Origin of the sequence: Kordia zhangzhouensis (genome assembly GCF_001005305.1) — a bacterium.
GTDB classification, from domain to species: domain Bacteria; phylum Bacteroidota; class Bacteroidia; order Flavobacteriales; family Flavobacteriaceae; genus Kordia; species Kordia zhangzhouensis.
Window position 1 is genome coordinate 1 of record NZ_LBMH01000010.1, and the last position, 57,671, is coordinate 57,671.

General features: G+C 34.2%; 40 protein-coding genes and 1 tRNA gene (1 of these 41 running past the window's edge). 18 read left to right on the plus strand and 23 right to left on the minus strand.

Annotation, left to right across the window (positions count from 1 at the left end):
* The 8 genes from AA088_RS13995 to AA088_RS14030 all read right to left on the minus strand — a co-directional run.
* Window positions 1-589, minus strand: a 589-nt coding sequence (locus AA088_RS13995; protein WP_046745658.1) for an IS1 family transposase, incomplete at its 3' end; no start/stop codon positions are given.
* A gap of 159 nt (window positions 590-748) precedes the next feature.
* On the minus strand, window positions 749-1,249 hold the full coding sequence (locus AA088_RS14000; RefSeq protein WP_046745659.1) for a hypothetical protein: 501 nt from the start codon (window positions 1,247-1,249) through the stop codon (window positions 749-751).
* Between the two features lies 1 nt (window position 1,250).
* Window positions 1,251-6,386, minus strand: coding sequence for a DUF6443 domain-containing protein (locus AA088_RS17755; RefSeq protein ID WP_052752916.1), 5,136 nt, complete (start codon window positions 6,384-6,386; stop codon window positions 1,251-1,253).
* A 4-nt stretch (window positions 6,387-6,390) separates the two neighbouring features.
* Window positions 6,391-9,792 carry a hypothetical protein gene (locus tag AA088_RS14010; protein WP_157547238.1) on the minus strand — a complete coding sequence of 1,134 codons (3,402 nt, stop codon included), beginning with the start codon at window positions 9,790-9,792 and terminating at the stop codon, window positions 6,391-6,393.
* A 56-nt stretch (window positions 9,793-9,848) separates the two neighbouring features.
* Window positions 9,849-10,205 (minus strand): LytR/AlgR family response regulator transcription factor, encoded by a 357-nt coding sequence (locus tag AA088_RS14015; protein ID WP_046745661.1) that lies wholly within the window; start codon window positions 10,203-10,205, stop codon window positions 9,849-9,851.
* A gap of 675 nt (window positions 10,206-10,880) precedes the next feature.
* Window positions 10,881-10,954 (minus strand) — tRNA-Asn (locus tag AA088_RS14020).
* Window positions 10,955-11,053: 99 nt separating this feature from the next.
* Complete coding sequence (gene rseP / locus AA088_RS14025) at window positions 11,054-12,376, minus strand: RIP metalloprotease RseP (RefSeq protein WP_046745662.1); 1,323 nt, start codon at window positions 12,374-12,376, stop codon at window positions 11,054-11,056.
* 117 nt (window positions 12,377-12,493) lie between these two features.
* Entirely contained in the window at window positions 12,494-14,248 is a 1,755-nt protein-coding gene (locus tag AA088_RS14030) for a M1 family metallopeptidase (RefSeq protein ID WP_046745663.1), read from the minus strand.
* A 140-nt stretch (window positions 14,249-14,388) separates the two neighbouring features.
* Here AA088_RS14030 and AA088_RS14035 point away from each other — a divergent pair, with 140 nt between their 5' ends.
* The 3 genes from AA088_RS14035 to feoB all read left to right on the plus strand — a co-directional run bounded on the left by AA088_RS14035 (window position 14,389) and on the right by feoB (window position 17,523).
* Window positions 14,389-15,057, plus strand: a complete 669-nt coding sequence (locus AA088_RS14035) for an SCO family protein (RefSeq protein ID WP_046745664.1) — start codon at window positions 14,389-14,391, stop codon at window positions 15,055-15,057.
* Window positions 15,058-15,135: 78 nt separating this feature from the next.
* Window positions 15,136-15,363: a FeoA family protein gene (locus AA088_RS14040; RefSeq protein WP_046745665.1), complete on the plus strand. Its 228-nt coding sequence runs from the start codon at window positions 15,136-15,138 to the stop codon at window positions 15,361-15,363.
* Window positions 15,364-15,375: 12 nt separating this feature from the next.
* A complete protein-coding gene (gene feoB, locus AA088_RS14045) occupies window positions 15,376-17,523 on the plus strand; it encodes a ferrous iron transport protein B (protein ID WP_046745666.1) in 2,148 nt (715 codons plus the stop codon).
* 143 nt (window positions 17,524-17,666) lie between these two features.
* Here the strand turns inward: feoB and AA088_RS14050 are convergent, their stop codons facing one another.
* Window positions 17,667-18,314: an outer membrane beta-barrel protein gene (locus AA088_RS14050; protein ID WP_046745667.1), complete on the minus strand. Its 648-nt coding sequence runs from the start codon at window positions 18,312-18,314 to the stop codon at window positions 17,667-17,669.
* Between the two features lie 121 nt (window positions 18,315-18,435).
* On the opposite strand from AA088_RS14050, the gene AA088_RS14055 reads away from it, so the two are divergent.
* Window positions 18,436-18,711: a hypothetical protein gene (locus AA088_RS14055; RefSeq protein ID WP_157547240.1), complete on the plus strand. Its 276-nt coding sequence runs from the start codon at window positions 18,436-18,438 to the stop codon at window positions 18,709-18,711.
* A gap of 235 nt (window positions 18,712-18,946) precedes the next feature.
* Here AA088_RS14055 and AA088_RS18420 read toward each other — a convergent pair whose 3' ends face one another.
* The 5 genes from AA088_RS18420 to AA088_RS14080 are packed head-to-tail and all read right to left on the minus strand — an operon-like array spanning window position 18,947 to window position 23,831.
* A complete protein-coding gene (locus tag AA088_RS18420; RefSeq protein WP_046745669.1) occupies window positions 18,947-20,338 on the minus strand; it encodes a metal ABC transporter permease in 1,392 nt (463 codons plus the stop codon).
* A complete protein-coding gene (locus AA088_RS14065; RefSeq protein WP_046745670.1) occupies window positions 20,331-21,461 on the minus strand; it encodes a metal ABC transporter permease in 1,131 nt (376 codons plus the stop codon). Before AA088_RS14065 ends, AA088_RS18420 begins: the two co-directional genes overlap by 8 nt.
* A gap of 18 nt (window positions 21,462-21,479) precedes the next feature.
* Window positions 21,480-22,217 (minus strand): metal ABC transporter ATP-binding protein, encoded by a 738-nt coding sequence (locus AA088_RS14070; RefSeq protein ID WP_046745671.1) that lies wholly within the window; start codon window positions 22,215-22,217, stop codon window positions 21,480-21,482.
* A 49-nt stretch (window positions 22,218-22,266) separates the two neighbouring features.
* Window positions 22,267-23,181, minus strand: coding sequence for a metal ABC transporter solute-binding protein, Zn/Mn family (locus tag AA088_RS14075; protein ID WP_046745672.1), 915 nt, complete (start codon window positions 23,179-23,181; stop codon window positions 22,267-22,269).
* Window positions 23,178-23,831 (minus strand): metal-dependent transcriptional regulator, encoded by a 654-nt coding sequence (locus AA088_RS14080; RefSeq protein WP_046745673.1) that lies wholly within the window; start codon window positions 23,829-23,831, stop codon window positions 23,178-23,180. Before AA088_RS14080 ends, AA088_RS14075 begins: the two co-directional genes overlap by 4 nt.
* A 102-nt stretch (window positions 23,832-23,933) precedes the next feature.
* Between AA088_RS14080 and AA088_RS14085 the strand changes: the two genes are divergently transcribed.
* Window positions 23,934-26,207 carry a TonB-dependent receptor gene (locus tag AA088_RS14085; protein ID WP_046745674.1) on the plus strand — a complete coding sequence of 758 codons (2,274 nt, stop codon included), beginning with the start codon at window positions 23,934-23,936 and terminating at the stop codon, window positions 26,205-26,207.
* A gap of 42 nt (window positions 26,208-26,249) precedes the next feature.
* Here the strand turns inward: AA088_RS14085 and AA088_RS14090 are convergent, their stop codons facing one another.
* Window positions 26,250-27,224 (minus strand): polyprenyl synthetase family protein, encoded by a 975-nt coding sequence (locus tag AA088_RS14090; RefSeq protein WP_046745675.1) that lies wholly within the window; start codon window positions 27,222-27,224, stop codon window positions 26,250-26,252.
* 129 nt (window positions 27,225-27,353) lie between these two features.
* On the opposite strand from AA088_RS14090, the gene AA088_RS14095 reads away from it, so the two are divergent.
* From AA088_RS14095 to AA088_RS14110, 4 genes are read left to right on the plus strand one after another with little or no spacing between them, the layout of a single operon-like run.
* Window positions 27,354-27,962 carry a TetR/AcrR family transcriptional regulator gene (locus AA088_RS14095; RefSeq protein WP_046745676.1) on the plus strand — a complete coding sequence of 203 codons (609 nt, stop codon included), beginning with the start codon at window positions 27,354-27,356 and terminating at the stop codon, window positions 27,960-27,962.
* Between the two features lies 1 nt (window position 27,963).
* Complete coding sequence (locus tag AA088_RS14100) at window positions 27,964-29,394, plus strand: TolC family protein (RefSeq protein ID WP_046745677.1); 1,431 nt, start codon at window positions 27,964-27,966, stop codon at window positions 29,392-29,394.
* A 59-nt stretch (window positions 29,395-29,453) separates the two neighbouring features.
* The gene (locus tag AA088_RS14105) at window positions 29,454-30,617 is read left to right on the plus strand and encodes an efflux RND transporter periplasmic adaptor subunit (protein ID WP_046745678.1); all 1,164 of its coding nucleotides are present in this window, start codon (window positions 29,454-29,456) and stop codon (window positions 30,615-30,617) included.
* A 15-nt stretch (window positions 30,618-30,632) separates the two neighbouring features.
* On the plus strand, window positions 30,633-34,163 hold the full coding sequence (locus tag AA088_RS14110) for an efflux RND transporter permease subunit (protein WP_046745679.1): 3,531 nt from the start codon (window positions 30,633-30,635) through the stop codon (window positions 34,161-34,163).
* A 49-nt stretch (window positions 34,164-34,212) separates the two neighbouring features.
* Here the strand turns inward: AA088_RS14110 and AA088_RS14115 are convergent, their stop codons facing one another.
* Window positions 34,213-34,572 carry a toxin-antitoxin system YwqK family antitoxin gene (locus AA088_RS14115; protein WP_046745680.1) on the minus strand — a complete coding sequence of 120 codons (360 nt, stop codon included), beginning with the start codon at window positions 34,570-34,572 and terminating at the stop codon, window positions 34,213-34,215.
* A 343-nt stretch (window positions 34,573-34,915) separates the two neighbouring features.
* On the opposite strand from AA088_RS14115, the gene aspS reads away from it, so the two are divergent.
* The 3 genes from aspS (at window position 34,916) to AA088_RS14130 (ending at window position 38,807) form a co-directional block, all read left to right on the plus strand.
* Window positions 34,916-36,664, plus strand: coding sequence for an aspartate--tRNA ligase (gene aspS / locus AA088_RS14120; RefSeq protein WP_046745681.1), 1,749 nt, complete (start codon window positions 34,916-34,918; stop codon window positions 36,662-36,664).
* Between the two features lie 102 nt (window positions 36,665-36,766).
* Window positions 36,767-38,545 carry a chloride channel protein gene (locus AA088_RS14125; protein ID WP_046745740.1) on the plus strand — a complete coding sequence of 593 codons (1,779 nt, stop codon included), beginning with the start codon at window positions 36,767-36,769 and terminating at the stop codon, window positions 38,543-38,545.
* 19 nt (window positions 38,546-38,564) lie between these two features.
* Window positions 38,565-38,807, plus strand: a complete 243-nt coding sequence (locus AA088_RS14130; RefSeq protein WP_046745682.1) for a hypothetical protein — start codon at window positions 38,565-38,567, stop codon at window positions 38,805-38,807.
* Between the two features lie 3 nt (window positions 38,808-38,810).
* On the opposite strand, the gene AA088_RS14135 is transcribed toward AA088_RS14130, so the two are convergent.
* Window positions 38,811-39,266, minus strand: a complete 456-nt coding sequence (locus AA088_RS14135) for a nucleoside deaminase (protein ID WP_046745683.1) — start codon at window positions 39,264-39,266, stop codon at window positions 38,811-38,813.
* An 83-nt stretch (window positions 39,267-39,349) separates the two neighbouring features.
* Between AA088_RS14135 and AA088_RS14140 the strand changes: the two genes are divergently transcribed.
* Window positions 39,350-41,116, plus strand: coding sequence for a 1-deoxy-D-xylulose-5-phosphate synthase (locus AA088_RS14140; protein ID WP_046745684.1), 1,767 nt, complete (start codon window positions 39,350-39,352; stop codon window positions 41,114-41,116).
* Window positions 41,117-41,155: 39 nt separating this feature from the next.
* On the opposite strand, the gene AA088_RS14145 is transcribed toward AA088_RS14140, so the two are convergent.
* The 3 genes from AA088_RS14145 to AA088_RS14155 are packed head-to-tail and all read right to left on the minus strand — an operon-like array spanning window position 41,156 to window position 48,298.
* On the minus strand, window positions 41,156-43,969 hold the full coding sequence (locus AA088_RS14145; RefSeq protein WP_046745685.1) for a T9SS type A sorting domain-containing protein: 2,814 nt from the start codon (window positions 43,967-43,969) through the stop codon (window positions 41,156-41,158).
* Between the two features lie 54 nt (window positions 43,970-44,023).
* Complete coding sequence (locus tag AA088_RS17760; protein ID WP_052752917.1) at window positions 44,024-46,921, minus strand: M4 family metallopeptidase; 2,898 nt, start codon at window positions 46,919-46,921, stop codon at window positions 44,024-44,026.
* Between the two features lie 33 nt (window positions 46,922-46,954).
* Window positions 46,955-48,298 (minus strand): deoxyguanosinetriphosphate triphosphohydrolase, encoded by a 1,344-nt coding sequence (locus AA088_RS14155; protein ID WP_046745686.1) that lies wholly within the window; start codon window positions 48,296-48,298, stop codon window positions 46,955-46,957.
* A 245-nt stretch (window positions 48,299-48,543) separates the two neighbouring features.
* On the opposite strand from AA088_RS14155, the gene AA088_RS14160 reads away from it, so the two are divergent.
* Together AA088_RS14160 and AA088_RS14165 are read left to right on the plus strand one after the other, a co-directional pair.
* Window positions 48,544-50,877, plus strand: coding sequence for an inorganic phosphate transporter (locus tag AA088_RS14160; protein WP_046745687.1), 2,334 nt, complete (start codon window positions 48,544-48,546; stop codon window positions 50,875-50,877).
* A gap of 132 nt (window positions 50,878-51,009) precedes the next feature.
* Window positions 51,010-51,723: a DUF6503 family protein gene (locus AA088_RS14165; RefSeq protein WP_046745688.1), complete on the plus strand. Its 714-nt coding sequence runs from the start codon at window positions 51,010-51,012 to the stop codon at window positions 51,721-51,723.
* Window positions 51,724-51,842: 119 nt separating this feature from the next.
* On the opposite strand, the gene AA088_RS14170 is transcribed toward AA088_RS14165, so the two are convergent.
* The 3 genes from AA088_RS14170 to AA088_RS14180 all read right to left on the minus strand — a co-directional run bounded on the left by AA088_RS14170 (window position 51,843) and on the right by AA088_RS14180 (window position 56,255).
* On the minus strand, window positions 51,843-54,281 hold the full coding sequence (locus AA088_RS14170; protein ID WP_046745689.1) for a ribonucleoside-diphosphate reductase subunit alpha: 2,439 nt from the start codon (window positions 54,279-54,281) through the stop codon (window positions 51,843-51,845).
* Window positions 54,282-54,436: 155 nt separating this feature from the next.
* The gene (locus tag AA088_RS14175) at window positions 54,437-55,417 is read right to left on the minus strand and encodes a ribonucleotide-diphosphate reductase subunit beta (protein ID WP_046745690.1); all 981 of its coding nucleotides are present in this window, start codon (window positions 55,415-55,417) and stop codon (window positions 54,437-54,439) included.
* A 268-nt stretch (window positions 55,418-55,685) separates the two neighbouring features.
* Window positions 55,686-56,255, minus strand: a complete 570-nt coding sequence (locus AA088_RS14180) for a DUF3109 family protein (RefSeq protein WP_046745691.1) — start codon at window positions 56,253-56,255, stop codon at window positions 55,686-55,688.
* Window positions 56,256-56,412: 157 nt separating this feature from the next.
* Between AA088_RS14180 and AA088_RS14185 the strand changes: the two genes are divergently transcribed.
* The 3 genes in view from AA088_RS14185 to AA088_RS14195 are tightly spaced (at most 51 nt apart) and all read left to right on the plus strand, a layout consistent with a single transcriptional unit that may run on beyond the window.
* Window positions 56,413-56,997, plus strand: a complete 585-nt coding sequence (locus AA088_RS14185; RefSeq protein ID WP_046745692.1) for a MarC family protein — start codon at window positions 56,413-56,415, stop codon at window positions 56,995-56,997.
* 51 nt (window positions 56,998-57,048) lie between these two features.
* The gene (locus AA088_RS14190) at window positions 57,049-57,255 is read left to right on the plus strand and encodes a hypothetical protein (protein ID WP_046745693.1); all 207 of its coding nucleotides are present in this window, start codon (window positions 57,049-57,051) and stop codon (window positions 57,253-57,255) included.
* Window positions 57,255-57,671: the 5' portion of an FAD-dependent oxidoreductase gene (locus AA088_RS14195; RefSeq protein WP_174442406.1), read on the plus strand. It continues 186 nt past the right edge of the window; the window shows 417 of its 603 coding nt (coding positions 1-417); it begins with the start codon at window positions 57,255-57,257; the stop codon falls past the right edge of the window. Before AA088_RS14190 ends, AA088_RS14195 begins: the two co-directional genes overlap by 1 nt.

Sequence of the window (57,671 nt, forward strand, 5' to 3'; positions counted from 1 at the left end):
TTAATCGTTTGATATGTGTTCTCAGTGTTAAATTCATACGCTCAATTCTATTAGTACAATATTGAAAGCGTTTGTGAATTTCTTTTTGAATGATAGTCGGGTAAATATTTAATCTGTCTGTATAAATTCTATTAGGTTGAAGTAAAAGAACTTTGTCAATTAACGGTTTGATATTTTCTTTGGTTTTTCTACCAACAAAGAAATCAATCACAGAGTTTGTTTGTTGCTCAATCGCATAGGTAATCCAAGTAAAATCTTCTTTTCGTTCTATAAATGTCCATAGTTCATCAACTTCAAATTTACATCCTAGTTTATTGAAATATGGAATCTTAATTTCGTTAGCGATTTTCAACATTCGTAATTGTACTGTTTTCTTTGAAATTTTCAATATTCTTGAAATACTTCGAATACCACAACCTTCTTTTAATAAAGAAGTTATTAAACTATTAGTATGTTCAGTATATGCTTCATAAGTATATTTTAAGTGGAATTTTTTATTGCACGATGTACATTTATAACGTTGTTTTCCACTTTGAAAACCATTTTTAACTGATTGACTTCTACATTTTGGACATTGTATTTTTTCCATGCCCTAATGTAACCCACGTAGGATTAACAATCCCTTATTTTATGGGATTTAAGAAGCGTTCGTATTTTCTAACATATCAAAGAACGAAGAAAAACAGCAATCAACATTTGAGTTAACTACTGTTTTTCAGTTATTTATAATTTAAATTAAAGTTTTGCCCTAATTTACACCATTACCGTTTGCATCATTACCCGCAAATTCAAATCCTTTTCTGAATGGATTATAATCTTTTGGTAAATAAGGGTCAATTTTTAAAATAAATTGCCACATTTCAGGAGTAATTTGATATGTATCTATTATCTTTTGTTCTTTATACATAACCTCAAATCTTGGAGCGTCAAGAATTACTTCTAAATTTATTTTTGGTTTTTTTTCATAAGATTCCATTTGTTCTTTTAAAGAGTTTAAAATTTCATCAGAATTTATAAAAAATTCTTTTTCTAAATAAATACTATCAAGAACTAGATCGTTCTTATAATAATCAGCAGGTTGTTTAAAAGCAAAAGAGTTTCCATTTTGATTTATATAAATACCAGCAACATGATAACCATTCCTGTAAAATATTTTATAGTCATAGCTTTCATTAACTTTTTCAGTATTCTTGTTATTACAAGAAAATAAAATAACTGTAAAAAATAAAACAAACTTGATTTTTTTCATTCTAATTCTTTTTTTTGTTTTTCTGAAACGTAGTATGATAATTAACTCTCTTTCTTTTTCCTTGTTCTTTTCTCAAAGTATTTTCTGAAGGATAGACTATGCCTTTTTTTGATATTCTTCTAAAATCGACAAATATATTTACAGCTTCTTCGATCGGAATAATTTCTACTCGATTAACACCTTCAGGATCTGTGTAATAAATTGATTGATTTTTTCCTCTTTTAGACTCTCCTTTCATTTGAGCAAACGCATGTCCTAATTCATGATTCATCATATCAGTATCTGTCAATTCTTCTCTAATTGTAGCACCTCCATTGAAATCTTGAGAGAAAATATCGTGTCCGAAGCCTAAACTTATTGTAACATTTCCTCCAATACCATTATAAAAATTTGGATCATCCTCGTCTACTCCTTTAGAAGAACCAGAAGAAGCTCCAATCTGTCCAACATTAGTTTCTTCATCTCTATTCATATTAATGGTTAATTGTTTTTTATCTCCTATAATACTTCTAAGTAAATTTGTACCTACTGTTTTATCTCCTTTTCCTTTCTTATCAATAATAACCCTTCCCGTTTTTTTATCATATTTCAATTTATCATCAGTTATTTCACTTAGAGCTGATAAAATCTGATTTATCTCTTGTTGACTTAATTCTCTATCATTAATTGTATTTCTACCCAGAAGTATTTCTTTTCCATTTGGATCTAAAAGAAAAATTGGATTATTAGCTACATAAACATAAGGAGATACAGGAGAATATTTCTCTGCATAGATATCTACATTTATCCATCTTCCTAAAGAAGCATCATAATTCCTCCAACCATAATCACTCCAACTCAGACTTAATTCATTCTGTTCTTCCTTACCATTGTATCCATACTGATGATCCCTTCCAATAATTCCGTTATTATACCCTTTATGTTTGAGTCCAAATGGATAATAATGATTTTCTTCTTTGATTTCAGTTAATGGATCAATAGTTCCATTTTCATCAAGGTCTTCATAAGAGAGACGAATATTTCCTAAATGGTCTTTGTACTGATAAGTATAATTATATCCAAGAATTTTGCCTGGTTTTCCAGGATCAAACTCTGGTTCTATATACCCTTCTTCACTGTTAAAGAACGTAAGCGATACAGCAGATTGCGCACTTTGCTTGTTGTACACATAGCTGCCTGCATAATAGGTGTGTTGTGTGCTAGAGAGACTGCTATTATTTACAATCTTTTCTTGCTTTACACCACTCGCATCGTAAATGTAAGAAATTGTACTTTCATTATCAAATGTAATTTGCACAGGAAGATTTAAGTGGTTATAGCTAATAGATGTAATCCCTTTGTTTTTATCGGTTACCATATTTCCATTGACATCGTAGCTGTAATCATTACCTACGGTGTTCCCATCTTTAAATCCAAAGTCTACACCACTGGCATCACTCACACTCAAGAGCTGATTGCCTTGATAGGTATAACTTAAATTATCCATATCTCCGAATACTGTTGCCGCCTGATCAGTGTGTCCCGTACGAAGCAAGCCTTCAATGTTTCCATTGAGATCGTAGCTAAGGGATTTTAAATCGTAGTTTCCTGTATTACTAATTCCTTCGGTGATTCGATTCAGCGCATCGTAGTCATACACATAGCTTTTTAAAGAGCTATCTTGTCCTTTGGTCTTCCAAAGGGTACTACTGATATTTCCATTGAATAACTGCTTGGCCGGGTCTGCAATATCATTATAGGTAAGTGCAAAACTAAATAGGTCATTGCCTTGGGTATTTACATCATTGATTCCTTTGAGCCATCCACGAACGTTGTAGGTATAATCCACCTCTTGTAATTCACTCTCTAGATCCACAAGAACCAGGTCACTAATCTGACTATCGGTACTAAACATCGACACGTCTCCTAGTAATGGTGCGCCGTTATCTACAGTATCTGAAATATAAATCGTTTGATTGTTTTGCAGATAGTAAATTTGATTTCCTCGACGCTCTACCTTAAAGTTATCTCCTGCATAATAGGTGGCTACATCCCAAATCACACTGCCATTATCTCGAATATGTACTTCCGCAGCTGAATTGGTATAGATGGCATATTTGATACTTGTATAATTACTATCGCCTACCACATCAGAGAGTCCCACCATCATTGTTTTGTTAGCTTGTGTAACATTATAGCTTACATAGCCATCCCCTGAGATTGTTGTAGCGGTAGAAACGCCTCCGTTCCATGCATTAACTGATGTTTTGGTAAGCAACTCCTTGTTTTGACTTACATTGACCAAGTTGCTATACGTGCTGATACTTGGTAAGCTTCCTCCAACTTGTTTTTGAGTTAATTGTCCTAACTCATCATAATGATTTCTAGCAATGAGCTCTTTTGCATCTGTATTAATCTGTTTGGTCTGATAGAGCAGTCGATTGTTTGTATCATAGACATACTCATCATAGCTTACCACAGGATCATTCCCTGACTTTTTATGAGTAGTATGGGTTTTAAGTACTTTCCCTGTAAAATCCAACAGACTACTTACCGCATCACTGGTATTTAAATAATCATTTGTAGAACTACCATGAATTACACGTCCTTTTTCATCGTAATAGGATACAGAACTAATCCAATTGTTTGTACCTAATACACGTACCTTACCTCCCGTAGCCAATCCTTTGACATTGGAAGTAAAATCTTGTCCCAGCACTGAATAGCCGATATATACATTTTCAATAGCGGTATTAGGATCATAGAATACTCCATCGCCCACTAAAGGTCCCATAAAGCTAGTAGTCATTGAGAAAAAGGTAGTTCCGTTTTGTTTGAATAAAATTTGATTGCCTGCGCGCTCTACTCTAAAAGTATCGCCAATAGCACAGTAAATCACAGGAATGGATTGAAGCACTCCGTCTTTATAGACACGCACTCGTTTATCGGTTCCATATCCTGTGTAGATTGCGTAATCGATACTGTCGTAATGAATATCACTGGCCGTTGCCTCATCGGTGAGTCCTACCATCACACGCTGATTATCGGTTTGAGTAATGGTATACTGAATATAGCCGTCGCCTTCGATCGCTCCTTGGGTATCGAACCCTGAATTTGTCCAAGAGGCGCCCAGACCGCTGGTTTTTTGGTGAGTCACTCCTGTAGCAGTTACTCCAGTGCTTCCATTGAAATTATAATTTGCTTCATAGGAGTTTCCAGTGTCCCAATTGTAGTCATCGTAATAGCTAACGGTAAGCACCTCTATATTGACACTTGGAAAGATTCCATTGCTGTAATACACGCTCGTATCTCCAATTAGCATAGCACTCTGAGATTTACTCTCAAACAGGGTTGTATTAGCATCCACATATCCTTGCATAGACACTCTATCTGGATTTAAGCTCTCAGGTACAGTATAGATTCCTGTATAGACCACACGTCCAAGACCATCATATTTGGTAAAAAGCCATTTGCTCTGAAGAGCCAAATTGGCATCTTGCGTCAGTACAGGTCTGTCAAGGGCATCATACACAATATATTCCCATCCTTTGGCAGGAATCTTTTTTTCAATCAGCCTATTTCTATGGTCATACTTATACTGATAACAAAGCTGGTCAAGTTCTGTGGTGCCAATAGTAGTTTTATCAGAAGCTTCTGGTGATAACACATAGGTTAGATTGCCAAAATCATCATAAATATAATAGGTATCTAACTGCTCAGTGCCGTTATAGGTACGTTTTAAAAGTACTTGTCCCGATTTATTTTTAAATTCCTCTGTGGTGTGGTCAGTCGCATAAGTTTGACTTGGCTTCCAATTCTCATCTTTGGTTATAGTTTTAAATAAAACATCAGAAGGGTAGAGTCCGTTGGATACTAGCTGAATTTCTTCTGGTTGACCAAATGGATGGGTTACATCATAGCGTTTGACAGCATCTAACGAAGAATCGTTTAGATCATATTCCATTTTGATGGTGTGGTTGAATTCTAATGACCAATCTTTTCCTGGAGCAGCTACTTGAGTGGGACGATCCGCTATGTCAAATATTTGAGTGCTGTAAGATGGATAAATTAGCCCATTCTCAGGAGCATTTTCTATGAGATTATCAATTAAAGTCTGCGGGGCACCAGATAGATTTGAAAGCGATTGTAACATTGTCAGCCCACCATTTCCAGTGGTAAAACTGCCTACTTCATTAGGATATTTATTGTGATAGAATTGTTGTTGCTGTTTGATTTCTTCATTGATATCAGGATCAATGGCTGGGTCACTTCCTATAACCCTATAACTAAAGTTTCCTCCAACTTGGTTATCGACGTACGGTAAAAATGTGGTCGCTGCTCTTCCATAATTATCATAGGAAATAATGGTTTTAATATCTCTTCCATCAGGAGACTGCCCAATAGCCACTTGCATCTGTGCTCGTCCCATCCCATCAAAATAGGTTACTTGCTCTATTTTATCTTGGCTTGGGATAGTTCCATTTGTCAGTTCTAATACTTTATAAGGTTTTTGATAGGCGATGCTGTGAACATAATTCTTGTTTTGATTGATACTTGTCTGATCTGTGGTATCAGGACAGCCATTGTACTGTCCAAAGGTATCCACACACCAGTCTCCTGCATTGGTAACATATCCCGCAGGAGAAGAACCACTACACGACATGATTACATCATTGATATCTCCAAAGCCATCGTTATCAATATCTCTGTAATAAAGAGTAGATTGGTTTAGACTTGCACTACTGTCATCACAGTCTAATTGCAAATACGAAAAGTTTTGCAATACTGCATTCTCGTCAATGACAACTGCTCCTGCCGAAGGCTGAGTACATTGTTGAATAATGGCATTGATTACGACAAAACCATCACCATCACCATCTGTAAAAGTAGCCCAATTGGTATTAGGATTAATTCCTGCATCGGTATCATCACAATCGGTGTTATCACATACAATTTTATTGGACTGAGTAAATACGTAGGTCATCTTGACTGGTGCACTACTCATATCAAATAAATTATTCGGATCCCCATAACCATCCCCATCAAGATCGTAGTAATATTGCGTGCAATTCACTACAGTAAATGGTGGTGTTTGTCCTTGTACTGTTGTCAAAAATCCAACAGTAATAAGTAGAAGTATATATAAACGTGTTTTCATCTTCTTAGTTGTTTTTGTAGTGATAGTTATTCTGACTTAGTACATTTCCATCGTGGTCTAATACATATTGTAAACGCCCCATAGTATCGTATTGATAGTAGATGTTTCTTCCTCTAGGATCAATGCTTTGAGTCATTCCAATCATTGGTTCAAATACATACGTAGTTACCATGGCATTGGGTAGTCCTGCTCGAAGCGCATCTAGTGTATTAGTTAGGGTAGTATCTGTAAGATTTTGAATGGTAGTCTCATCTACAATTGAGGCTATTTCTGTATAAGTGGCGTTTTCAATCTTAGCTACTGGATAGTTATAATTGTACCCCCATAGATAGGTGATATGCGTACCATCAGTCTTAGACACTTCACGTACTTGTCCATATTTGTTATACCCATGGTAGGTTACACGCTCCTCTAGCGCATTGGTTTTCTTGGCTGCTGACATGGATTGTAATAATAGATTAGTTGGATTATTTACAGGATCACTTCCTGTGAAACTTGCATAGGTAGTCACCGCAGTCATCATCAGTTCACTATCCTTATACTGTTTGGTGTTTAGAGGAACGTTCAGCCTGTTTTCAGCTAATAACTGAGTGTGATTTTCCTCATACGGATAGCGAATAATCGTTTCATATGTATCTCCTTTACTGTCCGTGGTAACAGTTCGTGTTGGATTGTGATGAGAAGGGATGCTTTCATAAAACATATTTGTCTGACTTGTCAGCTCTTTTACCCCTTCTTTAGAAATTACCTTTTGACTACTCGTTAAGAGTTCTCCTGGCCATAGTTTGTATAAATTACGTCCCAAGTCACAATTCCCGCCGTTCATACAGGTTTGAATTGCACCTAAATTCTCAACACTATAACGTTCTGCGCGATAGTTCCCATCAATTTTTAGTCCCCATATTTCTAGTTTATCTCCCGTTCCGTCTCCTTCCAAAATCATATATCCAGTATCAGAGATACTTTTACCGACAATTTCTTCTCGAAGGATTCTTCCAGGAATCCAGTTAAATGCATAAGGAGCTCCAGGGAAGGCTATACTATAATCTCCTTGATCTGGAAAATATGAGTAGCTACGAGTAATTTCCCTTGATTCATCACTGGTAGTGCTTAAAGTGCTATATCCTGTCTCTACAGCTACTTGGTGAATTTTCTCCTTCACATTTCGATACCCCATATATCCCGATTGAGTGGTGATAAGAGGTATCCAACTTTGAGATACAAGTTTTTGAATGACATTACTCCCTGATGAAGACATTGCAAAGTATTCTGGCATACTTAAAACATACCCTCCATGATACTCAAAGCTCTTGTAAGAGGTCAGTTTGGTTTTATCGTAGGTTTTGATGGCTTGAACTCGGAGTCCGCCAAAATAATCAAAGTACAAGTCTGGATCAGGTGGATTGGTATTTTCATCAAACCATTTTACAGTAGCTTCACTGTAATGTTCTATTAGACTATAATTGTCATTAGTAGAAGTAATTTCTATCTCAATTTTATAGGTACCCCCCATAAAAAGGTCTATAAAACCTGATTCCCATATAGACGCTGTATGGAGTAATCCTCCTGTATCGTTGTTGTAGATTTTTAGATACATATCGTTACACACATTGTCTACACCTGTATAAAAGCTATCTACATTATCACAGCGATTTGAGAAGCCCGTGTAGCTTACTTGCGTTTTGTTACTTGCTCCTACAACAGGTTTAGCATCATTGGAAATAGTAAATGTATCATAAAACTTATACGTAGTGGTGTTTCCATTTTCTGAGATGCTATGAGCATTGGTAGGAAGTGCAGATAATGAAATCGAATTTTCTAAATATGGAGGAATATCTAAATCTTTGATATCTCCTCGGTTATTTTCGTATGATAATTTAGTAACACCACCTTCTGGATAGGTAATCTTGTTAAGAATGTATGCGTCACTGTATAACGGATTGGCTTCTCTATTTGCGCCACCTCCAAAAGATAATTCATCTGGAATATCAATCAAGGTAGTATTTCCTGAAGCACCATTGTAATACCCCCAATGATCTTGTTCATAAGAACGCTTGTGTGGTAGAGCTACTGAAGTATTATAGTCAAACTTATAACTGTAATCCTTGGTTGAATCATATCCTTGATACATTCCTTGGAAAATTACTTCTTTTAAATATAGTCGTTTATTAATAAAACTATCCCCTGTAATAGTTGTATTGCTACTTCCTCCTATAAATTCAGGCTCACTACTTGGTGTGCTGACAAAATAGTCATGTACAAGCTTTATACGTTGTAATTCCTCATTTTGATTATTGAATACTTTTATAAATTCCAAACGTTGTTTGGGACTCTGCATATCTAATCGATCACTGGTAGCTCTTACAAATTCTACATAACCTTTACTACTTGTAATCTTTGTAAGTATTTTATAATTTCTTTTGGTAATGGTGTAATTAGCAATGTGTTCATTTACGCTCTGCGTTCCATCGTGAATGATCTGTGCCTCTGAAGTTTTATCAGTTGTAATATCATTGTAAGCAGCCGTTTCATACCCTGCTAGTATTGGTCGTTCATACTCCAAGGTGATCACATCTCCGTTAGGACTGGTGACTTTTACTAAATTCCAAGTCTCAATGTATGAATGTGCATCACCACCATCTAAAGGAATTTCAAACTGTCCGTTTTTCTTTTGAAATGTTTCCGAACTTTGATAGGAATTTCCTTCTTCAAACTCATAAATAATTCCATTGGTATCTGTAATTTTCCACCCTGTGATGATCCCATTGGTGTCAAAGGTAGGAACAATATTTACATTCTCATTCGGGAACTGCACGATCTCACCTTTAGGATTTACTTGTCTTTTTTGATTGAACATAAAGCGTCCCGATTGACCAAACATGTTGTAATTAAAGTCATCTGGCTCATAGTCGTATCTGTTAGAAACAGCCACATTATCTGTGTAATAGCTACAAGAATAGGTGTAGTTGTTTGGATTATAAACAGGCGGGTCTCCACTCTCTGGATTACATGCCTGTTTTACAATGGCTACTGTATAAGGATTGTGAACAAAGCCATAGGTTGAATCATCAGGATAGCCGCGTACAGTACGGGTAATTTGTCCTCCTGCTGAGAGGCTCCAACCTAGTCCGACCCAACTTGCCTCTTCATTCACGCGGTATCCACCTGCGTGATACGATAAATTAATAGGTGCTGATAGCTCTCTTCCCTGAAGAGTGTAAATAGGTACCCCAATGTTAGGAATCCCGTTGTAGTGAGAAACTGGCACTTCACTATACCGTAATAGGGAAGCTACTTCTGGAGCTTGAGGAATAATCACTGGAGTTTTGTAGTCTGTAATACTTATCTGAGAAAAAAGAGATAAGTAACAAAAAAACATACTCAGCAATGCAATAACGTTTTTCATATAGTTTTGATTTAAGTAATGTTAATTGGTATATTGAATTTTTTTGATTCTGTATTTTATACGATATTTCTTTTCTTTGATAGCTGACGATTGCGTCGAAAACTAACTGGTAGAGTAATGCTACATTCCAAGTGCATTAATCGGTAATCTGGTTCATATCGTTTAACCTGTGATGAATTAACCAAATAGGAACGGTGAATACGAATAAAACCTTCTCTAGAGAAGATCTCTTGGTAATAACCTATAGGTTTACAACTTAAAAAACGAAAACCATCTCCGGTATATATCCAAGAGTAACTCTCAAAAGCTTCTATGTATATAATTTTTGATTTAACAACATAATCACCTTTATGTTTGCTTCCTATTCTCACATATTTACTATCATTCTCTATAGTCATTTTCTCTTTAATCATAACACTTTGTTTATTTATTACAACTCCTTAAAAAACGAAGAAATAAGCAATTAAAAACTGCCTGTATTTATCAAAGAAAAGTATCTATCCTACTCACTACAACATTTTTTCGTAAACGTCGATTTTTGTAAATAAGCGTTGATTTTTTATTAATTTTTTAATATTTTTCTTGTTAATAATAAGTTAACAAATAAATCTTTCACATATTTTCGATTACAAACATCTTGATTCTATTTCATAGTCAAGTTAGATTTTAAAATCACTTTCTGTAGTTGCAATTTATTTGATTTATGTTCTAACCGATTTAGATAAATGAGTTTGTTAGTAATTATAGTAAAACCATATTTTGATAGGATTGATTTAATTATAGATATAGGTAGGATATCCCAAAGAAATTAAAGAATTTCCTCTTACCTCTTTTCCTAGGATATGTTTTTTCAGTTTTTTACTTAATCAAACTTAAGTATCGGCTTCCTGCATGGAAGTATTTTTTATGATAGAATTCTTAAAATTAATTTCAATAAAAGTTTTAGAATTTTACATGATTATTAAAAAATCATATGTATTTAAAAATAGATAATAAAGAAACCTAAATAACCTGAAAGAAAAGTTGTCTATAGAAAGTATAACCATAAAAAAAAAAGCCATCCTAATGGATGGCTTTTGAAAGCTTTGCTCCCCCTCTTGGGCTCGAACCAAGGACCCTTTGATTAACAGTCAAATGCTCTAACCAACTGAGCTAAGGAGGAGTGTTATTGCTTTTTTGCGAGGGCAAATATATACTATTTTTTATTGCTAACAAATATTTTTTTCAAAAAAATAAAAAAGTTTTGATTTCATGTTTCTTCTTATTTGACCAGATTCCAAATATCATTTCCAAATATTACAACCATTAATGTCATAATAATCACAAACCCAATTATTTGACCTATTTCCATCACTTTTTGAGATGGCGCTTTCCCTACAATCATCTCATATAGTAAGAACATTACATGTCCTCCATCTAATGCTGGAATTGGTAAAATATTTAAGAAAGCTAGCCACACAGAAAACATCGCCATAAAGCCCCAAAAGAATTCCCAATTCCAAGAAGTTGGCATCATTTCAACAATTCCTATTGGTCCTTTTACTTTTTTATACCCTTTGATAACAGGATTAAAAATAAGTTTGAACTGCTTCACTTGACGCACCAACACATTGATAGTTTCTTCAAAACCTTTCGGAATCGCTTCAAAGAAACCATACTCTTTATGAATAAACAATGGACTTAAAGCCAATGCCCTATCAGGAATTACTCCTACTCCTGTAGAATCTGGAACCATTACTGGTAAGATAATCTCTGAATTTTGTCGTGATACTTTTACTTGTATCTCGTTGCCTCTATTGGCTTTTACGTTTGTATCAAATTCGTCCCAAAATTGTACATCGATATTGTTAACTGCTAAAATTTTATCTCCTTTTAAGAATCCTGCTTTTTTAGCATTCATTGTATCTATAACTTTTCCAATAAATGGAGCCATCCTAGGCGTCACAAAGTTCATTCCTTGACTTTCTAAAGCCGCTTTTTTTCCTTCGTCACTTAGTTGAATAGTTTCTTCCTTTCCGTTACGGAATACTGTAATTTCGTCGCCTAGTAATATATCTATCGACAAATATTTATCCAATTTATCAACCGATTTCCCATCAATTTTTAAGATTTTATCTCCTGTACGTAAACCAATTTTTTCGCTTATTTGGTCAACATACAAACCATCTTTTATTTGATTAACAGGAATGTATTGTTCTCCATAATAAATAAATATTGAAGCATAAATAACCCAAGCCAATAAGAAATTTACAATAACTCCTCCTAACATGATAATCAATCGTTGCCAAGCAGGCTTTGAGCGAAACTCCCAAGGTTGTGGCGGTTGTTCCATTTGCTCTTTATCCATGCTTTCGTCAATCATTCCAGCAATTTTTACATAGCCTCCTAATGGAAGCCAACCGATTCCATACACTGTATCTCCAATTTTCTTTTTTACAATAGAAAACCATGGATCGAAAAACAAGTAGAACTTTTCAACTTTAGTTTTGAATAGTTTGGCTGGTATAAAGTGTCCTAATTCGTGAAGAATCACTAAGATTGATATAATTAGAACAAACGAAATTATCTGAATAAATACTCCCATTTACGTGTAAAATGTTTATAGAACGCACAAAAGTAAGCTTTTATGCTTACTTAAAAAAAATAGCAACGTTTTAAATCATATTTTTCCTCTATTTGAAAGGGAAAATAAACATTTATATCACTTTTCAGAAGTAAATAATGTAGTCTTATTGGCTGTATTTTTTAAAGAAGAATTGATTTCGATTTCAGCTACAGCTTCAATATCAATTCCAATTGAATTGTTTTTAGAAATCAAATCGAATTTTGGATCAAAAATCACATCTGCGATTTCAAAATCTATTCCCAAAGAAAATTCTTGTTTATTTGTTGTGTGATCTATACTTATATACATTTCTTCTCCGTTAGTTCCAATAACCAAAAATGGAACATCCATTTCAAAAAAATCTACTTTTCTACTAGATTGTGTTTGACTCACTCTAATATTTAATTCATCCTTTTCATTTTGATACCAAGCAATATCATAAGAAGGATAGCCTTCTCCATAGATCCAGTCATTAAAAAATTCTTGTAAATCTGTACCACTTGCTTTTTCTAAGTGAGCTTGTAATTGACTTGTATTAGCATAGCCATAAGCTAATTTTTCATCTTCTAAGTAATTCTTGATAGCTCTAAAGAATACTTTGTCACCTAATTTTGTACGCAACATGTGGATTACCATTGCTCCTTTATTGTAGGTTAATCGAGAACTAAAAATACGTCCTACGTTATTAAGTTTCTCATCTTGCACATATACTGACCCATTTCTAGAAGTGGTTATGTCTGCAATTTTTCCTCGCTTCCAATTGATAAAATCTTCTTCTCCGTCAAAATGATGTTCAACTAATCCAGACAAATAAGTAGCAAATCCTTCATTTAACCAGATATCATTCCACGAGTCGCAAGTAACTTTGTTTCCAAACCATTGATGCGCTAGTTCATGTGCGATAAGCGACCTGCTAAAATTACCCATAAACGAAATCGTTGAATGCTCCATTCCACCACCATATTCAAACTCTGCATGTCCGTACTTTTCATCTTTAAAAGGGTAAGTACCAAATAAATCTTGAAATAAATTCATGATATCCACAGTGACTTCTGTATACTTTTCTGCTTTTTCTCTAGATTCTGGATATACATAATTTACAATATCAAAACTGTATCCATTGTGCTGTACTGTTTGTGAAAAAACCTCGTAATCTGTCACAGCAATACCAATTAAATATGAAGGAATTGGATAGTTATGCTGCCAATGAGTCGTCATAAAATCTCCATGAATTTCTTCTGACAACACCACCCCATTTGACACAGCTTTGTATTGTTTTGGTGCTGTAATAATGATGTCTGTTTGATCTACTTTATCTTCAAGATCTTGTTTGCATGGCCACCATTCTCTAGAACCATAAGGCTCAGAAAGCGTGTATAAAGAAGGCGTATTATTATGCGATGTAGTAATAAACCCATAATCTTGAGTGTCTGTACTAGGCGTTCCCTCATATGCTATAGTAACTGCTTGAATAGCGTCTTCGCATAAGTTATCTGAAAAAGCAATAGTCAACTCGTTATCATCGTGCACATAAGCTAATTCTTGTGCATTCATAGTAACAGATGTAACTTTTAAATTGTTTGCCAAATCAAAAACGATTGTTTCTGTATTTTGCAAAGCACGAAATTCGGTGGTTACTTTTCCTTTTATATAGTGTACTGCAGGATCAACTTCCAACTCTAGTTTATGCGTTAAGAGATCGTAAGTAGCTGTATGAGTATTTGCTTGGAAGTTTTGTAAAGATCTAGCCTTTTTTTGTTCTTTTTCCACTACATCAATCAATTGCTGATTGGTTTGACTAGAGGCGACAACAGTCCACAAAAGACCAATGATTAACATTGTTTTTTTCATAGGTAAGCTAGATTTGGGACTGAAAAGATAGGAAATTTTCACTCTCAAAGATAAAAACCGTAAATTTGTTGCGGGTTTTTTCGACGAATGCGTCAAATTCACTCGTTAAACAGTAAAATTATCCGTTAAACGACATAAAAATGCGTTCCTTTTTTAAAAAATACAGACTTTTCGCTATTGTAATGATTTGTTTATCAGTCATTATTATTTCTTCTTTCTATTTTGCATTAAAGAAAGAAAATGTGCTTCCCATATATCAACCAGTAAATGTAAATGTTGAATTAGTAGATAATTCTATACAACATGTAAAAAAGTATCATAAAATAAAAGATTTTGCGCTAGTTAATCAAAATGGTGACACCATTACACAAGAAGATTATAAAGATAAGATATATGTTGCTGATTTTTTCTTTACCACTTGCGCTACCATTTGTCCAATTATGACTAAAAATATGGCAGACATTCAAAAAGAAATTCTAAATGACGATGATATTATGCTTTTATCTCATTCGGTAACACCAGAAATTGATACTGTTGCCCAACTAAAAAGGTATGCAATAGAAAAAGGAGTAATTGATAAGAAATGGAATTTGGTAACTGGTGACAAGAAGCAAATTTATGATTTGGCTCGAAAATCATATTTAGCTGTAAAGTCGCAAGGAAATGAGGATTATGGTATGGTTCACACAGAAAACTTCATGCTGATTGATAAAGAACGACGTATTCGCGGTTTTTATGATGGTACTAAAAAAGAAGATATCAAAAAACTGCTGAATGATATTGAAATTTTAAAAGAATCTTATAAATAACGCTTTTTCTTCTTAGAAATTTTCTAACTAAACTTTTTACGCTATTTTTGCTTCTTTAAAATTAATCTAAATAAATAGATGCTAACGGTTGCCGATTTAAAAAAAGGAGAAAAAGCAACAATTCTTGATTTTTCTTTAGATTCTATTCCGCTGAAACTTATTGAAATGGGTTGTTTGCCTGGAAATGAAATTGCTTTAGTACAAACAACTTTGTTTAATGGTCCGCTATTTGTCACTATTAATGACAGTAGTATTGCTATTAGAAAAGATACTGCAGCCGCTATCTTCATTGAAAAAGTAGTATAATCCTATTGACTGATGAGTGAATCCATGATTAAAGTAGCGCTAATAGGAAATCCAAATACCGGAAAAACGTCTTTGTTCAACCACTTAACAGGACTGAATCAAAAAGTAGGGAATTATCCGGGGATAACTGTCGACAAAAAAACAGGAATCTGTAAACTTTCTGCCTCGCAGAAAGCAACTATTCTTGATCTCCCAGGCACTTATAGTTTAAATGCTTCTTCAGCAGACGAAAAAATCGTCATTGATATTTTAAACAATCCGTCTAACGAGTTGTATCCAGATGTTGCTGTGGTAGTAACCGATGTTGAGCAACTGAAACGTAACCTACTCGTTTTTACGCAAGTAAAAGATTTAGAAATTCCAACATTACTAGTCATTAATATGGCTGATCGGATGAAGTCTAAGGGAATTTCTATCGATATTGAACAACTAGAAGCAGAGCTCAATACAAAAATTGTTATTATTAGCTCTAAAAAACAAATAGGAATTGAGGATGTAAAACAAGCCATTATAGCCTACGATTCGCTTTCAATAGATCGGTGCATAACCAAGGAAAAAATTAAACAAAATACAATCACCAATCCAGAATTGATTGAGACATTATCAGCTGCTGAGCTCAAAAAAGTTCAGCATCGAGAAACGATTGTTCGTTATCAATTCATTAATGATATTTTAAAAAAATCGTATGTAGTTGATCGAACTAAAGCAACCGACCTACAGGCAAAGCTTGACCGTATTTTTACACATAAAATTTTTGGGTACGTAATTTTTGGGTTATTGCTACTGTTAATTTTTCAGGTCATTTTTGAATGGAGTTCTGTCCCTATGGACTTTATTGATGGTGTTTTTGGTTCGTTGGCAGATTGGACAAAAGAAGTATTGCCTAAGGGCATGTTAACCAATTTGCTTGCAGAAGGTATTATTGCTGGTTTGGGTGGAATCATCATTTTTATTCCTCAAATTGCTTTTCTATTTTTCTTTATTTCCATCTTGGAAGAAAGTGGTTATATGAGCCGTGTTGTTTTTTTAATGGATAAAATCATGCGTCGTTTTGGTTTGAGTGGAAAAAGTATTGTTCCTCTTATTTCTGGTGCTGCATGTGCAATTCCTGCTATTATGGCAACACGTAATATTGAAAGTTGGAAAGAACGCCTAATTACTATTTTAGTAACACCTTTTATTACTTGTTCCGCACGATTGCCTGTATATGCTATTTTAATTTCACTTATTATTCCTGGCGAACGTGTTTTTTGGTTTTTCAATTGGCAAGGAATTACCTTAATGCTTTTATACTTACTAGGATTTATCATTGCTTTACTTTCCGCTTATATTTTACACAAAACGTTGCGTATTGAAAGTAAATCTTATTTTGTGGTCGAACTTCCCAAATATAAAGTTCCATTGTTTAAAAATGTTGCTTTTACTGTAATTGAAAAAACAAAAGCATTTGTTTTTGAAGCAGGAAAAATCATTTTAGCAATCTCTATTATTTTATGGGTATTGGCTTCTGTTGGAGTTAATGAAAAATTCAATAACGCAGAAACAATCGTTGCAACAGCAATTGAGGCCAATGGCTTAAATGAAGTTCAAGAAAAAACACTTCAATATAAAATTCAACGTTATGAGGAAATCCTTCTAGAAGAAGCTGAAACACCTTTAACACCGCAAGAAATTGATGTTGCTATCACTGAAAAAACACCCGAATTAAGAGATGCCGTAATAAATGATGAAATTGCAGCATTACGCTTAGAAAATTCTATTTTGGGCGTAATTGGAAAAACAATTGAACCAGTCATTAAGCCTTTAGGATACGATTGGAAAATTGGAATTGCCTTAGTGAGTTCTTTTGCTGCTCGTGAAGTTTTTATTGGAACGTTGGCAACTATATACAGTGTTGGTAGTGAAGGTGATGATGAAGAAGGAAATACAATTAAAGCCAAAATGCAATCGGAAGTTCATGCCAAATCTGGTAAAAAAGTATTTACGTTTGCTTCTGGAATTTCATTATTATTATTTTATGCTTTTGCTATGCAGTGTATGAGCACACTAGCAATTGTAAAGCGAGAAACTAATAGTTGGAAATGGCCAATGATACAACTTGTAGGCATGTCTGTTATAGCTTATGTTGCCGCTTTTATTTCATTTCAATTGTTAAATTAGGCGTATGATACAGAAGATTTTGGTTGGCGTTATTTTTTTACTAGCTATAGCTTTTCTAGTCAAAAAATTTACATGGAAAAAGAAAACCGCAAAAGCCTGCGAAAAGGACAATTGCGGTTGTCATTAATTATTTTTACACTTTTTTAAAAATAATACGTCAATCCAAAAACCAAGTTTGAGGAATTTAAAGAAAGCCCAAAACTGTCCCGATCACTTTCTGCTCCATTTTGCGAGTTTTTTGCATTGCTAGTGGTGTAACCCAAAGATCCAATAGTCGTTTCAATTGCCAATTTATCACTAAACATATAAGTAAGTCCAGGTCGCACCCCTATAAACCAACCCTTCGTTTTTATATCATCATTTGTATTGAACTCACTTTTTCCTTTTGAGAATTGTGTTTCTCCTTGAACGAAGAAAGACAAACGTTCTCCAATTCCTCTGTAATACCTAACATAAGGGAAAATTCGAAATGTATTTGCTGTCAATTCTTGGGTATTAGTTCCTGGTGAGCTACTTTCGTTTTTATTATGAGAATATCCAACTCCCAAACCGATAAATAAATTGTCCTTGACAGCATATCCATATAGGGTATTAAACCCTATTCCGAATTGATCGTTTTCTTGAGTTACAGCTCCACTATTTTCTATTTTGGTAGTGTCCAAGAAAAAACCTCCGCTAAGCAAGCATGAGCCTTTTTCAAATGTAAGTTTGTCATTTGACCCTTCTTTCTTTTCTTGTGCATTAACATATGCAAATGTAAAAAGCAGAGCAAATAAGGTGATTTTTTTCATTTTAATTTTGTTTATAAGGTTAAAGTAATGCACCCAAAAATAGAACAGTAATTACAATACAAAAACACCTTTAACAAATTTTTATCGACTTAAAATGTTAAAAATTTCGTACATTAAACACATGAATATAACTTCTTTAATTTTTCTACTACCAATTGTACTTATAGGGGTTGGGTATTACTATGATTACAAGGAAAATCCTAAACGTTTTAATAGAGATATAAGAGGAGGAGCTCTTTATTTTCTAGTTTTTTTTGCGTTAATTCTTATTGAGCGAATTGTATTTAATGTAGGATATTTATACATAGTACTGCAAATTGCGATTTTGATTCTTATATCATTTTGCGCAAAATATTTTATTCAGAAAAGAAAAGACATAAAAAAAAGAGAGCGTTAAGCCTCACTCTCTTTTTCTAACAAAAATTGTTAATTAATGTCTTTAGGGAAAACAACTAAATGATTTCTAAAATTACTCAATGCTAAAATACATCCTTTAGCAAAGCCAACATTTTTATTTAGACAAATATACGCAGTTTGTCGATAAATGTATTATTTTCGTCGATAAGCGGTTTATCGCATATTTAACGTAAATCACTGTTTATCAATCAACTAACATTTGTTAGCGATTTTAGTTAACCTCTAAACAAAAAGAAATCATCCTTCATCTCTTCTATCTCTGCATCTTTATTGGTAATAATATAATCTATTGCTTTTTCGGTAAACTCTTCTCCCTTGTCGGTTAATGAAATAATAGAATCATCAATGGTTACCATATTGTTCTTTAAAGCTAAATCTACAATAGTTTTTGAGCGCAATCGTTGCCAGTTGATATGCTCATTCAAATGCTTTACATGCCGTTCACTCTCTTCTTCGTGGTTTCTGATATGTAATAAGAAAACCAACAGCATGATTTCCGTTTTTTGTTGTTGCACTTTGTAATATCCGTAAATAACACCTCTTTTGGGCAAAATATAAATTAAGAAACCAGCCAATGACACTGCCATTCCAATACAATAGATAAAATCTAACAGTATAAACTTAGAAAACACAGTATGTATTTTTTCTCCTAGAGGCAAATGCTCAAAATTAACACCATGTACCAAAAGCTCTTGATAGTATTGATAAAAGAAAAAAGCAATTGCTATTGATATACTTACTAATGCAGACGTAATAATTGGCTCATACACAAGTAAAAATAAGATTGCCAAAACCGTTGTCATAGATCCAGCAATAGAAGCATCTAATACATGCGCTAGCCAATAACCTGAAATAGCGGCAAATACACCTAAAAAGCATGATAACATTAACATTTTTTTCAAATCCTTTGTCATCAAATAAGCTGTTGCTGCTGGCGCTATCATTAGTGCAACGACCAATATAGGACCTACCGCATCAAATGCTCCTACTATAGTTATGGAAGATACTGTCATCAAACCATAATGCATAATGATTGGTGAAAAACCTAATGCCGCCGCTAAACCAGCATCAAAGGTACTTACCTTTAGCTCTTTAAAAAAAGTGATTAACAATGTGAGTGTAATTACTAAAATTGTTCCTATAACCCAAATGGCTTTTGGCCCTAAATTAATGCAAGAGTCAGGAACACCTTCTATACAATTAATTTGCAACAAGTCAAATGGCGCAAAGCTCAAATCACCAACCATCACAGAATCAATATCTAAATGTACATCGTTTGCGTTTTTTGCAATCAAAATCACACCAATACTGAATAATGCTGGAAATACCAATCCGATTGCGGTATCTTCTTTGACCAATCCTGTTTTTTGAATGTATTCAACTAAAATAACGGTAACAATTCCCGCCAAGGCAGCCAATACAATGAGTAAGGGAGAAGCGATATCTTCCACAATAAAAAATCCAATTACAATTCCCAACAAAATTGAATGACTAATTGCATCGCTAATGAGAGACATTTTACGCAACACTAAAAATGTTCCAGGAATAGCGCACGCTATAGCAACCAAAGCGATTATGATTTGTATGATAATTTGCGCACTATTCATCACTTTTCTTTATTTGTTGATCGTATAAATTTTCAGCCGTTTGATATCCTTCTTGCGTCATTGACCATTGTTGCCCATCAATTTTGACATAATTAAGATCGACTAGTTCTTGCAGAGATTTTTTAGAAAATCCTTGAAACCCATTTAAAATCTTGATTGCATGTGGGTGCGATATGTTTTGATGTGTTTTAGCGATTCCATACATAAATGCTAATGTTTTATGCATTTTGATGTTATTTCTGTTTTTTCGAAAACGGATTTCTCTAAATAATAATCCTCTATTTGGTGAAAATATAAAGGAAAAAAGAACAATACTTGCCGCCACTAATACAATAACAGGTCCCGTAGAAAGATTACCACTTACTGTGCTAATTCCAGTACCTACAACACCCGAAAATGCTCCAAAAATAGCAGCAAGAATTACCATAATTCCTAAACTATTTGTCCATTGTCGAGCCGCAGCTGCAGGTGCCAACAACATGGCACTCATCAATATAACACCAACCGTTTGTAAACCCAATACAATCGTGATTACGATAAACGTTGTAATCAACACATCAATGAATCGTGTATTAAAGCCCAAAGTTTTAGTGTAATCTTCATCAAACAATAAAATTTTGAATTCTTTCCAAAAAATGAATAGAATTAATAATGAAATTCCAGCTACAATTGCAATGAGCCATACATCTTTTTCAAGTAATGTAGCTGCTTGACCAAATAAATAGGTATCCAATCCTGCTTGGCTAGCGTTTGGTTGTTTTTGGATAAATGTGAGCAATAACATTCCAAAACCAAAAAACAAAGAAAGAGTCAACCCTAGTGCAGTATCAGATTTTAGATGAGTTTTTTTAGTAATACTTCGAATCCAAAAGGTACCTAAAAGCCCACTAACCAATGCTCCTAGCAAAAAGATGTTACTATCTTTCACACCAGTAATGAGGAAAGCAATTGCAATTCCTGGTAATGCTGCATGTGATATCGCATCACCTAATAAACTTTGCTTACGCAATACCGCAAAACTTCCTAGCATACCACAAATAGCTCCTAAAACGGCAGTTCCCAATGTGACCGTTCGAACGGTATAATCTGTAAAAACAAGCGATATGTATTCTTGAAAGTCTATGATTTCTAAAAATTTTAATTACTCTTGAACACTAACCTTGTAGTTAATACCATAAGTCTTAGTCAAATTATCATCATTGAAAATATCTTTTACTGGACCTGTTGCAATTTTTTTAACGTTCAAAAATGTAACCCAATCAAAATATTCAGGAACTGTTTGCAAATCGTGATGTACTACTACAACTGTTTTTCCCGCTTTACGGAGCTCTTTTAAGATGTTAATAATTGCTTTCTCGGTAGTAGCATCTACACCTTGAAATGGTTCATCCATAAAATAAATAGATGCATTTTGCACTAAAGCTCTTGCCAAAAAGATTCGTTGCTGTTGCCCGCCAGACAACTGACTAATTTGTCTATTTTTAAAAGGCAACATTCCTACTTTTTCAAGAGCTTCCAAAGATGCTTTTTTTTCTTTTTGCCCAGGACGCTTGATCCAGCCCAAACTTCCATATGTTCCCATCATCACTACATCTAAAGCTGTTGTTGGAAAATCCCAATCTACACTTCCTTTTTGCGGAACGTATGCTACTAACGAACGTTGTTTTTTATACGGTTTTCCAAAAACTGAAACCGTTCCTGCAATTGGTTTAATAATTCCTAATATCGATTTAATCAAAGTAGATTTGCCTGCGCCATTAGGCCCTACAATGCACATTAAAACACCTTCAGGAATCGCCAAATCAATGTCCCACAAAACTGGTTTGTAGTTGTAAGCAACAGTCAAATCATCTACAGTGATTGCATAGTTAGTTTCCATTAGTTAGGTTTAAGTTTTTGATTGTTTGTAAGCTTACCATGTCAAAAAATCATTTCAAAGCGTTCACAATAGTTTTTACATTGTATGTATACATTCCTATATAAGTTCCCTCTTCTGTTCCAGCATTTCCAAGTGCATCCGAATATAAGGTGCCTCCTATGATAACCTGATAGTTTTTAGAGCGTACAGCTGCTTGCAATGCTTTAATGGTACGCTTTGGCACCGAACTTTCTACAAAAATGGCTTTTACTTGTTTTTCTATAATAAAGTTTGCTAATTTTTGAACATCTTGTACACCTGCTTCTGTAGCCGTTGATAATCCTTGCAACCCTACTACCTCAAAGTTATGTAGTTTTCCAAAGTAATTGAATGCATCGTGCGCAGTTACCAAAATTCGTTTTTCAACAGGTAGTTGTGCAATAATTTTTTGAACTTCTTCAGAAAGAGCGTCAAGTTTTTCCAAGTATTGTTTCCCGTTCTCTTCAAAAGTTGCAGTATGTGTAGGGTCTAATTTTTTGAGTTCTTCAATTATATATTTGGTTGCCTGTTTCCAATAATCAATATGAAACCATATATGTGGGTCGTAACTAGACGCGAAATATTCAGAACTGATTAACCCATTTTTATTAACTGCATTTGAAACTGCAATGATGTGTTTTTGCTGTTTCTGCATTTTTTCAAAAATATCTTCAAGTTTTCCTTCCAAATGCAGTCCATTGTATATTACTACATCCGCATTAAAAAGTTTGCTCACATCACCTTCACTTGCTTTGTACAAATGTGGATCTACACCGCTTCCCATCAATCCTTTTACCTCAACTACATCGCCACCAATATTTTTTAACATATCTGTAATCATCGTAGTTGTTGTCACAATTTGAAGTTTACCTGTACGTTTTTTGACTTCTGTTTTACAGCTTACAAATGCAAGCATTAGAAAAAATATAAATAACTGTTTTTTCATTTTTTTACATAAATATTGTTTGCAATTTGTTGTGAAATCATGAATTCTTCTTTATTCACACGAATTTTCATTGAATTATCAAATGGCTCTTTATCTAGCACTTTTATTTTTTTTCCTAAAGCAATTTTTTGTTTATCCAAATATTTTAAAAAAGACGACGATGAATCTTTTACCCCAACAATAATTCCTTTTTCTCCTTTGCCCAAAGTTGCCAATAATACATCTGCATAATTGGAAATATTCCCTTCCTTATCAGGAATTGGGTCGCCATGAGGATCCCGTTTTGGGAATCCTAAGAACGCATCTAATTGATTGATTAATTTTTCAGACCTGATATGCTCCAATTGTTCTGCAACATCGTGTACTTCGTCCCATGTAAAATTAAGTTTTTCAACCAAGAACACTTCCCAAAGTCGGTGTTTGCGAATAATATTTGCCGCCATTAATTTCCCTTCTTGAGTCAACTCAACTCCTTTATAAGGTTTGTAATGAATCAACTCTTTTTCAGAAAGTTTTTTAACCATATCCGTCACAGAAGATGCCTTAGTATTCATTTGTTCTGCAATAGCATTGGTACTAATATCTCCTTCACTTCTATCACTAATATGATAAATCGCTTTAAGATAATTTTCTTCTGAAAATGTCATCATGGTAAATTACTTTAGATTACAAATATACAATTTTTACTTTTACTATATTAATTTTTTAGATAAGCCTAAAAATATATTATACATTTGCAAAAAATTAATTTAATGAGATTAAAAATAACTCTACTACTTTTTCTTTTTTATTCTTTTGTCTTTTCTCAATCTGTAGAAATAAAAGGAATTGTGTCCTTTCAAAATAAGGCACAAGATTTTGTAAATGTGTATATTAAAGAATCTACTCAAGGAACTATTACAAATGAAGATGGTTTTTATACACTTAACATAAAACCTGGAAACTATATCTTAGTCTTACAATCAATTGGCTTTAAACGAATAGAAAAGCAAATTGTGGTTAAAGACTTCCCTCTTACAATCAATTTTGAATTGCAAGAAGATCCTCTCGGACTCGATCAAGTAGTCGTATCTGCTACCAAAACTTCATTAAATCGACGAGAAGCTCCTGTTTTGATAACTGTAACTAACGCTGAAGTATTGCAAAAAGTACAAGCCAATACCCTATTTGATGGACTAAATTTTCAGCCAGGTTTGCGCACAGAAGTAAACTGTCAAAACTGCGGATTTTCTCAAATTCGTATCAATGGATTGGATGGTGCGTATTCGCAAATTCTAATCAATAGTCGCCCTGTATTTGGTTCCTTAAATGGAATTTACGGGTTAGAGCAAATTCCAACAAACATGATTAAGCAAATTGAAGTGACACGTGGCGGTGGTTCTGCAATTTTTGGCTCAAATGCAATCGCAGGAACCATTAACATTATTACCAAAGATCCGATAGAAAATGAATTTCAAGTGGCTACAAAATTTGGGTTCATAGGCGAAGAAAGTATAGATGCTGTAAACACGTTTAACTCTACATTTGTTTCCAACAACCTCAATAAAGGAATTACATTCTTCGGAATGCATCGCAATCGAGAAAGTTATGATGCAAATACCGATGGTTTTTCGGAGATGACAAAATTGAGAAACTTACATTTTGGCATCAAATCGTTTTATAAGTTTGACTTTCAACGAAAGTTGACATTCGATTTCAATACTTCACACGAATATAGACGTGGTGGAGATTTTATTGATAAATCGCCCATTTTTGCTAATATAGCCGAAGAAATTACAAGTAATGTGATTGGAGGAGGTGTAACGTTTGATTATTTTACTGAAGATTTTTTACAAAAATTTTCCTTCTATGGAAATGTACAACATACACGTTCTGATAATTATTACGGAACAGAACAAGATCCAAATGGATTTGGCATAACAAAAGATTTTCTTACCGTTTCTGGCGTTCAACATACCGCTAAGTTTAATAACTTTTTTGGTCATAGTATGGATTTGACATCTGGCGTGGAACACCGTTTTAATAGAATTACCGAACGTCGTGAAAACCCGCTGGTAAATCCTATAACACAAAACACGAATTCGATTGGAATTTACACGCAATTGGATTGGAAAGTGTTAGAAAATCTGAAGATATTAACAGGAGCACGCGGTGAATTGTTTTTGTCTAATTTGAACACTGAAACGTTATGTATTGTAAATCCTCGAGTGAGTATTTTATACAATTTAACAGAAACTATTAGCTTTAGAACTGGATATTCGCAAGGGTTTAGAGCTCCTCAATTTTTTTCAGAAGATGTACACTCTGAAATTATTTCAGGAGAGGTAAGACGTGTGCGTTTGGCTTCCAACTTAAAAAAAGAATTATCACACAGTTTTATTGGCTCTCTGGAATATGCTCATCAACATGAAAATCATCAATTAGTATTGACTTTAGAAGGCTTTTATACCCAAATTAACAATCCGTTTGTATATGAAGCTCGTGGCGAAATAGACGGTTTAGAAATTAAAGAAAAAATTAATGGTAATAGCGCAATTGTGAATGGATTTAATTTGGAAGCTCGCTTTAGTCCAAATCCAACGTTGTTGTTTCAACTAGGCGGAACCGTTCAAAATAGCTATTATGAAAAATCATTTGAACCTGAAGAAGGTATTGTAACTAACAAAATTATGCGAACACCTAACATCTATGGAAATATGATGGTAAATTATACACCCAATAATAAATGGAGTTTTAATTTGAATGGTATTTTTACAGGAAAAATGTACGTGCCGCATGTTGCAGGTTTTATTTCTGAAACAATCTTGGAAGAAACTCCTAATTTATTAGAAATTGGAATAAATGCGAGCAGAACGTTTGCTGTTTCTGAAAACTATCAACTGCAAGTAAATGGCGGTTTAAAAAATATGTTCAACGCATATCAAGATGATTTTGATAAAACTATCAATAGAGATCCCAACTATATTTATGGACCATCACAACCAAGAACGATTTTTATTGGATTAAAATTGGGAACAGATTTGTAGTGATTTTGAGTGCGGAAGTTTTAAAAAATCAACTTTTAGCACTTAAACTGTTCGATTCATCAATTGTTTGCCAAATAATGTAAGTGATTGCTTTTCTCTCTCACCAATATTTAACGTTTCCAACACCTGAAATGCTTTACTAGTATATACTTGAATTGCTTCTTTGATTGCTTCTGGCGCGTTGCTTTCGTTAAATAACTGCTTTACCAACTCAACTTTTTTGGTCGTATCTGTTGGCTGACTTGAAAATAATTCAATAAGTTTTTCTTTATTCTCTTTCGAACTATTTTCAAGAGCTTTCAGATATAAATACGTCTTTTTATTTTCAATTATATCGCCTCCTACTTGCTTTCCAAACGTTTCTGGATTACCATAGGCATCCAAATAATCATCTTGTAGCTGAAAAGCCAATCCTAAATAACGACCAAAATCATATATTCCAGCAGCATCTTTTTCACTTGCATTAGCTACCAAGGCTCCCATTTTCATTGCGGCTCCTACCAAAACAGCCGTTTTGTATTCAATCATTTTTAAATATTCAGGAATCGTGACATCATTTCGTGTTTCAAAATCGATATCGTATTGCTGACCTTCACAAACTTCAATTGCTGTTTTACTGAATAACTTTGCTAATTCCCTGAATGTTGTTCCATCATAATTTTCAAATAACTGATATGCTATAATAAGCATTGCATCACCAGATAAAATCCCTGTATTGACGTCCCATTTTTCGTGAACCGTTGCTTTTCCTCTTCGCAATGGTGCAGCATCCATAATATCGTCATGCACTAATGAAAAATTATGAAAAACTTCAACTGCCAACGCCGCATCTAACGCTTTTTTATAAGGAGTCCCAAAAATCTCTGCCGTCATTAAAGTTAATACTGGTCGCAAACGTTTTCCTCCAAGTTGTAAAATGTACAGGATAGGTTCATATAAATTTTTAGGTTTATTTAAAACAATTTTTTCATCCAAATAGGCAATAAACGCGTCTCTATAATGAGCAATTTGTGTCATTCAATAAAAATTTTAGCTAAAATACCATATTTCCGTTTGACACAAATAGAAACCATTTGTTAAATAAATGTAAAAACTTTGGAAACTTTTTCTGTTTTTAAAGTTTCCTGCTTACTTTTGTCGCCAATTATGAAAGAAAAGATAAAAGAAACTGCAACCGATATGTTCTTAAACTTAGGGTTTAAGAGTGTAACTATGGATGATATTGCCAATGAAATGGGGATTTCAAAAAAAACTATTTACACGCATTTTAATAATAAAACCGATTTGATCAATGAAGTTACGGGCTCCCTTTTTTGCGTAATTAGTGAAGGTATTGATTTGATATGTGCAGCTGAAAAAAACTCAATTGAAGAACTGTATGAAATCAAACGCTTTGTAATGGAACATTTGAAGGATGAAAAATCTTCACCTCAATATCAATTGCAAAAATACTATCCAAAAATTTACGCAACACTTAAAAAGAAACAGTTTGACGTCATGCAAGACTGCGTAAAAGATAATTTGACACGAGGAGTAAATTCTGGAATGTACCGTAAAAATATTGATGTAGAGTTTGTATCGCGTATTTATTTTAATGGTGTAACCGGAATTAAAGATCATTCATTATTCCCTTCCAAACTTTTTCCGATGCATGTATTAATGGATTATTTTTTAGAATATCACTTACGTGGAATTTGCACGCCAAAAGGACTTGAAACATTACAACAATTTATAACAACTAATCAATCAATATAATATGAAAAACAAACTAATATTTATTTTTAGTTTCTGTTTTCTACAATTGGGACTTTCCCAAAATCCAGAAGATAAAATACCTAAAAACTTTTCCCTAGAAGAAGCTATTGCATTTGCTTTAGAAAATAACAGAACTGCCAAAAATGCGGCTCGTGACATTAAAGCTGCCGAAAAACAAAAATGGGAAACTACCGCTACAGGTTTGCCACAAATTAATGCGCAAATCGATTATCAAAACTTTATAAAACAACCTGTTTCATTACTGCCAGCAAGTGCATTTGACCCATATAATCAAATACGACAGTTGGACGATTTTTATGACTTGAGTAGTTTGCCTGTTATTGATCAAATTCCTGCTGCGCCAAGACCTGACGAATTTATACCTGTAGTTTTTGGAACTAAACAATCTGTAAATGCCAATGCTACACTTACACAACTCATCTTTGATGGATCATATTTGGTAGGTTTACAATCAGCGAAAGTATTTTTAGAAATTTCTAAAAATGCCAAAGAAAAAACCGACTTACAAGTACGTCAATCTGTAATCAATGCGTATGGGAATGTCCTTTTATCTGAAGAAAGTGTTACTATTTTGGAACGTAATAAAGCTACTTTAGAAAAGAACTTGTTTGAAACAAAAAAAATCTTCGAAAACGGATTGACAGAAGAAGAAGATGTTGAGCAATTAGAGATTACTTTAGCAAGTGTAGAAAGCAATCTTAGAAACGTAGAAAGACTTCGCGATTTGTCTTATAAAATGCTCAATATTGCTATGGGAATAGACTTGAATCATGATACAAAATTGACAGATTCATTACAGGAGTTGACCATGCAAAATATGGCTCCTTCTATTTTATTGGTTGAAGATGATGTAACACAAACGGTAGATTACAAGATTGCAGCTAATGACAAACACTCAAAAGAATTGTTATTAAAATTAGAAAAAAGTAAAGCCTTACCTACGCTTTCAGGGTTTTTGACTGGTGGTTATAATGGTAACGCAAATTCGTTTGACTTTTTTAACAAAGAACAACGTTGGTTTGGTACTGCTGCTTTTGGTTTTAACCTTAGCATTCCTATTTTCAGTTCATTAAAAAGAAGTGCTGCCACACAACGAGCACAAATAAATCTTGAAAAAGCTGAAGATGGATTGGTAGAAGTTGAGCAACAGCTTAAATTACAAATTGATGCGGCTAAAAGCGACTATCAGTTAGCTATTGAAGAATATGAAACCGCAAAAAAGAATTTACACCTCTCTGAACGTATTGAAAAGAAAAATCAAGTAAAATTCTTTGAAGGCGTTGGTTCTAGTTTTGAGTTGCGCCAAGCACAAACCCAATTATACGCCGCTCAACAAGAGTATTTACAAACCATGCTTGATGTAATTAATAAAAAAGCGGCTTTAGAAACCATATTGAGTCAAACAAACTAATTACTCCAAAACGAATTGTATAAAAACATACTAACAACGAATCAGAAAAATTAATTCTAATGAAAAAAATATATATCCTGCTCCTTCCTTTCATCCTATTGATGGCTTCTTGTGGAAACGATGCCAAAAAAAATGTGGATACACTTATCGCTGACCAAAATGTAAAAGCGATGAAGGAAAAAAGAGAAATTCTCAAGAAAGAAAAAACAACTCTTGAGGAAGACATAAAAAAACTATCAGAAGCAATTGAAAAAATTAATCCAACAAAGAAAAAAACATTAGTCACCGTTTTTACTGCCAAAGACACTATTTTTAATCATTACTTGGAGCTTCAAGGAAATGTAGACACGAAGAAAAATATTGTCATCACTCCAGAAATGAACGGAATTTTACAGCAAGTGTATGTAAAAGAAGGGCAACGTGTTTCACAAGGGCAAATACTAGCAAAAGTAGATGATGGTGGCATGAGCCAACAACTATCTCAATTGCAAATTCAAGCCGATTTGGCCAAAACTACTTATGAGCGTCAAAAAAGATTATGGGATCAAAAAATTGGTTCGGAAATTCAGTTTTTACAAGCAAAATCTGCGTATGAAGCTCAACAAAAAGCTGTTGATCAAATAAAAGTACAAATTGGAAAAACTTCTATCAGAGCACCTTTTTCAGGAATCATTGATGATGTTATTACTGAACAAGGTTCGGTTGTAAGTGCGGGAATGTCTCCTGTTATTCGTATCGTAAATTTAAACGATATGTATATCGAAGCTGTCATTCCAGAAAAATATCTTACCAGTGTCACCAAAGGAAAAAATGTTGAAGTTTACTTCCCAATATTAGGAGAAACAATCAATGCTAAAATTCGTCAAGCTGCAGACTTTATTGATCCAAACAATAGAACATTTAAAGTAGAGGTTGCTGTGCCTAATAAAGATGGTAATATTAAGCCCAACTTGACTGCAAAATTGAGAATTAACGATTATACCAATCCTAAAGCTTTTCTTATTCCTCAAAGTATTATCTCAGAAAATGCAGATGGAGAACAATATGTATATGTCATTGATTCTTCAAAAGAAGGTATTAAAAGAGCAAAAAAAGCCATTATATCAACCGGAAAAACACAAGGAGATTATATTGAAGTAATCGATGGATTGAATGATGGTGACCAAGTTATTAAAGCAGGTGCTCGTAGTGTAAACGATGGTCAAGAAGTAACAGTTAAATAATAATCTATCAACCCTATGTCTGATAAAAAAATAAACAAGGAGTTCCGACTTTCCTCTTGGGCAATTGACAACCCTACCATTATCTATATCATCATGGGATTGCTTCTCGTGCTTGGGCTCACCGCTTATTTTAGCATGCCAAGAGAAAATTTCCCTGAAATTAAAGAAACAAAAATCTACATCAGTACTGTTTACAGAGGAAATACTGCTGAAGATATTGAAAAGTTAATTGTAGATCCTCTAGAAGACCGCATTAAGAACGTAAGTAATGTAGTAGAAGTAACTTCTACTTCACAAGAAGATTATGGAATTATTGTCGTTGAATTTGACGAGAATATTACTGTAGAAGCTGCTAAACAAAAAATAAAAGATGAAGTTGATGCTGAAAAAGGTGGTGAAGATTGGCCTACATTCAATGGAGCTAAAGTAGAACCTAATGTATTTGATCTTAATATTTCTGAAGAAGCTCCTATTTTGAACATCAATATTTCAGGAGATTATCCTGTAGAAAAATTGAAAGAATATGCAGAGTTCCTTGAAGATGAAATAGAAGATCTTGAGCAAATCAAACAAGTTGACATTCGCGGTGCGCAAGAAAAAGAAGTTGAAGTAGCTGTTGACATTTATAAAATGATGGCTGCTAAAGTTAGCTTTGACGATGTAAGAAATGCTATTGCTAATGGAAACATGACAATGTCTGCCGGAAACTTAATCACTTCTGGACAAAGACGTACAATCCGAATTTTAGGCGAAATCAAAAACCCGAAAGAGTTAAATGATTTTGTCGTAAAGTCACTCAATGGCCCTGTATATCTCCGTGATATTGCAACCGTTAGTTTTAAAGAAGAAGACAAAACAACATATGCGCGCGAATTTGGCAATAGTGTAGTAATGCTTGATGTAAAAAAACGTGCTGGTAAAAATATGGTCGCTGCCGCAGAACAAATCAATGTTATAATTAATGATTTTAAAGCCAATCATGAAGACTTGAAAGTTTCTATAACCAATGATCAATCTGAAAAAACCATCAACCAAGTAAACGATTTGGTTAATAATATCATTTTCGGAATCATACTTGTGGTATTTGTTTTAATGTTCTTTTTAGGGTTTAGAAATGCTCTCTTTGTCGGATTAGCAATTCCAATGTCTATGTTCATGTCGTTCATGATATTAGATGCTTTGGGATATACCATGAATACCATGATTCTATTTGCCCTTATTATGGGACTTGGAATGTTAGTTGACAACGGAATCGTAGTAGTAGAAAACGTATATCGTTTAATGGACGAAGAAGGAATGTCACGTATTCAAGCAGCAAAAAAAGGGATTGGAGAAATTGCCTTTCCAATTATCATATCAACAGCCACAACAGTAGCAGCTTTTGTTCCTCTTGGAATGTGGCCAGGTGTTATGGGGCAATTTATGATTTATTTCCCTATTACACTATCCGTTGTATTAGGCTCTTCCCTATTTGTAGCCATATTCATCAATTCAATGATGGTATCTCAATTTATGGAAGTTGGTGAGCGCGAATTAAAGGTTCGACAGTTGTTACTGGTAAGTGCTGCTCTCGTTTTCTTAGCAATCATTTGCTATTTCATAGGCGGAAATGCAACTGGCTTAGGTACACTTTTCATTTTTATTTCCCTAATGTTTTGGATATATAAATATGTACTAAAACCTATGGCTCGTTATTTCCAAAAAAGAATCCTTTCTGCTTTGGAAAGATCATACGAACGTTTTCTACGATACGCTCTAAGCGGTAGAAGACCCTATGCATTTACAATTGGAACATTTGCGCTGTTAATCATTGCTTTTTCACTATTTGGAAAATCCATTGGTGACAAACGAACTAAAGTTGAGTTTTTCCCTGATAACAAGCCAAATCAAATCATTGTTTATATAGAATATCCTCAAGGAACAGCGATTGAAAAAACTAATGAGATTACTAAGGACATTGAGCAACGCGTTTATGCGGTTCTTAATGATGAAGAATATATGGAAGGTAGCCGTAATTTCTTAGTAGAATCTGCAGTTTCTCAAGTAGGTGAAGGAGCAGGAAACCCTCAAACAGATGGAGGTTCTGCTGCTGAAATGCCACACAAAGGAAAAATCACCGCGTCCATGCGCGAATATAAATTCCGCAATGGAAAAGATAGTGAAGTATTACGTCAAAAAGTAACAGAAGCCTTGAAAGGAATCTATCCAGGAGTTGCTATTTCTGTTGAAAAAGATGCTGTTGGTCCTCCAGTAGGATATCCAATCAACATTGAACTAGAAGGAAATGATTATTCTGAATTGATTACTCAAGCCGGAAAACTACGTGATTTAATCAATTCAAAAAATATTGAAGGAATTGAAGAGTTAAAAATCGATGTGAACAAAGGAAAGCCTGCAATGCAAGTTGTGGTTGATAGAGAGAAAGCCGGAGAGCTAGGCGTTTCTGCTGGGCAAGTCGGACAACAACTTCGATTTTCTTTATTTGGTGTAAAAGCTGCTGTTTACAAAGAAAATGGAGAAGATTATGATATTTATGTTCGTTTCAATGAAGAAAACCGTTATAACAAAAGCTCTCTATTTAACCAAAAATTGATTTTTAGGAATCAAATGGGGCAGTTGAAAGAAATTCCTGTTTCTGCAGTAACCAAGCAACGAAACACATCTGGGTTTAGCGCAATTAAACATAATGACTACAAACGTGTTGTAACTGTTTATTCTGGGTTAGCACCTGGACACACAGATGCTGCGGCAATTGTAGACCAGATTAAAGCCGAAATTGGAGACGAATTCAAACCGAAAGGAATCAAAATTGATTATACAGGACAGATTGAAGAACAAAAAAAGCAAATGATATTCTTAATGGGTGCGTTTTTTGCTGGTTTAGGACTAATCATGTTAATTTTAATTTTCCAATTCAGCTCAATTTCAAAACCTACAATCATTATGATTGCAATCTTTTTAAGCTTGATTGGTGTATTTGGCGGATTACTCATTACCGGGGCTGCATTCGTAATTATGATGACAATGATGGGAATCATTTCTCTAGCAGGAATTGTTGTAAATAACGGTGTGGTATTACTCGATTACACGCAATTATTAATTGACAGAAAGAAGCATGAGTTAAAATTAGATAAAGACACCTACTTACCTATACCTCATGTATTTGAAGCAGTAGTAAAAGCTGGAAAAGCGCGTTTGCGTCCGGTATTATTAACAGCTATTACCACAGTTTTAGGTTTAATACCTCTAGCAATTGGTTTTAATATTGACTTTTTCTCTTTGTTTAGTGATTTTGACCCTAAAATTTATTTAGGTGGTGACAATGTAATTTTCTGGGGACCACTAGCATGGACCGTTATTTATGGACTAATTATAGCTACATTCCTTACATTAATTATAGTTCCAGTACTCTTCTATTTAATTACAAAGTTCAAGTTTTGGGCATTTAAAAGTAAGCGTCCTGTAGAATATGATAAAATGATTGATAATGATACTGATGACGATCAAAATCTTAATGAAATAGATGTGCCTATAGAAACTGTATAAACAAAAAAAACCGAAAGCAATGCTTTCGGTTTTTTTTGTCTTGTTTTATTTACTTGTTACTTACAACAGTGCTAGTTCGCTTCCATTGATTAACATCTTTAATTTTACTATCTGAATAATCAACTTCGCTTAGTAAATTTGATTCCCAGAAAAACCACTTTCCTACTTTCTTTCCATTTTCATAATTTCCAACGGCAATCTTTTTTCCATTTTCATCAAAAGACTTCCATTCTCCTTGTAGTTTTCCTTTTAAAGTAAAAAAACCTGTTTGCGCTACTTCTCCATTTTCATGATAATAAGTGGCTTCAATTAAATCTCCGTTTTTTTCTAAAGTAGGTTTTTGTGTATTTTGTGCGAAAGCAATTGTTCCTGAAAAGAACAAAACTGCCATAATGAATAACTTTTTCATACTATATATTTTTTATGATTTGAGAATCTAATTAATATTTATATTACAAACTTAACTTTTTTTTTACTTTTGAGCAACAATTACGTAACATTAAATTAACATTGGAAGTTCAAATTACTAATAATCAAGTATTTATACGTTTATTTTTTAGTAACATTAGCATACAAATTGATAAAAAAGAAGGTTTTCATATAAAAAATGGTTCTTAAATAGAACTAATTGAAAAATATACATTCAAAAAAAAGCTGTAGATATCACAGTGTTTATTCATAAAATAATTCTGTTTGCAACACAGTTCATCCGTTAAAAACTTGTAAATTTGCGCTTTTAAAATCGCATACACATGTACAGATCACATAGTTGTGGTGAACTAAGAGCATCACACGTTTCACAGGAAGTTACTTTAGCAGGTTGGGTTCAAAAATCAAGAGATAAAGGATTTATGATTTGGGTAGATCTTCGCGATCGCTACGGAATCACTCAATTGATTTTTGATGAAGAACGCACGCCAGCTGATGTTTTTGAAAAAGCAAAAACACTCGGAAGAGAATTTGTGATTCAAGTTACAGGTCAAGTCATTGAACGTGAAGCAAAAAATACGAAAATCCCAACAGGAGACATTGAGATTCTTGTAAAGAAACTAACAATTTTAAACGCTTCTTTATTGCCTCCTTTTACGATTGAAGACGATACTGATGGTGGTGAAGATATTCGCATGAAATACCGTTATTTGGATATTCGACGCAATCCTGTAAAAAATAGCTTAATGTTTCGCCATAAAGTAACTATGGAAGTCCGAAATTATCTATCTAAACAAGATTTTATAGAGGTAGAAACTCCATATTTAATCAAATCAACACCTGAGGGTGCTCGTGACTTTGTAGTGCCTTCTCGTATGAATGAAGGTGAGTTTTACGCATTACCGCAATCGCCACAAACTTTCAAGCAATTACTAATGGTTGGTGGAATGGATAAATATTTTCAGATTGTAAAATGTTTTCGTGATGAAGATTTGCGTGCCGATAGACAACCTGAATTTACGCAGATTGATTGCGAAATGGCATTTGTTGAACAAGAAGACATTTTAACTGTTTTTGAAGGATTGACACGTCACTTATTAAAAGAAATTAAAGGAATAGATATTGAAAAATTTCCACGAATGTCGTTTGATGAAGCCATGAAAAAATATGGAAACGACAAACCTGACATTCGCTTCGGAATGGAGTTTGGTGAATTAAATGAGGTAGCACAACATAAAGACTTTTCAGTATTTAACTCTGCCGAGTTGGTTGTTGGAATTGCTATACCAGACGCTGCAAGTTACACGCGAAAAGAAATCGATAAATTGATTGATTGGGTAAAACGTCCACAAATTGGTGCATTGGGAATGGTGTATGTAAAATGTAACGAAGATGGAACCTATAAATCATCTGTAGATAAATTTTACGACCAAGATGATTTGGCAAAATGGGCAGAAAAAACAGGTGCAAAATCAGGTGATTTAATATGTGTATTATCTGGAAAAACAAACAAAGTGCGTGCGCAACTAAGTGCTTTACGTATGGAAATGGCAGAACGTTTAGGGCTGCGAAATCCAGAAGAGTTCGCTCCACTATGGGTGGTTGACTTTCCGCTATTAGAACTAGATGAAGAAACAGGACACTATCATGCTATGCATCACCCTTTTACTTCGCCAAAACCAGGACAATTGGAATTACTTGACAGCAAACCTGGTGAAGTTAAAGCAAATGCATATGACCTTGTTTTAAACGGAAACGAAATCGGTGGTGGATCTATCCGTATTCACGATAAAAAAGTGCAAGCAACTATGTTCAAACATTTGGGATTTACAGATGAAGAAGCAAAAGCACAGTTTGGTTTCCTAATGGACGCTTTCCAATATGGAGCACCTCCTCACGGTGGACTAGCTTTCGGATTGGATCGACTCGTTGCCATTTTGGGCGGACAAGAAACAATCCGCGACTTTATTGCATTCCCGAAAAACAACTCTGGTCGTGATGTGATGATTGATGCGCCTGCTCCAATTGATTCAGAACAATTAAAAGAACTAAACATAAAACTAGATATATAGTTCAAACTTTTTTTAAAATCTAAACCCTGCAAATTGCAGGGTTTTTTGTGTTTTACATTTACTTTGGATTACGTACTTTAGATGTATTCTATTAAAAGAACAATGTCAACTCGAAAAAAATCGCGCTTTACACGTTTTCTTATCTGGAGATATAAACATATCTCCAATAAAAACTTTGTATATATTTTGAGTGTTTTAGTGGGTTTAAGTTCAGGATTGGTTGCCGTTACTATTAAGAATATTACTTTTTATATAGAAGCTCTATTAGAAAATGGAATTATATTTTCTAAAAATCAATTGTACTTTATCTTACCTGTAATTGGTCTTTTTTTAGTATATGTATTAGTAAAGCAGGTTTTCAAAAAAGAACCTGAACATGCTATATCATCAATTCTATACGCGCTTTCTAAACGTACAGGTATTATCCCAAATCATAAAATGTATATGCCACTTATTACAGCTCCGCTAACTGTTGGTTTTGGAGGTTCTGTTGGGTTGCTTGGTCCTGCAGTAGCCTCAGGTTCTGCAATTAGTTCTAACATTAGTAAATTATTTCATATCAATAGTAAAACTAGAATCTTACTTATAGGTTGTGCAGCGGCTGGAGCCATCTCCTCCATTTTTAAATCGCCTATTGCTGCCATTATATTTGCTATAGAAGTCTTTAGTTTAGATTTAACCTTAACTTCTTTAATTCCATTATTACTAGCATCTGTGTCGGCAGTTGTAACTTCCTATTTTTTTCTAGGGAATGAAAACTTATTCAATTTTAATCTTACAGAACAATTTCAACTTACAGACATTCCTTTTTACATTGCCCTTGGTATTGGAACTGCTTTTGCTTCTATGTATTTTACCAAAATGCATTTTGCTATTACTCGATTTTTTGAACGATTCAAACATAAAAAACATCGATTAATTATAGGCGGACTTACTATTGGTGTGATGCTTTACTTTATTCCTCCTTTATATGGTGAAGGCTTTGGTTTTATTAATAATCTTTTAGATGGAGATCATATCAAGGCTTTAGGTACAACTCCTTTAGATCAATATATTGACAATATTTGGATTGTAATTTTATTACTAATTGGAATTACAATTTTTAAAGCAATTGCCATGACAACGACTTTTGCAGCAGGTGGTTCTGGTGGAATTTTTATTCCGACTATGGTTATGGGTAGTGCGTTGGGAAATGTTGTCGCCAAAGTTATTAATCAATTTGGGTTTACTGTATCCGAATCTAATTTTACACTAGTCGGAATGGCAGGTTTAATTGCTGGTGTTTTGCACGCTCCTTTAACCGCTATTTTCTTAATTGCAGAAATTACAGGTGGTTACGACCTGTTTGTTCCATTAATGCTTACTTGTGCTATTTCTTTTTTGACTACTAAAAACTTATTGAATTATACAATTTACACCCGAGAACTAGCAGAAACCGGAGAACTACTCACACATAATAAAGATGAAACCGTTCTCACTTTAATGGCTCTCGATAGTGTCATTGAACAAAACTTTAGTACCATTCAACCACAAATGACGTTAGGTACTATGTTACATGAGGCTGTCGCAAAATCGAGTCGAAATTTATTCCCTGTTATTGATGATGACGAAACTCTTGTTGGTATTATTTTATTAGATGATATTAGAGAATTCATGTTTGATACTTCTTTGTATGATTCTCTTTATGTTGACGATATTATGCACAACGCTCCCGATTACATTATTTATGAGGAAGACAATATGAAAACCGTTATGAAAAAATTTCAAGATAGTAGTGCATGGAATTTGCCAGTTTTAAAAGGAGGAAAGTATTATGGTTTTGTATCAAAATCAAAACTACTAACGGCATATCGCAGAAAGTTGATTACTTTTACACGATAAATATTTTTTTCAACAACTCATGAAATACTTTCTCATTATATTAATTATAGCATTATTAGGTGTTGGAATTTTTGCTCATTATTACGAATTCAAAGAAGAAGATTATGATCAAAAAGTCATTGGTATTTGCATCTTAATCTTTTCATTCATATGGATGCCACTTTTTATATATCATCGTTATAAAGGAAGAAAAAAAGAAGATTTTATTCTTTCTAAAGAAAAACTTCAAGAGATGAACGATTATGGTAAAAAAGATGCGTAATCATTAATTCAAATTACGCTTCTGAATAAAAAAACGTTTTAATAATTGTGATGCTTCTTCGGCCATCACTCCTCCTTTGATAATTGTTTTTGGATGTAACTTTGTATTTAGTTTGATGCAACCACGCTCTTCATCACGAGCTCCGTATACAATATTAGATATTTGACTCCAATACAAAGCACCTGCACACATTTGACACGGTTCGAGTGTAACATACAACGTACATTTTCTCAAATATTTTCCACCTAAAAAATTAGCTGCTGCCGTAATTGCTTGCATCTCAGCATGTGCTGTAACATCATTTAACGTTTCTGTCAAATTATGTCCACGTGCAATCACCCGATTGTCAATTACAATGACAGCTCCAACAGGAACTTCTCCTTTTTCAAAAGCAAACTCAGCTTCTTGCAAAGCTTTTTTCATAAAATAAGAGTCATCAAATATATTTTCGAGTGCCATGGTTAAGAATTTAATTGTAAAACTACTAAGTTTTTAGTGAACCAACTCCAAAAATCGTAATTTTGCGACTCTTAATGTTCTAAATGCAAACACTCCTTTCACATATTTATTCGCCTAAAGATTTACGTAAACTTTCTAAAGATCAGTTGCCACAAGTTGCTGAAGAATTGCGAGAATTTATCATTGATATTGTATCGGTAAAAGAAGGGCATTTAGGTGCAAGTTTAGGCGTAGTAGAATTGACAATTGCCTTACATTATGTTTTTAATACACCCGATGATTTGCTAGTATGGGACGTAGGGCATCAAGCATATGGGCATAAAATCTTGACTGAACGACGAGAGATTTTTCACACCAATCGTCAAAAAAATGGAATTTCTGGCTTTCCAAAACGAGACGAAAGCATCTATGATACATTTGGCGTTGGACATTCATCTACTGCAATTTCTGCTGCATTAGGAATGGCAATCGCTTCCAAACTTCAAAATAACATTACCAAACAACATATAGCTGTTGTTGGCGATGCATCTATTGCGAGCGGAATGGCGTTTGAAGCAATGAATCATGCAGGCGTTACAGATACGAATATTTTAATTATTCTCAACGACAATGCAATTGGCATTGACCCAAGTGTTGGCGCATTGAAAATGTATCTCACAAATGTGAAAAAAGGAACAGAGAAACAGGATAATATTTTTGAAGCACTAAACTTTAATTATGCTGGACCAATTGACGGACATGATATTTTTGCAGTGGTTAATGAATTGGAGCGCTTAAAATCTGTAAAAGGACCAAAGTTTCTACACGTAATTACGACAAAAGGAAAAGGATTGCGTCAAGCAGAAGAAAATCAAGTGAAATATCATGCTCCTGGGAAATTTGATAAACGTACTGGAGAATTGACTCCGAAAGACACCAAAAATCTGCCTCCTAAGTTTCAAGATGTTTTTGGACATACAATTGTTGAACTTGCCAAAAAGAATAAAAAAATTGTTGGTATTACACCCGCAATGCCAACTGGAAGTTCCTTAAAATTTATGATGGACGCCATTCCTGAGCGTGCTTTTGACGTTGGTATTGCCGAACAACATGCAGTAACTCTCTCGGCTGGTATGGCAACTCAAGGATTGATTCCTTTTTGCAATGTATATTCTACGTTTTTACAACGCGCATATGACCAAGTAATTCATGATGTTGCGCTGCAAAAGTTACCTGTTATTTTTTGTTTAGATAGAGCTGGATTGGTAGGTCAAGATGGAGCTACTCATCATGGTGTGTTCGATATAGCATATTTACGCTGTATTCCGAATCTTTTCATTTTTGCTCCTTTTGATGTGATTGCATTGCGAAATATTATGTACACAGCACAATTAGGACTTGAACAACCCATGGCTATTCGCTATCCACGTGGTCGTGGAAACATATTAAATTGGGAGCAACCTTTTTCAACAATTGAAATTGGTAAAGGAAGGTGTATAAATGAAGGTTCTCAAATTGCCATTTTGAGTATTGGATTTATTGGAAATACTGCTCTAGAAGCTATAAATACAATGCAGCAGTCGCAAAAAGTAGCATTATACGATATGCAATTTGTAAAACCACTTGACGAAACTCTTTTGCATGACATTTTTGCTCGTTATCAAACAATTATTACACTAGAAGATGGTACCATTAAAGGTGGGTTTGGAAGTGCTATTTCCGAATTTGCATCGGAACATCAGTACCAAAATCAACTGATCATTAAAGGAATTCCAGATTGTTTTATAGAACATGGAACCGTTGAAGAGTTACAGGATGATTGTGGAATTTCAGTTAATGCTTTAAGGACGTTGTTGATTTCTCTTTTGTAATAAAAATAAATTAATGCTGTAAGCAATCGATTTTTAAGATTAGTTTATGACAATCTTTGTGACTTGAGAGCGTGCTCCTTGTTGTATTTGCAAAAGATAGATTCCCGAAGAAAATTCATTTAATGACAATTTTATTGCCTGTCCTTTTCGTAAATTCATTTCTCGAGATACTACACGTTTTCCTTCCAAAGTAATTAATTCCATAGTTGCTTTTCCATTCATATCACTTTGTATGTAGATTGTTCCGTCAGAAACGGTTGGATAAATTTTGAATGCATTTACAGAAGAAATTTCATCTGTGCTTAGTGTTCCTGGCAAAAATTGTCCTGTAAAAAATCCTCGCCCGTGTGTTGTTGCCAACACCGTATTATCTGACGTTCGCAAATCCAAATCAAGTACTGCAACCGCTCGCATACCATTATCAGAGCGTGTCCAATTTGGAGAATTTGTGTTAAAATTTTGCGTACGCCAAACACCCAATTCAGTGCCAATAATTACCTCTTCTCCATTAGTTAACAACGGATTCATTAAAATACATTTGACAGGAATATCAGGGAAATCTCCCTCTTTATTTTCCCATGTGATACCTTGATTGGTCGAGTACCAGATATTGGTAATACCGTAGTTGTGAAAAGTTACAAGAAGTTCATTTTCGCTTTGACCAAACTCAATGTCTGAAATACTTCCTACAAAACTCGCATCACTAATGTCAGTAAACGTAGGCGTTTCGGTATGTGCATTTGTTATTTTAAGTAATCGTCCGTTTTTTAATCCTGCATATAATGTGTGTCCATCTGCAGAAATTTTTAAGGCTGTAGGAGCATTGTCAAGTAACGGATCTGTAAATTCAAATGTGACTACATTTCCATTTCCTCCATTGATATTGGAATGTTTTCCAATTTGAAAAGCACCATTAGAAATTGAAGCATTGGTAAAGAGTACATTGTTTGTTTTATCCAGTTCAGCGGCATTGATAAATTCTCCTTCTCGAAAGCTTGACGGATTGGATTCAAATGCGATAAAGTACCCTGAAAAAATGTCTAATGAAGGATATGGAATATACGCATGATTTAAGAAAGGAAAGGAAATAATTGCATATCCATCTGCTTCATCAATTTCTGTAAATGCACCATCGCCTGTAATGACTGGTGTAAAAGAATTGATTTGTGAAGATGCGTCAATTGCTGCCAAGCTTCCATTGTCTTGCGTTCCTCCTAGGATATCATCTCCATCAACGATATCTCCTTCTGCAATAGCACCATAATAAAATTGTGTTACGTTATAGTTTTTGACTCTGTGCGAAATTGCTGCAGCATTGTTGGTTGCAGCAGAAAAGGTATCACTAAAATACACACCTCCATCATTTCCGATGACCGCATGATTGTTGTTATTAGGACGAAATACAATTGCATGCTGATCTGCATGTACAAATGAAGCCGTGATATTTTGTAGTCCACTATCATTTTTCCATTTAGATATTTGATCCCAATTAGCATTGCTTGCATTATATTTGAATAAATCTATTCCACCAACATAGAGGTTGTCATTCACATCGGCTTCAATCACTAAATCAAAAAATGCTTGTCCTCTTGTAAAGTCAGTGGCTGGAATTCCACTATCGGCATCGACAGGCTCTACGAATGAATTTACGGTATTAAAATTATTCGTAGTCACAAAAAGATCTGCTTGACGATTTATTTCTGCTAAAATCCAAAACGTGCCCGAATTTATTTGAGAAGGCTCTATTTCTGTACGTTGAGCATTGGGAAAAGTATAAATTAACTGAAATGAATTTCCATCAGTTGATTGATAGATGTACCCGCCAGGATTGTTAAAAAAATCATTGGTCGTTGCAAGCCAAATATCATTATTGTTATCAATTTCAATATCGTTTGGATTTAGATAGGTTCCTCCTCCTGGATATTGTATTGGAAAGCGTGTCCAGCTACTTCCTCCTGTATCAGACTTATACACTCCTCGTTCATCAAATCCTAAAATGTTAAACGGAGAACTTGCATCTCTGTATGCTGCACTGGCAATTGCCGCATAGATTTCAGTTGTACCATTATTATTCCTTGCTACTAGATCGTTGACATGAAAAATTCCATCAACATAGTATGAAGCTCCATCTGCAGAAGCGGTTCCAACATTGCCTCCAAGAACTTGTTGCCATGTTATTCCTCCATCTGTAGACTTATAAACGCCGCTTCCTACTCCATATCCATTTGTATAAGATTCTCCTGAGCCCAAATACAAGATATTAGAGTCATTAGGATCTGCAATTATTACTGTTACTGAGATATTGTCTGGCAAACCTGTAACTAACTGCCATGATGTATTTGCATCAGTAATATCATCATTTACCCATAAACCACCCGAAACACTTCCCGCAAAAACACGGGTGTAATCATCGTTAGGGTTAGGATTATTAATATCATTAGGATCAAAGAGAATTGCACGTGTACGCCCACCAATATCATTAGGCCCACGTTCTTCCCAGTTGTTATCTATTCCGTCACCAGGTGTCCGTTCTTGGATGTTTTGGGTAGCCAATTCTCGCTGTAAGCGAACTAAATTTTCGGGAGTTGGTCTCCCTAAACTAGGGTTTATTGTTAATTCCCATTGTTGTTCAAAATAGGCATTTGGCGGCAATCCTTGTGTTTTTCTATCTGTGCGTGACAAATATCTAGAAGTAGAAAATGGACTATTTTTTAAGTAAAGAGCATGCTGTTGTTTGAGCGTTTTTGAACGATCCTTTTGTTGCTCTTGTTTCTTTTTACTACTGATAAGATAGCCAATAATTGCTAGAAACAGTAGTACATAAAATATCCTTCTCTTTTTCGTTCTGTCCATAATCTACGTTTTCAAAAGAGAAGGATATTTGTATATTTTCATCAACTAAATAAATTATTCAATAATAATCTTAGTTGATTTTACAAAGTCTTCTCCTGCTACTTTTACTATATATAATCCAGATTGTAAATTATTTAAATTGAAATCAACTGTTCCTGAAAGATTTACTTCTCTAGTATATAAATTTCTTCCATTAATATCAAATATTGTTACCGAAACATCTCCTAAATTTCTAGCAGCTTGTATTTTAAAGCTTCCTTTAGAAGGATTTGGGTACAATGTGAATGCGTTGCTATTGTTTACATCTTCTACACTCAATACTGAGGTTACTGTTAAGTTGTCTATAATAGCACCTTCTCTATTTACAGACTGATCTGTGACAAGAACAAATCTAAACACAATACTTGATTCTGCATTAAATGCTGATAAGTCATAACTATATTGTTGCATGGCCGTATTCGTTCCTGTCCACTGCGAGCCAATACAGCTAAAACAATCCGTATTTCCTGACGACGCAAATGTTCTATCACTATTATACCAGTTTGGATCTGAAGCACTTCCAAGCACATTCCAATCTCTTCCTCCGTTTGTAGAATATTCTACATACAAATAATCCCAGTTTTGCTCAATATCAAATGCCATATCAAATTGAAGAGTTGGTCCGTTTACCCCGACTAAATCATAACAGTCTGTTATTAAATAACTACGTGTACTTTGAGAATAATCTCCGTCTAGCGTTGTTGCGTATACTTCTCCCGTTAACGTGGTAGCATCAAAAACACTTCCAGTTTGTACGTATAATCCTCTTGACCATAGTTGAGGAGTTCCATCAGAATAGGTTAACAATTCGTCATCAACCGATTCAAAATCATATATATCCATAACGGCTCCTATTTCATTTACTCTGAGACGCAATGTTTCACGATTATTACTTATATCTCCATCTCCTATTACATTCACTGAAAAATTAATAATATGTAATCCTTTTGACATTGTAATTGAAGGAAGAAGAATATCTTCAAATGCTCCTACAGGAATGTTTCCATTATAAGTGAAAGTTGTTTGTGAGCCTCCATCAATAGTATAATTTACATTTAAAGAAGTAATATCATTTGAAACCCCCGAATTTTCTACTCGAACGCTTGGAGTAAATGAGTTTAATCCACAGTGAATTTCAGGATCTGTAACTGAAACCAATCGAACATCAGTTGCCAATGCTACGTACTGACTTCCAACATTAACTGCATAGAAAGCATCTTGAGTAGCGATTGCTTCAGGGCTATTTGAACCGTATAAACTTAAAGCAACTTCAATAGCAGCATTTCTAGCATCTAAGAATGTACTATTGGGTGTTAGATAATCTCTTAAAACTAAGTATGCAATTTCTTCTGCTTTTTGCATTCCGATACCATTTACATTGTATACGTTAAAAACATCATTTGTACCTGCTCCACCTTGTACTAACAAGTAGAACCAAAAATTCAATACTCCACTATTACTGTGTACACCGCATTGATCATTACTATTACTCGGTGTTGGACAACCTGCTACTGAAGTTGGTCTCCAATTGTTCCCTTCGTATGTGTCTGGATCACCGAATAAGTTTGGATTGCTCATACTACGAATACCAATTCCATTGGCAGCAATATCCTCTCCTATTTGCCAAGTTTCTACATTAGGGTTAAGGTCGTCGCCGTTTCCTTTTGCATAAAATTCAATAGCTGCTCCCCATAAATCTGAATATCCTTCATTTAATGCTCCTGATTCTCTTGCATATACAAGATTATTAGCAAATTGGGTTATTCCATGACCAATTTCATGTGCACATATATCAATACACGTTAACGGTTGAAAACCACCTCCGCCATCTCCATACGACATTACCGAACCGTTCCAAGCGGCGTTTATCCAACTACCACCATTTTGAGGATTGGCAACGTGTACATAGCTTCTCATAGCAAAACCGTTACCGTCAATTCCATTTCTACCATGTACATTTAACCAATAATCATACGAACGCATAGCTCCCCAATGTGCGTCTAGAGCAGCATCATCTTGTGAAGGAAGTGTCCATATGTTATCAGCATCTGTAAACTCTGCAAAGTTATTGATATATCCACCTCCAAAAGGAACGTTCTGAGCGTTTCTTGTAAATACACTTCTGGAATCATCATTAAGCGTAAACATTCCACTTGTTTCCAAGCGTGTTTCAATATCTCTTAATCCGCTGTAACGTGTATTCGCTGATCCTAATACAAAAGCAGCCGAAGTTTCGTCTTTCTTAATAAGGTTTGCTGAACTATTTAACAGTTCACGTCCTTCGTTATTGAAATGTTTGATAATCTTGTTGTTGAATAAAATTTCACCGTTATGAGCATCTACATAAACTTCTCCTCTACTTACTGGGTTTGTAGCATACATATCAAATTTATAGGCAAGATTCAACAATCCTGAGTACGTATCCATTTCTGGCAATAATACCAACTCTCCTGTTGGTTTTTGGTAATTAATTGCTGCCGCTTCTTGCGGGTTTGACCAAAGGTATTCTTGAGCTCCTACAAAAGCAACTGCTTTATTAAAAGCTTCTTGGGAAGACACTGTTGGGGATAAATTTACTCCATTTCCATGGTATACTTCTCCATTGATACTTTTTACTATATTATTTTTTGAGTGAACGATTAACGTTCCAAATTCTATTTTTATTCCGTTGTAATATTGTTGCAATCGCTCATGCTTCATTCCTGTTCTATCAGTATTGGTTGTAATTGTTTGGAATGAATGATCAGCATCTATTTTTAGTTCTTGAAGAAACGCTGCTGTGGCTTCTTTAGGAGAAAGTTGCTTAGAAAATTTTAGTGTTTTGTTTACCGAAACAGCTTGTTGTGCTTGTACTTGAAGCATACAAAATGTACAAAAAAGTAGCAATCCTGTTTTAAAGTAATTTGAATACATAGTAATAGGGTTAATTGGCTAAAAATAATAAAATTATAAAGTTTTGGCTGTCAATTTATTAAATAATATAACGGCCTTGCTATCTGATAATCCTGATATAAAACTAGTGATGTTCATCAATCGTTTGTATAGATGACTTGTAGTGTAGTCAACATTTTCAGGTAAAACTTTCAAAATCAACTTGTCATAGTTTGAAAGTGAATCGTTATGGAAGTGTTCAACAGCAGTGATAAATGTATCAAGCAAGTGTTGTAAGATGTGATATCCTTTGATTTCTTTTTCAATAACTTCGTCGCTTTTGTATATCTTCTCAACACTTATTTTGATAATATCATCAATTTGCGCTTTGTATTTGCTCTTTTCCATAAGGCCTACTGTAAATTCTCCTTTACAAATAGCTTCTTCATTTTCCAAGAAAATACGAACGGCATCTTTAATGAGCGTGTTGATTGATAGAGCTCTTAAATAACTTAAGCGATCCTCTCGATGCTGCAATAAGTTATACTTTTCTGTCTGAATGGTATCTCTTACTAAATTGATCAAATATTCTAAAGCATATTCTTCTTGAATCAATCCAAGGTTGATTCCATCTTCAAAATCAATGATTGTGTAACAAATATCATCGGCGGCTTCTACCAAGAATGTCAATGGGTGGCGCGCGTAGCGCTTGTCATCATCTTCGCCAAACGAAAGCAAACCTAAATCGTTTGCTACTTCCGTAAAGGCTTCTTTTTGTGATTGAAAGATTCCGTATTTTTTATCAGCAATGTGCTTGGTTGGTTTTTTCGGTAGTGATTGCTTAGGATACTTCATAAAAGCACCCAATGTTGCATAACTCAATCGTAAACTTCCGTTGACACCTTTGCGATTTTCGGTTAAAATTTTGAAACCATTGGCATTTCCTTCAAAATCACACAAATCTTGGTATTCTTTTGGAGAAAGTTGGTTTTGAAACTGTGTTCCATTGCCAATTTTAAAATATTCTCCAATTGCCTTTTCTCCTGAGTGCCCGAATGGAGGATTTCCAATGTCGTGTGCCAATGCCGCTGCAGCAACAATTGCACCAAAATCATTAAATTGAAATCCATGAACTTCATGCAGATGAGGATATTTTTCCAATAACTTTTTTCCAACTTTTCTCCCTAGACTCCTTCCTACCACGGAAACTTCCAAACTATGTGTAAGTCGCGTGTGTACAAAATCTGTTTTGGAAAGAGGAACCACCTGCGTTTTGTCTTGCAGGCTTCTAAAAGCAGTTGAAAAAATCACCCTGTCATAATCTACTTCAAAGCCCAAACGAGTCTCGTCTTGTTCTTTGCGTAATCGCTTATGGGTATCTCCGTATCGTCTTAACGAGAGTAATTGTTCCCAATTCATTAGTAAATAGCATTTTTTCCTTGCAATATACTACATAAATTATATAAATGCTACTTTGTATGCATTCTTAGCTTTATTCTATTGTTTTTCAGTAAAAAAGAAAGATATTTTAATACCTATTTGACTTATTTAGTATCTTTAACAAAGCTGTTATTGACTTAATAAATAGCATAAGATATAACCTTATGGTAACATTACATTTCGTAACACTCATGATATTTGTAAATTATTATTAATACGTACGTATGGACAATATTTACTTACTGATGATTATTGCTTTGACTGTATTAGCAATTGCTGATTTAGTCGTAGGAGTGAGCAATGACGCAGTAAACTTCTTAAATTCAGCAATAGGTTCCAAAGCTATTTCCTTTAAAACAATCATGATTGTTGCCAGTGTTGGCGTTGCCGTTGGAGCTATTTTTTCTAGCGGACTAATGGAGGTTGCACGAAAAGGAATTTTTACCCCTGAACAGTTTGTTTTTCATGAAATCATGATCATTTTTATGGCAGTAATGATTACTGACATCCTGCTTCTTGACTTTTTCAATACGCTTGGAATGCCAACATCTACAACAGTTTCTATTGTTTTTGAACTACTTGGAGCTGCTGTTATTATGGCATTAATCCGAATTAGCAAAGAAGGAGATGGTTATCATACTTTATTAGAATACATCAATACCTCACAAGCAACTACTATTATATTAGGTATAGTACTCTCTGTGGTGGTTGCTTTTTCTATTGGAGCTTTTGTTCAATGGATTGCCCGTTTGTTGTTATCTTATAATTTTAATGAAAAAGCGCATTGGGTTGGTGCATTATTTGGAGGAATTGCCTTAACTGCCATTACTTACTTCATTTTTGTAAAAGGAATTAAAGGAACTTCATATGCCAATATGGTTGTTGATTCAGACTCTTCTTTAACACTCAAAGAATTTTTGGAGAAGTTTGTACTTTCCATCGTAGTGGTAAGTTTTGTGGTTTGGTCAATCATTTCTTTTATAGTAATGTCTTTCCTCAATACAAATATTTATAAATTAATTATTGTTGTAGGAACATTTGCTTTAGCACTAGCTTTTGCCGGGAATGATCTTGTAAATTTTATTGGAGTTCCTATTGCTGGTTGGCAAGCTTTTGAAAAATTCATGGAAAGCGGTCCAGCTGCAGGTGATGTAGTTGCAGCGGCGAAAGAATTTAAAATGGGCTTTTTAGGAAAAACGGTTGAAACACCTACTATTTTCTTAGTAATTGCTGGTTTAATTATGGTAATCACTCTTTGGTTTTCAAGTAAAGCAAAAGCCGTTGTAAAAACGTCTATTGATTTATCTAGTCAAGAGCAAACTAAAGAACGTTTTAAGCCAAATTTCTTATCAAGAGGTTTTGTACGTATTGCCATTGGTATTTCCCAAGGAGTTTCAGCTATTACACCAACTTCATGGCAAGCCAAAATGGATAAGCAATTTGCGGTTCCTGCTTTGAAGACTTATAAAAACAAAGAAGACATTCCTGCCTTCGATATGGTCCGTGCGGCTGTGAATTTGATGGTTGCTAGTGTATTGATATCTATTGCTACTTCTATGAAACTTCCACTATCAACAACTTATGTAACATTTATGGTTGCTATGGGAACTTCTCTTGCAGACAGAGCTTGGGGAGCAGAAAGTGCAGTATATAGAGTTGCTGGTGTATTGAATGTAATTGGTGGATGGTTTTTTACCGCTATCGTTGCCTTTCTAGCCGCAGGCTTAATTGCTTTCTTACTCAACTTAAACTTGCCTATTATGCTTGGCGCACTGTTAGCGTTGGCTACATTTTTACTGGTTAGAAACTACATTAGCCATAATAAAAAAGCAAAAGAAGCTCGTGTTGAAGACAGTTTACAAAAAGCCGAAAGCAGTTCTGTACAAGGAGTTATTCACGAAAGTGCCGATAATATTGCCAGTGTAGTTAAGAGAGGAAATAGAATTTACACAAGTGCCATCAACGGTTTGGCTAAGCAAGATCTTAATATGCTTAAGAAAAATCGAAAGAATGTTACTAAACTTTCTAGCGAAATTGATGAACTGCGAGACAACATTTTCTACTTTATTAAGAACTTAGATGAATCAAGTGTTGGTGCTAGTAATTTTTACATTAATATTTTAGGATATCTCCAAGATATTGCTCAATCTTTAGAGTATATTTCTAAAGCAAGTTTAAAACACGTTAATAATAATCATAAAAAGCTAAAATTTAGTCAGATTAAAGAACTGAAACAAGTCGATGAAGCTTTAGAAGAGTTATTTAATACTACCAAACAAGCATTTGATTCACGTTCGTTTGAAGAGATTGGAAGCGTTTTAGCAAACAAAGAAGCTGTGTTCCAATTGGTTCGCCAAAAAATTCAAACACAAGTTGAACGTACTCGTACTGAAGAATCAAGCCCTAAAAACACAACTTTATATTTTAGCTTATTGCTTGAGACTAAAGACTTGTTAAGTGCTACTATGAATCTTTTGGAAGAATATTATACTGCGCACGACAGCTCAGTAAAGCCAGCAACAATTAAAGATAAAAACGCTGTAGAAGAAGAAGAATAAAGTATTCGAAATAATCATTTTTTAAAAAGCACGATTAACACGTGCTTTTTTTATACAAGATTCCTAAAAAACCTTCTTCTGAATTGTCTATATATTTTTTATCTTGAAACTTAAATTTTAAAAAATCCTATCATGAATCGATTCCTTTTTTCGCTTTTTCTATACAGTGCAGTATGTATTTCTTTTTGCGCAGCGCAAGAACTTACTGGACAACAACTACTTGAAAAAGCTATTCAGTATCACGATCCTAATGGAAATTGGTCAACTTTCAATGGTACGTTGCATGTAACAATGGAAACTCCCAAAAATGCAGATCGCATAAGTACTATTCAGATTAATTTGCCTGAAGAATCCTTTTATGTAAAAGCTACGAGAAATGCCCAAACTACAGAATATACCATTGTTAAAGATAGTTGTAACATTGCATTTAATGGAAATGACACTCTTTCAGAGGACGTTAAAAAAGAAAATAATTTGAGTTGTGAACGCGCGCAGTTATACAAGAATTATTATACGTATTTGTATGGATTGCCTATGAAATTGAAAGATAACGGCACTATTGTTCATCCTAAAATTGAAAAGAAAACATTTAAAGGAAAACAATATCTGGTATTAAAAGTAACCTATACAGAAAGTGTTGGAAAAGATACGTGGTACTTTTATTTTAACCCGAAAACCTATGCGATGGAAGTATATCAGTTCTTTAAAGATGAATCAAAAAATGATGGCGAATATATTATCCTTACAGAAGAAACTACTATAAATGACATTAAAATGCCTAAAAAACGTGCATGGTATTATAATAAAAATGGAGAGTATTTAGGAACGGATGTTTTAACAAACTAATGTTCCATATAAATTGGTAAGCAATTATTTTTTTTTACCTCTTTCATCCTTTACAATAATTCACTGAATAAAAAAGGGAGCATAATACTCCCTTTTTCTTTATTACAATTGCCCTCTTATTATGAACCACACATCAAACAATCATCATCTTGATTGCCTTTTGAGCGCGCAATCATCTCTTTCAATTCTTCTGGTGTTAATGGCTCTACTGCTACTTGTGAAGGTTTAGAGCCTAATGTTTCTACAGAAATAGCTGCAGTTGCTGTTGCTTCAACAGGTGCTTGTTTAGTAGATTTTTTCACTGTAAACTTAATTGCATCTACTGCTGATTTCGTACGCAAGTAATACATTCCTGTTTTGAGTCCAGACTTCCACGCATAGAAATGCATTGATGTTAATTTTGCCATCGTAGCTCCTTCCATAAATAAGTTTAACGACTGTGATTGGTCAATAAAATATCCTCTGTGGCGCGACATATCAATTATATCCTTCATACTCAATTCCCACACCGTTTTGTACAAGTCTTTGATATTTTGTGGAATTTCCTCAATGTGCTGAATAGAACCATTTGCACGCATTAATTCTTGCTTCAAATCTTCTGTCCACAATCCTAAATTCACTAAGTCTTCCAATAAGTGCTTATTCACCACAATAAATTCTCCTGAAAGAACGCGTCTTGTATAAATATTTGACGTATAAGGCTCAAAACATTCGTTATTTCCTAAAATTTGCGACGTAGAGGCTGTTGGCATTGGCGCTACCAACAATGAGTTACGCACACCGTTTTTAAGTACTTGTTTACGCAATTTTGCCCAATCCCAACGACCACTTAATTCTTCATCTTTAATTCCCCATAAATTATGTTGAAACTCTCCTTTAGACATTGGCGAACCTTTATAGGTTTGGTATGGACCTTCTTCTTTAGCCATTTCCATAGAAGCCGTTACTGCTGCAAAATACAAGGTTTCAAAAATTTCTTGATTCAGTTTTTTAGCTTCATCAGATGTGAATGGCATACGCAATTTGATGAACGTATCTGCCAATCCTTGTACACCTAATCCGATAGGTCGATGACGGAAGTTTGAATTTTCTGCTTCTTTTACAGGGTAATAGTTACGATCAATTACCTTGTTCAAGTTTTTTGTTACACGCTTCGTTACACGGAACAATTCTTTATGGTCAAATTCTTTTCCTTTTACGAACATTGGTAAAGCAATAGAAGCCAAATTACATACTGCTACTTCATCTTTTGAAGTATATTCCATAATCTCTGTACATAAATTTGAAGAACGTATAGTTCCTAAATTCTTCTGATTAGACTTACGGTTGGCTGCATCTTTATACAGCATATATGGCGTTCCTGTTTCAATTTGAGATTCTAAAATTTTCTCCCAAAGTTCACGTGCTTTAATTGTTTTTCGTCCTTTTCCTTCAGACTCATATTTAATATATAATGCTTCAAACTCATCACTATGCACATTAAATAAGTTTGGACATTCATTTGGACACATCAACGTCCACTGACCATCTTCTTGTACACGTTTCATGAACAAATCTGGAATCCACATTGCATAGAATAAATCACGTGCGCGCATTTCTTCCTTTCCATGATTTTTCTTTAAATCTAAAAAGTCAAAAATATCTGCATGCCAAGGTTCTACATAGATTGCAAATGATCCTTTTCGTTTTCCTCCTCCTTGATCTACATATCTTGCTGTATCATTGTATACACGCAGCATTGGCACAATTCCATTACTTGTTCCGTTTGTTCCAGCTATGTATGAACCTGTTGCACGTACATTGTGAATTGATAATCCAATTCCACCTGCCGATTGTGAAATTTTTGCAGTTTGTTTAAGCGTATCGTAAATTCCATCAATACTGTCATCTTGCATTGCTAATAAGAAGCAAGAAGACATTTGTGGTTTTGGTGTTCCTGAGTTGAAAAGCGTCGGTGTAGCGTGGGTAAAGAATTTTTTAGACATCAATTCGTATGTTTCAATAACCGCTTCAAGGTCGTCTAAATGAATTCCTACAGAAACACGCATCAACATATGCTGTGGACGCTCTACAATTTTCCCGTTTAATTTTAATAAATAAGAACGTTCCAATGTTTTGAATCCGAAGTAATCATATCCAAAATCACGGTTATAAATAATCGTTGAGTCCAAACGATCTGCATGTTCCATAATTACGTTATATACTTCATCCGACAGTAATGGTGCTTTTTTACCCGTTCGAGGATTGATATATTCGTATAAATCTGTCATCGTTTCCGAAAACGACTTTTTTGTATTCTTATGTAAGTTAGAAACGGAAATTCGCGCTGCTAATCGCGCGTAATCTGGATGCGTTGTGGTCATGGTGGCGGCAATCTCTGCTGCCAAATTATCTAATTCTGAAGTGGTTACCCCATCATACAATCCTTCAATAACTCGCATTGCAACTTTTACTGGGTCCACTAAATCGTTTAAGCCATAGCACAACTTTCTCACGCGAGAAGTGATTTTGTCGAACATCATTGGCTCTTTTCTTCCGTCTCTTTTTACTACATACATACGCTCATCTATTTTTTAAGTCTTCCAAACTTACGTTCAGAATAGGGGTTAGTTATTTATCCGATTTTTCGGCAAAAAAATCAGTGTTTAGGGTACTTTTTATACTGTTTTAAAATTTTAAACTGCGTACAGCTAAAATTATAGGGATTTACTGTTTAGAAATCAGCGTCGAAACTAAATTTATCTTTCTCTTCTTCTTTATTCATCACACCCGCTTTTTGATATTCTGAAACTCGTTTTTCGAAGAAATTCGTTTTTCCTTGAAGAGAAATCATATCCATAAAATCGAATGGATTTGACACATTGTACTCTTTTTCACAACCTAATTCTTGTAAAAGTCGATCCGTTACAAACTCTAAGTATTGTGTCATTAGTTTCGCATTCATTCCAATAAGACTTACTGGCAATGACTCTGTTATGAATTCGCGCTCAATATTTAATGCATCAACAATGATTTCACGAATACGAGGCTTAGACACTTTGTTTACCAAATGGTTGTTGTGTAAATGTACTGCAAAGTCACAGTGCACACCTTCATCACGAGAAATTAACTCATTAGAAAAAGTTAATCCTGGCATGATTCCTCGTTTTTTTAACCAAAAAATTGAACAGAATGCTCCTGAGAAAAAGATACCTTCTACTGCAGCAAAAGCGATTAAACGCTCAGCAAAACTTGGAGATTCAATCCATTTCAACGCCCAATCTGCTTTCTTTTTGATTGCAGGGAAGTTTTCAATAGCCTTGAATAGAATATCTTTTTCTTTTTCATCTTTTACATAGGTGTCAATTAAAAGAGAGTAGGTCTCCGAATGAATATTCTCCATCATGATTTGGAATCCGTAAAAGAATTTTGCTTCCGAATATTGCACTTCGTTTACAAAGTTTTCCGCAAGATTTTCGTTTACAATTCCATCTGAAGCTGCAAAAAATGCAAGAATATGTTTGATAAAATAACGCTCGTCATCGTTTAATTTAGTCGTCCAATCTGTCAAGTCTTGGTGCAAATCAATTTCTTCTGCAGTCCAAAAACTAGCTTCCGACTTCTTATACCACTCCCAAATATCGGCATGTTTAATCGGAAAAATCACAAATCTGTCTTTGTTCTCTTGTAAGATGGGTTCAATTGTTGATGACATAAATTTATCGCGTTTTTTATAAAATTGGGTAAAAGATTGTTGTTCGATTTGGGAATAACAAAGATTGAAAATTGTGGCTGAAAATGAAAGCCTAACTTATTCACAAACTCCATGAGTTTTTAACAACAATACAGTTTTTTCTTACTTTTTAATGAATTTAAAAAATGGCATTTTTTACTGAATATCAAATACTTACAAGAAGTAATTCTTTGTCAGCTGTGATAAAACAAGAGATTACAGAAAAAAATGAGAAAATGAAATTATCAAATTAACGATGCAAACTTTTTGCTATTTTTTCTAACTCATCATACCAATCTTCTCCAAATTTTCGGATAAGTGCTTCTTTAACGAATTTATAGATTGGTACTTGTAATTCTTTCCCTAAAGAGCAAGCATCATCACAAATAGGCCATCGATGATAATTTACTGCTGAGAAATCATTGTATTCTTCTACACGTATAGGATATAAATGACACGAGACCGGTTTTTTCCAATCAATCAAACCTTTGTTGTAAGCAGCTTCAATGCCGCATAGCGCAGTTTGATGTTCATCATAAATCACATACGCACACTCTGCTCCTTCTATTAAAGGTGTTTCTAATTCGCCATTCTCTGCTACTATATAGGTACCTTGCTCTTCAATTGCTTGAATACCTTCTTCACGAAGAAAAGGCTTTACTTTTTCGTACACCTCTTCTAAAATTTTAATCTCGCTATTTTCAAGTGGCGCACCGGCATCACCTTCTACACAACAAATTCCTTTGCATGCTTTTAGGTTGCACACAAAATCATTTTCAACAATATCTTCTGAAACAATGGTTTTTCCTAACTGAAACATAATACAAATATACTTTTTTATATAGTGTTGATTTGATAGTTTATACACTTTTTTTGGCTACTATCTCTTTATCTTAATTTAATCTAAAAAATACATGGTTTCCCTTTGCTAATTCTCTGAATAATGTACTTTTGCGGCAAAATTAAAACGTATTTGCATGGAACTCAATTTTAAACATATTTTTACCGCAAGTATGGTATTATTTGCCGTAATTGATATTATAGGGAATATTCCAATCATCATAGATCTTCGCCGAAAAACTGGTCATATCCAGTCGGGAAAGGCAACAATTATTGCTGGTATTATTTTGACTGTATTTTTGTTTGTTGGTCAAAGCATGCTTAATTTGATAGGAATCAACGTTAGCCAATTTGCCATTGCAGGTTCTTTTGTGTTATTTTTCTTGGCATTAGAAATGATTTTAGGAATTACTCTTTTTAAAGAAGATGACGAAGAAACCTTAAGTGATGCATCTGTATTTCCAATTGCCTTCCCACTCGTTGCTGGACCAGGAAGTTTAACGTCTATTTTATCGTTAAGAGCCGAATTTAAAGTAGAAAATATCATTGTTGCAATCTTAGTCAATATGGTTATTATGTATATTGTATTAAAGGCATCGGCTAGAATTGAGCGTTGGTTAGGACAAAACGGGATTCGTATTTTGAGAAAAGTTTTTGGAGTTATTTTATTAGCAATCGCTGTAAAACTGTTTACAACTAGTATTCAGAAAATATTTGCGTAATTTTGTATTGAAACTGAATCTTTTTAAGATTTATAAGACAAAAATTGACTTATGAAGACCTTTTCTTATATCGCAATGGTACTTGCCATTATTATTAGCATATATAGTATGACAAAACTTGATTTTTCCAATATATTGCAAGGAGAAAGTTTGATTGCATTAATCAGTATTGTAGGTGCTTTTTGCGTTATTTTAATCTTGTTAATCTTTTTGACTTCAAAGAGAATCGAGGAAAAAATTAAAAACAACGCAAAATAATGTTTGATGTTCTGATTGTAGGCGGTGGTGTATCGGGCATGCAATGTGCACTTGTTTTAGGTTCTGCAAAAGAAAAGCCGTATGCTAAAGGAAAAAAGATTGGAATCATTTTACACCAAAGAGCTTCACATTTGCAAAATGCATTATTTAATAATGTATTAGGGCTTCCTGAGGGAAAAACAGGTGCCTCTATTTTACAGGAAGGAAAATTACATTTACAAAGAGTATATCCGCATGTGTTACAAATTGAACAAGAAAAAGTTGTAAGAGTGACTGGAGAAGCTGGTAATTTTCAAATAGAAACCACTAAAGAAGCTTACCAAAGTAAAATAGTGATTATTGCCTTAAATTATGCCAAACCATTTACTATTGAAGGCTTGGAAGAATTTATAGCACCACATCCTAGAGCTGCTATT

Bases quoted from the DNA above. Each gene is read 5' to 3' on its own strand.
- AA088_RS14000 (WP_046745659.1), bottom strand. From the start codon at position 1,249: ATGAAAAAAATCAAGTTTGTTTTATTTTTTACAGTTATTTTATTTTCT.
- AA088_RS17755 (WP_052752916.1), bottom strand. From the start codon at position 6,386: ATGAAAACACGTTTATATATACTTCTACTTATTACTGTTGGATTTTTG.
- AA088_RS14010 (WP_157547238.1), bottom strand. From the start codon at position 9,792: ATGAAAAACGTTATTGCATTGCTGAGTATGTTTTTTTGTTACTTATCT.
- AA088_RS14015 (WP_046745661.1), bottom strand. From the start codon at position 10,205: ATGATTAAAGAGAAAATGACTATAGAGAATGATAGTAAATATGTGAGA.
- rseP (WP_046745662.1), bottom strand. From the start codon at position 12,376: ATGGGAGTATTTATTCAGATAATTTCGTTTGTTCTAATTATATCAATC.
- AA088_RS14030 (WP_046745663.1), bottom strand. From the start codon at position 14,248: ATGAAAAAAACAATGTTAATCATTGGTCTTTTGTGGACTGTTGTCGCC.
- AA088_RS14035 (WP_046745664.1), top strand. From the start codon at position 14,389: ATGCGTTCCTTTTTTAAAAAATACAGACTTTTCGCTATTGTAATGATT.
- AA088_RS14040 (WP_046745665.1), top strand. From the start codon at position 15,136: ATGCTAACGGTTGCCGATTTAAAAAAAGGAGAAAAAGCAACAATTCTT.
- feoB (WP_046745666.1), top strand. From the start codon at position 15,376: ATGAGTGAATCCATGATTAAAGTAGCGCTAATAGGAAATCCAAATACC.
- AA088_RS14050 (WP_046745667.1), bottom strand. From the start codon at position 18,314: ATGAAAAAAATCACCTTATTTGCTCTGCTTTTTACATTTGCATATGTT.
- AA088_RS14055 (WP_157547240.1), top strand. From the start codon at position 18,436: ATGAATATAACTTCTTTAATTTTTCTACTACCAATTGTACTTATAGGG.
- AA088_RS18420 (WP_046745669.1), bottom strand. From the start codon at position 20,338: ATGAATAGTGCGCAAATTATCATACAAATCATAATCGCTTTGGTTGCT.
- AA088_RS14070 (WP_046745671.1), bottom strand. From the start codon at position 22,217: ATGGAAACTAACTATGCAATCACTGTAGATGATTTGACTGTTGCTTAC.
- AA088_RS14075 (WP_046745672.1), bottom strand. From the start codon at position 23,181: ATGAAAAAACAGTTATTTATATTTTTTCTAATGCTTGCATTTGTAAGC.
- AA088_RS14080 (WP_046745673.1), bottom strand. From the start codon at position 23,831: ATGATGACATTTTCAGAAGAAAATTATCTTAAAGCGATTTATCATATT.
- AA088_RS14085 (WP_046745674.1), top strand. From the start codon at position 23,934: ATGAGATTAAAAATAACTCTACTACTTTTTCTTTTTTATTCTTTTGTC.
- AA088_RS14090 (WP_046745675.1), bottom strand. From the start codon at position 27,224: ATGACACAAATTGCTCATTATAGAGACGCGTTTATTGCCTATTTGGAT.
- AA088_RS14095 (WP_046745676.1), top strand. From the start codon at position 27,354: ATGAAAGAAAAGATAAAAGAAACTGCAACCGATATGTTCTTAAACTTA.
- AA088_RS14100 (WP_046745677.1), top strand. From the start codon at position 27,964: ATGAAAAACAAACTAATATTTATTTTTAGTTTCTGTTTTCTACAATTG.
- AA088_RS14105 (WP_046745678.1), top strand. From the start codon at position 29,454: ATGAAAAAAATATATATCCTGCTCCTTCCTTTCATCCTATTGATGGCT.
- AA088_RS14110 (WP_046745679.1), top strand. From the start codon at position 30,633: ATGTCTGATAAAAAAATAAACAAGGAGTTCCGACTTTCCTCTTGGGCA.
- AA088_RS14115 (WP_046745680.1), bottom strand. From the start codon at position 34,572: ATGAAAAAGTTATTCATTATGGCAGTTTTGTTCTTTTCAGGAACAATT.
- aspS (WP_046745681.1), top strand. From the start codon at position 34,916: ATGTACAGATCACATAGTTGTGGTGAACTAAGAGCATCACACGTTTCA.
- AA088_RS14125 (WP_046745740.1), top strand. From the start codon at position 36,767: ATGTCAACTCGAAAAAAATCGCGCTTTACACGTTTTCTTATCTGGAGA.
- AA088_RS14130 (WP_046745682.1), top strand. From the start codon at position 38,565: ATGAAATACTTTCTCATTATATTAATTATAGCATTATTAGGTGTTGGA.
- AA088_RS14135 (WP_046745683.1), bottom strand. From the start codon at position 39,266: ATGGCACTCGAAAATATATTTGATGACTCTTATTTTATGAAAAAAGCT.
- AA088_RS14140 (WP_046745684.1), top strand. From the start codon at position 39,350: ATGCAAACACTCCTTTCACATATTTATTCGCCTAAAGATTTACGTAAA.
- AA088_RS14145 (WP_046745685.1), bottom strand. From the start codon at position 43,969: ATGGACAGAACGAAAAAGAGAAGGATATTTTATGTACTACTGTTTCTA.
- AA088_RS17760 (WP_052752917.1), bottom strand. From the start codon at position 46,921: ATGTATTCAAATTACTTTAAAACAGGATTGCTACTTTTTTGTACATTT.
- AA088_RS14155 (WP_046745686.1), bottom strand. From the start codon at position 48,298: ATGAATTGGGAACAATTACTCTCGTTAAGACGATACGGAGATACCCAT.
- AA088_RS14160 (WP_046745687.1), top strand. From the start codon at position 48,544: ATGGACAATATTTACTTACTGATGATTATTGCTTTGACTGTATTAGCA.
- AA088_RS14165 (WP_046745688.1), top strand. From the start codon at position 51,010: ATGAATCGATTCCTTTTTTCGCTTTTTCTATACAGTGCAGTATGTATT.
- AA088_RS14170 (WP_046745689.1), bottom strand. From the start codon at position 54,281: ATGTATGTAGTAAAAAGAGACGGAAGAAAAGAGCCAATGATGTTCGAC.
- AA088_RS14175 (WP_046745690.1), bottom strand. From the start codon at position 55,417: ATGTCATCAACAATTGAACCCATCTTACAAGAGAACAAAGACAGATTT.
- AA088_RS14180 (WP_046745691.1), bottom strand. From the start codon at position 56,255: ATGTTTCAGTTAGGAAAAACCATTGTTTCAGAAGATATTGTTGAAAAT.
- AA088_RS14185 (WP_046745692.1), top strand. From the start codon at position 56,413: ATGGAACTCAATTTTAAACATATTTTTACCGCAAGTATGGTATTATTT.
- AA088_RS14190 (WP_046745693.1), top strand. From the start codon at position 57,049: ATGAAGACCTTTTCTTATATCGCAATGGTACTTGCCATTATTATTAGC.